Source organism: Actinoplanes sp. NPDC019969 (assembly GCF_055562375.1).
Genome location: NZ_JBVHFK010000004.1, coordinates 396,397 through 452,123, shown reverse-complemented (window position 1 = coordinate 452,123; position 55,727 = coordinate 396,397). Strand labels below are relative to the sequence as shown.

The window sequence follows — 55,727 nt, the reverse complement described above, 5'->3', positions numbered from 1 at the left end:
GTCAGGTCGGCGGCGACCACCTCGGGCAGGTGGCTGACCGGTGTCACGGCTCGTAACTGGGGTGCGTCGGTGCCGCGCGAACGGCCCGTCGTGCGGCGCCGGGCGGCTTCGGGCTTCCTGGTCTGATGCTGCTGTCGGCTCGTCCGGTCGTCGGTCGACACGTCCGCCCTCCCTGTCGGCCAGTGCCTCCTCGGCACGTGGTGCGTCGCGGAGCCGGACGGCGCCGTGGGGATGGCGAACGTCCGGCTGACCCCTCTTGACGGAAAACCTAGTGTGCAGGTCCGACATATTCAAACATCTGTACGAGATTTCCCCGGCGTGTCGCTCCCAGAAGCTCGACTTCCGTACCTGTGTTCTGATAGACCGTCGTACGGGCGTACTATCGAACGCGTGTCCGAAAGGGGTCTGTCATGACGGTCAGTGGTGCGCGACACGCCGAGCCGCCGTTGCGCCTCACCCGCCGTGGTCGCACGGTTCTGTTCGGTCTCTTCCTGGCCGTGGCGGCGGCGGCCAGTGTGATCCTCTTCGCGAGCGCCTCGCACGTCTGACCGGCCCTGTTCCGGTCCTGCCGGGTTGATCTCCGTCGGGTGCTCCGCCCGATTCCCCGGCGCGTCGAGATGCCGATCCGGCCGCGCCGCGTGATCGTGTCATCACCTCGGGTGGTGAGGTGAGAAATACGGCGCGTCGGCATGCCGGTGAACTTGCGTCGGCGTCCGCCGGGGCCTAGCGTCTACCCCAACATCTAGTGGTTACACGGATGTAAGTCGTCCACAGGTTGGGTTTCCTTCTCCCTGGTTATCCACACGTCATCCACAGCGCAGCCCGTTGTTTCGGCAATGGTCGCGCTGCGTTTTGCCGTGCCCGGATTCCGTCGAGCAAGGCCCGCAAGGGGGTTTTCGTGCGCTGCCCGTACTGTCGCCATGCCGATTCGCGCGTGGTCGACTCGCGAGAGGCCGACGACGGTCAGCTGATCCGTCGCCGCCGCTCGTGCCCCGAGTGCGGCAAGCGCTTCACCACCGTCGAGGAGGCTGTTCTCGCGGTCGTGAAGCGCAGCGGCGTGACCGAGCCGTTCAGCCGGACAAAGATCATGAGCGGTGTCCGCAAAGCCTGCCAGGGCCGGCCGGTCGACGAGGACTCCATCGCCCTGCTCGCGCAGCGGGTCGAGGAGGCCGTCCGGGCCCGCGGCGCCGCCGAGATCCCCAGCCACGAGGTCGGCCTGGCCATCCTCACGCCGTTGCGTGAGCTGGACCAGGTGGCTTACCTCCGTTTCGCCAGCGTGTACAAGTCGTTCGACTCTCTCGACGAATTCGAGAAGGAGATCGCCGCGCTGCGCGATGCCGGCCCCGTCCGGGAAACCGGGACGCGACACGCCGTCGCGCCACGGTCCGGGGGACGCGCACCCAAGCTCAACGGCTAAGCCGGGAGCACTTCCTACCGACACACCTGTAGCGGTACCTACGAGGGGGAGCACATCCATATGGCCGGAGACGGCATCACTGCAGGTCGCCAGCGCAGCCGGACCAACGGTGGCAACGGCGCGGCGGCCGGGGGGCTGCGAGTGGAGCGGGTCTGGACGACCGAGGGCGTTCACCCGTACGACGAGGTCGAGTGGGAACGCCGCGACGTCGTCATGACCAACTGGCGCGACGGCTCGATCAACTTCGAGCAGCGCGGTGTGGAGTACCCCGCGTTCTGGAGTGTGAACGCGGCGAACATCGTCACCACCAAGTACTTCCGCGGCGCGGTCGGCACGCCGGAGCGGGAGTGGTCGCTCAAGCAGCTCATCGACCGGGTCGTCACGACGTACCGCAAGGCGGGCGAGGAGTATGGCTACTTCGCCACCTCCACCGACGCCGAGATCTTCGACCACGAACTGACCTGGATGCTGCTGCACCAGGTGTTCAGCTTCAACTCGCCGGTCTGGTTCAACGTCGGCACCAAGTCGCCGCAGCAGGTCAGCGCCTGCTTCATCCTCTCCGTGGACGACTCGATGGACTCGATCCTCGAGTGGTACAAGGAGGAGGGCCTGATCTTCAAGGGTGGCTCCGGCTCCGGCGTCAACCTGTCCCGCATCCGCTCCTCCAAGGAGCTGCTGTCCTCCGGCGGCACCGCCAGCGGCCCGGTCAGCTTCATGCGCGGCGCCGACGCCAGCGCCGGCACCATCAAGTCCGGCGGCGCCACCCGGCGCGCGGCCAAGATGGTCATCATCGACGTGGACCACCCCGACGTCGAGGAGTTCGTCTGGACCAAGGCGCGCGAGGAGAACAAGATCCGCGCGCTGCGGGACGCCGGCTTCGACATGGACCTGGGCGGCGCCGACATCGTCAGCGTGCAGTACCAGAACGCCAACAACTCGGTACGCGTCAGCGACGAGTTCATGCGCGCCGTCGAGGAGGGCACCCCGTTCGGCCTCCGTGGCCGGCTGGACGGCGAGGTCATCGAGACCATCGACGCCCGCAAGCTGTTCCGTGACATCGCCCAGGCCGCCTGGGAGTGCGCCGACCCCGGCCTGCAGTACGACGACACCATCAACGACTGGCACACCAACCCCGAGACCGGCCGGATCACCGCGTCCAACCCGTGCTCGGAGTACATGTCGCTGGACGACTCGTCCTGCAACCTGGCCTCGCTGAACCTGATGAAGTTCCTCAAGGCCGACGGCGGCTTCGAGGTGGAGAAGTTCGTCAAGAGCGTCGAGTTCATCATCACCGCGATGGACGTCTCGATCTGCTTCGCGGACTTCCCGACCGAGAAGATCGGGGTCACCACCCGCGCCTACCGCCAGCTCGGCATCGGGTACGCGAACCTCGGCGCCCTGCTGATGGCGTCCGGCCTGCCCTACGACTCCGAGGGTGGCCGGAGCGTCGCCGCGGCGATCACCTCGCTGATGACCGGTACGGCGTACCGGCGCTCCGCCGAGCTCGCCGGTGTCGTCGGCGCCTACGACGGCTACGCCCGTAACGCCGAGGGCCACCAGCGCGTCATGCGCAAGCACGCCGCCGCGAACGACGAGCTGCGCCCGCAGGGCCCGGTCGCCACCGAGATCGTCCGCGAGGCGACCCGCCAGTGGCAGAACGGCAACAAGCTCGGCGCCAAGAACGGCTGGCGCAACGCGCAGGCCTCGGTGCTCGCGCCGACCGGCACCATCGGCCTGATGATGGACTGCGACACCACCGGCATCGAGCCCGACCTGGCCCTGGTCAAGTTCAAGAAGCTGGTCGGCGGCGGCTCCATGCAGATCGTCAACCAGACCGTCCCGCGGGCGCTGCGCAGCATCGGCTACCCCGAGGAGCAGGTCGAGGCGATCGTCGAGCACATCGCCGAGCACGGCAACGTCGTCGACGCCCCCGGCCTCAAGCCGGAGCACTACGCGATCTTCGACTGCGCCATGGGCGACCGGGTCATCGCCCCGATCGGCCACGTCCGGATGATGGCCGCGGTGCAGCCGTTCATCTCCGGCGCCATCTCCAAGACGGTCAACATGCCGGAGACGGCGACCGTCGAGGAGATCGAGGACATCCACTTCCAGGGCTGGAAGCTGGGCCTCAAGGCGCTGGCGATCTACCGCGACAACTGCAAGGTGGGCCAGCCGCTGTCGGCCGCCAAGAAGAAGCCGGCCGTGGTCGAGGAGACCAAGGCGGTCGAGACGGTCGTCGAGAAGGTCGTGGAGAAGGTGGTCGAGTACCGCCCGGTCCGCAAGCGGCTGCCGAAGAAGCGCTCGTCCGAGACGGTGTCGTTCTCGGTCGCCGGCGCCAAGGGCTACCTCACCGCCTCGTCGTACCCCGACGACGGCCTCGGCGAGGTCTTCCTCAAGATGTCGAAGCAGGGCTCGACGCTGGCCGGTGTGATGGACGCCTTCTCGGTGGCCATCTCGATAGGCCTCCAGTACGGCGTCCCGCTGGAGACGTACGTCGGCAAGTTCACCAACATGCGCTTCGAGCCGGCCGGTATGACCGACGACCCGGACGTGCGCATGGCGTCCTCGGTGATGGACTACATCTTCCGTCGCCTGGCGCTGGACTTCCTGCCCTACGAGACCCGCTCCGAACTGGGCATCTTCACCGCCAAGGAGCGTCTGGCACAGGCGCAGGCCGAGGCAGCCGCCGAGGCCGCCGCGGTGGACCTGGCCGGCATGGCCGCGTCCGCCCCGGTGTCCCCGGCCGGTTCGGCGAGCGTCACGGTGGCCGAGGTGAAGGCCTCGACCGGCGCCGCGGCGCCCACGGAGAAGGAGTCCCCGGTCACCGCGGGTTCCTCCACCGAACTGCTGGAGATCGTCACCGGCCACGCGGCCGACGCGCCGCTCTGCTTCACCTGCGGCACGAAGATGCGCCGCGCCGGCAGCTGCTACGTCTGCGAGGGCTGCGGCTCCACCTCCGGCTGCAGCTGAACCCGTCTCCGGTGAGCAACTCTTGAGAGCAATCACCGGTTGACCCAGCTCCACGGCAGATGCCTCCCACCCGATCGCGGTGGGAGGCATCTGCCGTCTCCTCCTCGAACGCCGGATGCCCGATGATCACCGTCGCGGAGGCCCGCCGTACGTCGATGCCCTGCTCGGCGAGCCGAGGGCGGTCCTCCTCCAGGACGACGAGGTAGTTCATCGCCTGCGCTACCGCTCTGTGCACCTCGTTGGTCGGCACCCGCTTCAACTCGACGACGTGCACTGTGCCGTCCCGCGTACGAGAGGGCGTCTTCCAGCCGCTCGGCAGCATCCTGATCATTCTCGGCCCGGGCCGCGGCGTGGGCCTGACGCAGTAGATCGGTGAGCGTCCTGCCTCCCCGACAGGGACTGCGGTCGCCCATGTGCCGTTGAGCGTCCTGGACGAGATTGCGGAGATGATCGGAAAGGCCGTACTCGACGATCTTCTCGAGCAGCAGGCGCAGCGTGAAGTCGGATCGGACGCGCGAGCGAGATGCGGGCATGCCGCGGAGCGTCGCACGAGGGTACGACACGGCCGTCCGGTGTGGACTCCCGCGCCGGAGGCGGGCAGATCGCCGGGCGGTCGTTTCGTCGTTTCGGCGGCATCCGACAATGGGCGTCTACGGGGCCAGGACCACGATCGGGGAGGAGAGCAGGATGGGCAGCCCGGAGGAGCTTCAGGCGGAGGCGCGTACGGTGCTCGCGCTGCTGGAGCCGCTGGGGCCGGTGACGCCCACCGGCAGCTTCGTGTCGGGGCTGATGGTGTGGCGTGATCTGGACGTGATGCTGACCGGCGGCCCGGACCATCGCCCGGAGGACGTGGTGGCGCTGCTCGGCCGGGCGGTCACGATCCCCGGCCTGACCGGTTTCAGCTTCGCGGACGAGCGGGGGGACCGGTCGCCCACCGGTGAACGGCGCGACGAGCGCTACCACGTCACGCTGACGGTCGGTGAGTGGCGTGTCGACCTCTCGATCTGGCTGCACGACGACCACGCCGACGTGACCGAGTGGCACCGGGCGCTCGCCGGCCGGCTCACCCCCGAGGAGCGGCAGGCGATCCTCGCGATCAAGCAGGTGTGGCATCAGCGCCCGGAGTACCCGGACGAGGTCGGTGGCTTCGACATCTGCACCGCGGTGCTCGAGCACGAGGTGCGTACGGCGGTCGAGTTCGGTGTGTGGCTGCGCACCGCCCGATGAGCGACGACGTCAGGCGAGGAAGTCGCTGATCAGGGCGGCCAGCGCGGCCGGCTGCTCGATCACCATGGCGTGCGAGGCGTCGGCCAGCTGCACGTGACGCAGGTGCGGCACCGCGCGGGCCTGCTCCACCAGGTACCGCCGGTGGGCCGCGTACAGCTCGGCGAACGGCTCCTGCTCGGGCAGGTCGCGGGTGGCCAGCACGAGAAGCTGGGGGCAGGTCGTCGCGGCGTACACCGGCGCCAGGTCCAGTTCGTTCATCGCGGTGCGCATCTGGGCGGTGAGCGCCGCCGACGGCCGGATCGACGTCTCGCCGCCGGCGTGGACCAGGTTGCGCCGGAAACCCTCGACCCACACCTTCTCGTTGGCGCCCATGTCGCGGGCCGCCATCCGCTGCCGCTCCACCAGGTCGGGCAGCTGGTCGGCGGGGATGGTCTGCCCGGCCATGGCCTGCATGCCGTCGAAGATCGCGTGCAGCCGGGCCAGCTCGGCCGCGGCCTTCTCCTCCTCGAGGCCGGGCAGCTGGCCGGGGCGGGTGGGCGGCGGGTTGCCGTCGAGGCTGACCACACCGGGGGACTCCGGGTGCCGCTGGCCCCACAGGGCGGCCAGCATGCCGCCGAGCGAGTGGCCGACGACGGCCGGCCGCTCCAGCTCCAGCTGGACGCAGACGGCGGCGAGGTCGCCGAGGGCGGCGTCCCACGTCCACGTGCCGTCGGCGGAGCGGCCGTGCCCGCGCAGATCGACGGTGACCACCCGGTGCCGGGGCCGCAGCTCGCGGGCCAGGCCGGTCATCTGGGCGAGGTTGCCGCCGGCGCCGTGCAGGAGCAGCAGGGGCGGCTGGTCGCCGCCGAAGTCGCGGGTCGCCAGCTGCACTTCGCCGGCGTCGATCAGACGGTCGTTGATCATGGGTTCTCCTCGTGGCGGAGCCGGTCGCGGATGGCGGAGACGGGGACGCCGCCGTCCGGGTGTCGGGGCAGGCGGCCGCGGCGCACCAGGTCGTGCACGCCCTGCCGGGTGATGCCGAGCATCGCGCCGGCGGTCGCGTAGGACACCGAGGCCGCGTACGGGTGGCCGGCGCGGCGCACCACGATCTGGCCGAGCGGGGTGCGCCACCACTCGGCCGGTGGCAGGAAGGGGCCGTCGCCGGCATGAAGGGTGCCGATGAGCCGGGCGATGAGCCGGACGGCGGCGGTGTCGTCGTCGCCCTCGAGGATCCGGACCCAGCCGGCCACCCGGATCCGGAGCAGGTCGCGGACCGCGCCGACCGGTCCGGCGTCCTCGAGCAGGATCTCCAGCGGGTCGAGCAGCCGGTTGTCGAGCAGGCGGTGCAACTGCTCGGCGAGGTCCATACGTCCATCGTCCCGCTACTTGACAGCGGGTGTCAAGTTAGCGGCGCCGCTAGGGTTCCGGGGGTGAAGCGACTCCCGCTTGCGCCCCGCGCGCTCACCGAGCCGCATCCGGGCCGCCTGCCGCCGGACCACCCGCGCCGGGCGGAGATCCTGGCCGCTCACGCGACGGCCCTCGCCGCGGGGCAGGCCGGATACCCGGATCCGGACACCGGCCTGTTCGTGCTGACCGCCGGTTTCCTGGCCGGCCGCGGCACCTGCTGCACCCGCGGCTGCCGTCACTGTCCGTACGTCAATGATCCGTGATCAGGCTCTTCCGCCCGGCCCGCACGCCCAGTACGGTCGGGTGCGCCCGCACCGGGGAGGATCGGATAGTGCCTACGCGTCTGGCCGTGCTCGGCGTCACCGTGCTGCTCGCCGTCACCGGCTGCAGCGAGGCCGCCGGGACCGCGGCGCCCGTCACCGCCGTCGAGCCCAGCATCGACGCCGAGCCGGTGGTCCGGATCCCCGCCTCGACCGCGGGCGGCGCCTGTGTCCTGTGGGATTACGACCGGATCGAGAAGGCGATCGGGGTCCGGTTCGCGGTGGCGGCCTCGGACCAGCAGGGCGGCACGTCGACCTGTGTGGTGCAGACGGACAGCCAGGCCTGGCCCGACCTGTCACTGTCGGTGGTGAAGGCGACGACGGCCGGCCCGGATATCTTTCTCGCCGAGCGGGTGCCGCCGGGCGCGACGAAGCTCACCGGGCTGGGGCGGGCCGCGTACCGCTGGAATGTGAAAGCGACAGCCCAGCACGGCCCGACCGTGGAGATCGGCTGGCTCAGCCAGGCCAAGCAGCTCCGGACGCTCCGTTTCACCTTCGCCCGGGGCGGCGCCGATCAGGCGAAGGTGACGGCCATGAACACGAAGCTGCTCAGCCTCGCCAAGGCGATCGCCTAGCGCGCTGCCACGAAGACGCGGGACGCCACCTCGCGCGGGAGACGGATCTTGTCGCCGGAACGGTCCACGGTGACCCCGTCCCGTTCCTGGGCCACGGTGACAGTGGTCCCCGGGTTGATGCCGGCGGCGTGCAACTGGCGCAGCACGTCGGAGTTGGTCTGGACGCTCTCGCAGATGCGGCGGATGACGACGCTGCCGCTCAACCCGGGGAAGGCGAGGTTCCGCTCGCCCTGGGTGAGCACCTCGGAGGTGTCGTCGATCTCGCCGAACTGGTCGAGGCCGGGGATCGGGTTACCGTACGGCGAGCGGGTCGGTTTGTTGAGCAGCTCGTAGACCCGCTTCTCGACGGCGTCGCTCATCACGTGCTCCCAGCGGCAGGCCTCCTCGTGGGCCTCCTCGTAGGGCATGCCGATGACGTTGACGAGCAGCAGCTCGGCGAGACGGTGCTTGCGCATGACCGCGACGGCGTTGCTGCGGCCCAGATCGGTCAGCACCAGGTGCCGGTCGCCCTCGACGGTCAGCAGACCGTCACGCTCCATCCTGGCGACGGTCTGGCTGACCGTGGGACCGCTCTGGTGCAGGCGCTCGGCGATGCGGGCGCGGAGTGCGGGCACACCCTCCTCCTCGAGTTCGAGGATGGTGCGCAGGTACATCTCGGTGGTATCGACGAGATCGTTCACGATGCGGTCCTCCCAGCAGCGATAATACCGCGTTGCGGGGGGTTGACCTCCGCCCCGGACAAGTGCCAGGCGACCCTACCCGACGGCGGAACACGTGTGCTAACCACACATCGCCCACGACCGGGGGACAGCCTGACGTGGGAGCATGTCGGTCATGGCGGACGACACGACAGCGGTGGTGTGGGACAGCGCCCTGCTCGACTACGACATGGGCGATCATCCGCTCAATCCGGTGCGGGTCGAGCTGACCATGGCGCTCGCCCGGGAGCTGGGGATCCTCGACCGGCCGGGAGTGCAGTTGGTCACTCCGGCCGAGGCGGCCGAGACCGATCTCACCCGCGTGCACCGCGCCGACTACCTGGACGCGGTCCGCCTCGCCCCGATCGATCCGTTCTTCACCGGCTGGGGACTGAACACACCGGACAACCCGGTCTTCGACGGCATGCACCAGGCGTCCGCCCGGATCTGCGGCGCCACGCTCGCCGCCGCCCGCGCCGTCTGGCAGGGGGTGGCCCGACGGGCGGTCAACGTGGCCGGCGGCCTGCACCACGCGATGCCGGCCCGGGCCGCCGGTTTCTGTGTCTACAACGACCCCGCGGTGGCGATCGCCTGGCTGCTGGCCAACGGCGCGCAGCGGGTCGCCTACATCGACGTCGACGTGCACCACGGCGACGGGGTGCAGGCCGCCTTCTACGACGATCCGCGGGTGCTCACGGTGAGCCTGCACGAGACGCCGCTGGCGCTGTTCCCCGGCACCGGGTTCGCCGACGAGACCGGCGGGCCGAACGCCGAGGGCACCGCCGTCAACGTGCCCCTGCCCCCGGGCACCGGCGACGCCGCCTGGCTGCGGGCCTTCCACGCGATCGTGCCGTCGGTGGTCCGGGCGTTCGCACCGGAGATCATCGTCAGCCAGTGCGGCGCCGACGCCCACCGGCTCGACCCGCTCGCCGACCTGAAACTGTCGGTGGACGGCCAGCGGGCCGCCTACATCGCGATGCGGGCGCTCGCCGACGAGCTGTGCGACGGCCGCTGGGTGGCCACCGGCGGCGGGGGGTACGCGCTCGTCGAGGTGGTGCCCCGGGCCTGGTCGCACCTGCTCGCGGTGGCCACCGGCGAGCCGCTGGCGCCGGGCACGCCGACCCCGCCGCGGTGGCGTTCGCTGGCCGCCGCCCGCCGTCCCGATGCGACCGTCCCGGAGACGATGACCGACGGGGTCGAGCCGGCGATCGAGTCCTGGCCGGGGACGAGTGAGGACCCGGTGGACCGGGCGATCCTCGCCACCCGGACGGCGGTCTTCCCGCTGCACGGCCTGGACCCGCACGACCCCCGGGACTGACGACGTGAACCGAAGCGCAGACGTCCTGCTCGCCGACGGCAGCTCCGTGCACCTGCGGCGAATCCGCCCGGAGGACGCGCCGGCCATCGTGGACTTCCACTCCCGGATGAGCGATCGCACCCGCTATCTCCGCTACTTCTCCCCCTATCCGCGTATCCCGGAGCGGGACCTGCAGCGCTTCGTCAACGTCGACCACCGTGACCGGGAGGCGTTCGTCACCCTCGCCGACGGCCGGATCACGTCGGTCGGGCGGTACGAACGTCTCGGCCCCGACTCGCCGGACGCCGAGGTCGCCTTCGTGGTCGAGGACGCGCATCAGGGCCGCGGCATCGGCTCGGTGCTGCTGGAGCATCTCGCCGACGCGGCCCGGCAGAACGGGATCACCCGGTTCGTCGCCGAGGTGCTCCCGGAGAACGGCGGCATGCTGCGGGTCTTCGGCGACTCCGGATTCCAGGTGCAGCGCCGGTACGCCGACGGGGTGGTCCATCTCAGCTTCCCGATCGAGCCGACCGAGAAGTCGCGGGAGGTGCAGGAGTCCCGCGAGCATCTGACCGAGGCCCGGTCGATCGCCCGGCTGCTGGCGCCTCGCGGCATCGCGATCTACGGCGCCAGCGCGACCGGGCACGGGATCGGCGCCCACATGCTCGGCAACCTGCGCGACGGCGGCTACACCGGCCAGGTCGTGCCGGTGCATCCCACCGCGGAACGGGTGGCGGGGCTCACGGCGTACCGCAACGCCGCCGACGCCGGTGTCCCGATCGACCTGGCCCTGATCGCCGTCCCGGCCGACCGTGTCGCGGAGGCCGGACGGGATGCCGCCCGCGCCGGGGCGGGCGGGGGTGTGGTGGTCTCGGCGGGCTTCGCCGAGACCGGCGCCGAGGGCGCCGCGCAGCAGCGCAACCTGGTCGAGGCGGCGCGTGCGGCAGGCTTGCGGGTGATCGGCCCGAGCAGCTTCGGCATCGCCAACACCGACCCGGGGGTACGCCTCAACGCCACCCTGTCGCCACGCCTGCCGATGGCCGGCCGGGTCGGGTTCTTCAGCCAGAGCGGCGCGCTCGGTGTCGCGCTGCTGGCCGAGGCCGACCGGCGTGGCCTGGGCCTGTCCAGTTTCGTGTCGGCCGGCAACCGGGCCGACGTCTCCGGCAACGACCTGCTGCAGTACTGGCAGGACGATCCCGGCACCGACGTCGTGCTGCTGTACCTGGAGACGTTCGGCAACCCGCGCAAGTTCGCCCGCCTGGCCCGCCGCATCAGCCGGGTCAAGCCGGTGGTGGCGGTGGCCTCGGCGACCCGCCCGCCGGGCCTGGCCGGTGACGCGCCGGGCCCGGACGCGCACGCGGTGACCGCCCTGTTCGCCCGGTCCGGTGTGATCCGGGTGGACACCGTGCAGGAGCTGTTCGACGTCGGCATGCTGCTGGCCCACCAGCCGCTGCCGTCCGGCCGCCGGGTCGCCGTGGTCGGCAACTCGTCCGCGCTGTCCGAGCTGGCGGTGGTCGCCTGCCGGGCCGCCGGGCTGGAGGTGGCCGGCGGCTATCCCCGCGACACCGGTCCGGAGGCGGGCGCCCACGATCTCGCCGACGCGCTGGCCGACGCGGCGGTCGACCCGTCGGTGGACGCGCTGGTGGTGGTGTTCGCGCCGCCGATGCCGGGCCGGCACGCCGACGAGGACGCGGACTTCGCGGCCGCGCTCGCCAGCGTCGCCCTGGCCGGTGAGAAACCGACGGTCGCGACGATGGTCTTCGGTCAGGCGCCGCCGCGGGTGCCCGCCTATCCGTCGGTCGAGGAGGCGGTGCGCGCGCTGTCGCGGGTGGTCGGTTACGCCGATTGGCTGCGCCGTCCGCCGGGCATCACGCCGGTGTTGTCCGGAGTGGACCCGGAGGCGGCGGAGGCCGCGGTGGCCGCCGAGTCGGCGGCCGGGCTGCTCGCGGCGTACGGCATCCCGGTGGTCCCGTCCACTCTGGCCGGTGACGTGGAGCAGGCCGTCGCGGCGGCGGCTGAGCTGGGCTATCCGGTCGCGCTCAAGGCGGCGGGCGGTGCGTTGCGGCACCGGATCGACCTCGGCGCGGTGCGCCTCGCGGTTGCTGACGAGCCGGGGGTACGCACGGCGTACCGCGAGCTGGCCGGCGAGTTCGGCCCGGACGTCCTGGTGCAGACCATGGTGCCGCCGGGTGTGGCCTGCACTGTCGAGATGGTCGAGGACCCGGCGTTCGGCCCGGTGATCGGTTTCGGCCTGGGCGGGGTCGCCAGCGAGTTGCTGGGTGATCTGGCCTGGCGGGCCGCGCCGCTCACCGACCGGGCCGCCGAGGCGCTCGTGGACGAGCCACGGGCGGCGCCGCTGTTGCACGGTTACCGCGGGGCGACCCCGGTGGACCGGGCCGCCCTGATCGATCTGCTGCTGCGGGTGGGCCGGCTCGCCGACGAGCACCCGCGGGTCCGGTCGCTGACGCTGAACCCGGTGCTGGCCCGGCCGGACGGATGGTCGGTGCTGCACGCCGCCGTCGAGTTCGGCGACCCGGGGGCCCGGCCGGACACCGGCCCCCGGAGGTTGCGGAGCGTGTGAATCAGACGGCGTAGGCCTCGAGCCGGGACGCCCGCTCGGGGTCACGCAGCTTCAGCATCGTCACCTTCTCGATCTGGCGGATCCGCTCGCGGCTGAGACCGAACTCGCGGCCCACCTCGTCGAGGGTGCGCTGCCGGCCGTCGTCCAGGCCGAAGCGCAGCCGGATCACCGCGGACTCCCGCTCGGACAGGGTGGACAGCACGATCTCCACCTCGCTGCGCAGCTCGCCCTGGGTGTGGCCCTCACCGGGCACGTTCGGGTCGACGGCGGCGACGAAGTCACCGAGGGCGCTCTCGCCGTCCTCGCCGACGGCCTGGTCCAGGCTGACCGGCTCCCGGTCGTACGAGATCAGCTCGATGACCTGGAACTCGGGCACGTCCATGGCCTTGGCGATCTCGGCGATGCTCGGCTCACGGCCCAGCGAGGCGGCCAGGTCCCGGCGGGCGCGGACCATGCGGTTGACCTGCTCGACCATGTGCACCGGGATGCGGATGGTGCGGGCCTGGTCGGCCATGGCGCGGGTGATGGCCTGCCGGATCCACCAGGTGGCGTACGTCGAGAACTTGTAGCCCTTGGTGTAGTCGAACTTCTCGACGGCGCGGATCAGGCCGAGGTTGCCCTCCTGGATCAGGTCGAGGAAGGCCATGCCGCGGCCGGTGTACCGCTTGGCGATGCTGACGACGAGGCGCAGGTTGGCCTCGAGCAGGTGGTTCTTGGCGGCGCGGCCCTCGGCGGCGATGACACGCAGCAGGGGCGCCAGGTCGGCGGCGGCCGTGGGGAGCTTCTCCTCGGCGTACAGCCCCGCCTCGATGCGCTTGGAGAGCGTGACCTCCTCGACGGCGGTCAGCAGGCGGGTGCGCCCGATACCGTTGAGGTAGGCGCGGACCAGGTCGGCTGAGACACCGCGCTCGTCCGTGGCGTCCAGGTCGACGAGCTGCTCGACTTCGTCGGTCATGCTGTTCTCAACCGTCATGGACTCCGACGCCTTCATCTCCAGGACCACTTTGAGTCCCCTCCCCGCGATAACGTCTCGTTCGTGCCAACCGCATTCGTGCCGGTGTGAGGGCAAGCTTCGTCCGCGGCGCGTTAAGCGGAGGTGAGGCCAGCGTCCAGGTGGCATGAATGGGGGAGAACCCTGACGTCGACAAGCCGACAACTCAGACGTTCGGGTCACCTGCGCGTGTTGCCGGAACTCGATAATGTGCGGGGCCTAGGAAAGGGAGCCACCGTGGTCTTCAAACGAATGATGCAGGCGTTCGGGGTCGGCGGCCCGTCGGTCGACACCGTGCTCACCAACCCGAACACGTACCCCGGCGGTTTCCTGGAGGGCCGGGTGCAGGTGGTCGGCGGCGACCACGCCACCGACATCGAGTACGTCGCGGTCGGCCTGACGACCCGGGTCGAGGTGGAGAGCGGCGACAGTGAGTACCAGACGAACCAGGAGTTCCACCGCCAGCGGCTGACCGGCTCGTTCAAGCTGGAGCCCGGCGCCCGGCACGACGTCCCGTTCCGGTTCGAGGTGCCCTGGCAGACCCCGATCACGGATCTGTACGGTCAGCGCCTGCACGGCATGACCATGGGCCTGGCGACCGAGCTCGAGGTGGCCCGCGCCGTCGACAAGTCCGATCTGGACGCTGTCGCCGTGCACCCGCTGCCGGCCCAGGAGCGGATTCTCAACGCGCTGCTGCAGATCGGTTTCCGGTTCAGCAAGGCCGACGTGGAGAAGGGCCGGATCTACGGGGTCGAGCAGCACCTGCCGTTCTACCAGGAGATCGAGTTCTACCCGCCCCCGCAGTACGCGAGCGGCATCAACCAGCTGGAGCTGACCTTCCTGCCCACCCCGCAGAAACTGCAGGTGGTCCTGGAGCTGGACAAGCGCGGCGGTGTCTTCACCGAGGGTCACGACGCGTTCGGCAGCTTCGACGTCGACTACGCGACCGCCGACCAGATCGACTGGGTGTCCCGCCTCGACCAGTGGCTGCGCCAGTCCGCGCAGCGCCGCGGCCTGTTCTTCTAGACAGAACCAGCGTGTGGAGTTCGGGCGTGTATGCCGGCCGAACTCCACACGCCGAAGGTTCTCAGAGCTCCAGCAGGACCGTGCACGGTCCGGCGTTCACCGATTCCACCAGCATGTGCGCCCGGAAGCGGCCGGTCTCCACGGTCGCTCCCCGGGCGCGCAGCGCTGTCACGTACTCGCCGATCAGCGGTTCGGCGATCTCGGCCGGCGCGGCCGCGCTCCAGCTCGGGCGCCGGCCCTTCCGCGCGTCGCCGTACAACGTGAACTGGCTGACCACCAGGAGCGGCGCGCCGAGGTCGGCGGCCGACCGGTCGTCCAGGACGCGCATCTCCCAGGTCTTGCGGGCCAGTTCGGCGGCCTTGGCCGGGGTGTCGTCGTGAGTGACCCCGACCAGCACCAGCAGGCCGTCCTCGATCGTGCCGACCACCTCGTCACCCACCGTCACACTCGCCCGGCTCACGGTCTGTACCAGTGCGCGCATGAGGGTGGACGGTAGCCGACCGTTCAGCCGGCGTTGTCGCTGGTGTACTCCTCCTCGACCCGCATCGCCCCGGTGGTGGCGTCGCCGGTCGTCGGGTTCGCCACGCCGGGCCCGGTACGCGGCCGGTCCGGGAAACTGGCCGGCCCCGCCGTGCCACCGGTGGTGGTGAGAAGGCCTTCGCCGGCCGGTCCGCCGTTGCGCAGTTCCTCCGGGTCGGTTCCCGCGGGAATCGTGTTGGACAGTTCGCCGTCGGTACGCGGGTCGCTCATCGTCGCCCTTTCGATAGTGCGTGGGGTCAGACCGCCCGTTTGCCCGTTCCGGATCCCGCCAAACCCGCTGTGAACTCGATGAATATCTCCTCGTCGAGGTTTCGGCCAGTGCCAGGATTTCCCTGGTCGGAGGGGGCCGCTCAGGTCGTGCTCCCGGATCGCGGCGGATCCGACCCCGCGTGCGCCGGATCAACCGGACTCAGATGGGAGTTCACCCATGCCCCTCACCAGCACCACCAGCGGCCGCAGCACCGACAGCGCCCGGGCCGCCCGCCCCGCGGCGTCGGCCCCGGCCCGCCCGGCTCGCGGCGCCGATCCGGACGCGAGCCGGCGCCAGGCCCGCTCGGTGGCCAAACAGCAGCAGGCGGCCGAGCGGATCGCGTCGGCCACCGCGGAGATCTCCGCCCAGAACGCCGAGGCCGCCGAGGCGTCCCGGCAACTGTCCGAGTCGATGCAGCAGATCTCGGCCGGCGCCGAGGAGGCGTCCGGCGCCACCCAGCAGAGCCTGGCCGCGATGAACCAGATCGAGGAGCGGGTGGGCCGCCAGGAGCAGACCACCCGCCAGGTCGCCGACCTGAGCCAGGCGCTGCAGGGCCTGCTCGGCGAGACCCGGAACGGGATCAGCAACCTGCTGGCGAACGTGGACAGCGCCTCCACCCGGCAGTCGGCCTCGGTGGCGACCATCACCGAGCTGGAGAAGCAGGCCGACGAGATCGGCGAGATCGTCAAGACGGTCGCGCACATCGCCGACCAGACCAACCTGCTGGCCCTGAACGCGGCGATCGAGGCGGCCCGGGCCCGGCAGCACGGCAAGGGTTTCGCCGTGGTCGCCGACGAGGTGCGGACGCTGGCCGAGACCAGCGAGCGCAGCGCCCGGCAGATCCGCGACCTGATCGACGAGGTGCGCACCAGCGTCACCGAGATCGCCGGCGCGGTGCAGACCTCCGCCGAGACGGCCCGGGGCGAGGTGGAGAAGGGCAAGACGATCACCTCGCAGCTGGAGACGATCCGCGCCGACATGGGCACGATCATGGCCGGGGCGACCGAGATGGCCGCCGCCGCCGTGCAGGCCATGAAGGCGGCCGGCAGTGCCAAGCAGCGGTCCGAGGAGATCGCCGCGGCGGCCGAGCAGCAGTCCGCGGCGTGCGAGGAGTCGCTGCAGACGGTCGCCCAGCAGACCCAGGCGCTGCGGCAGAGCGAGCAGGCCGCGGAGTCGCTGGCCGAGGTGTCCGAGACGCTGCGCAGCAGCACCGACATCGCCAAGAGCGCCGAGGAGGTGGCCTCCGCGGCGGAGCAGCTGTCCGCGGCGGTGGAGGAGATCAACCGGGCCGCCACCCAGATCAACGTGGCGATCAACGAGATCAACACCGGGGCGCGTACGGCGGCCGAGAAGGGCCAGCAGACCGCCGAGGCGGTCAACCAGATCGAGCGGGGCGCCCAGCTCTCGGCGGAACGGGGCGGTGCCGCCGTGGAGCGCGCCGACGTGATCCTCGAACTGCTGGGCACCAACAAGGAGGCCGTCGACTCGATGATCAACGCGATCGGCACGGCGGCCCGGGAGGGCATCGACAACGTCCGCAAGGTCACCGAGCTGGAGCAGATCTCCCGCCGCATCGACAAGATCGTCGACGCCATCGCGAACGTGTCGATCCAGACCAACATGCTGGCCGTCAACGGGTCGGTCGAGTCGGCGCGGGCCGGCGAGTTCGGCAAGGGCTTCGCGGTGGTGTCCACCGACATCCGTAACCTGGCCCGCGACTCGGCGGACAACGCCGACCGGATCAAGGACCTGGTCAAGTCGGTGCAGGACCGGATCGTCGAGGTTCGTGCCGACCTGGAGGAGACCAGCCGGCTGTCGCTGGCCGAGGTGGAGTCGGCCAAGGCGACCACCGCCCGGCTGGAGGAGATCGAGCGCGACATGCAGCAGGTCCGCGGCGGCAACGCCGAGGTCCGCGAGTCGGCCGAGCAGATCGCCAGCGTGCTCGCCGAGGTCAAGGTCGGGCTGGAGCAGATCTCGTCGTCCGCCAACGAGGCCGAACAGCTCGCCGCCCAGTCCTCGACGGCCGCCAAGGAGCAGGCACAGGGCGCCGAGGAGCTCGCGGCCGCGGTCGAGGAGATCGCCGCGCTCGCCGACGAGCTGCAGAACGCCGCCTGAGCGCCCGGAAGGGGAGGGACACCCGATGGACGCCGACGACGATCTCGCCGAGGAGTTCGACGAGAACAGCGACTTCGTGACTTTCGACATGCTGGGGGAGCGGTACGCGTTCCCGATGCGCCGGGTCCAGGAGATCATCCGGATGCCGGCGGTGGTCAAGGTGCCGCTCGGCCCGCCCTCGCTGGAGGGCCTGGCGAACCTGCGCGGCCGGGTGCTGCCGGTGGTCAACCTGCGCATCTGCTGCTCGATGCAGCAGGCCGAACACGACGAGACCACCCGCGTCATCGTGGTCGACGGCGGCGTGCCGCTCGGCTTCGTGGTCGACCGGGTGGCCAGCGTGATCAGCATCGACCCGCAGCAGGTGGAGCCGGCCGACGCGGTGCAGGCCACGGTCCGCTCCGACGTGCTGGTCGGGGTGATCAAGTCCGGGGACGGCGAGATGACCACCGTGCTGGACGTGGACAGCCTGATCGGCAGCCAGTTCTCCCGGCTATCCGAGAAACGGACCGGCCGGGACAGCACCGCGGTCACCCGGCTCGCGGCCGAGACCGACGAGGACGCCGAGCTGGACGACACCCTGGAGCTGGTCAGCTTCGCGGTGGAGGGCCAGGAGTACGCGCTCCCGATCGACCAGGTGCAGGAGATCGTCCAGGCGCCCGAGTCGGTGAGCCACGTGCCGAACGCGGGCAGCCGGGTGCTCGGCGTGATCGACCTGCGCGGCCGGCTGCTGCCGGTGGTGAGCATGCGCCGGGTGTTCGGGCTGCCGGTGACGCCCCTCGAACCGCAGAACCGGATCGTGGTGGTCTCCATCGACGGCGGCGTGGTCGGCGTGGTGATGGACACCGTGCGGGAGGTGCTGCGGGTGCCGCACCAGCTGGTCGCCCCGCTGCCCACCGTGGTGACCGGCGACGGGCGCAGCACCGAGGTGGAGTCGGTGTGCCGGCTCGAGGACGGCAAACGCCTGGTGTCGGTGCTGAGCGTGAACCGGATGTTCGATTCGCCGGAGGTACGCAACGAGATCGCCGACTACCGGCGGGAGGACGAGTACGACATGGCCGACGAACCGGGTGGCGCGGCCGACGACGGCCGCGGCGACGAGGAGCTGTTCGTGGTGTTCCGCCTCGACGACGAGGAGTACGCCGTCGACGTCGACGCGGTCCAGGAGATCATCCGGGTGCCGGCGGCGCTGATCCGGGTGCCGAAGTCCTTCGACTTCGTCGAGGGCCTGGTCAACCTGCGCGGCACCGTGCTGCCGGTGGTGGACCTGCGGACCCGGCTCGGGCTGGGCCGCTCGGAACGCGACGAACGCCAGCGGATCGTGGTGCTGATCATCGGCGGGGTCCGGACCGGGTTCATCGTGGACTCGGTGGCCGAGGTCGCCCGGGTCGGCCGCAACGTCCTCGAACCGGCGCCGGAACTCTCGGCGGAACAGGCCCGGGTGGTCTCCCGGGTGGCGAACCTGCCCGATCAGCAGCGGATGCTGCTGCTCGTCCAGGTCGACCAGCTGCTCGCCGCGGAGCAGGCGGACCAGGCCGCGGAACTGTGCGAGAACCTCGTCGGCGAGGCTCTCGCCACCGTCTGATCGGAGTCTCCGGTGCCCCCCACCTCCGTACTGGTCGTCGATGACTCGGCGCTGATGCGTCGTGCGCTCAAGGGGATCCTGGCCGAGGCCGGCGATTTCGAGGTGCACACCGCCCGCAACGGCGTGGACGCCCTCGAACAACTCGGCCGCATTCAACCGGACGTGGTGACCCTGGACATCAACATGCCGGAGATGGACGGGCTCACCTGCCTTTCGAAGATCATGGAGGAGCATCCCGTACCGGTGGTGATGGTCTCCTCCCTGACCGAGCACAACGCCCTGGTGACCCTGGAGGCGCTGGAGCTCGGCGCGGTGGACTACGTGCCGAAGCCGGGCGGCACCGTGTCACTGAACATCGACGAGGTGGCGACCGAGCTGGTCGGCAAGGTCCGCAGCGCCGCCAAGTCACGGATCAAACGGGCCGGTGGGCTGAGCGCCCGGCTCCGGGCGCAGACGCAGAGGGCCGCCGTCCCGCCGCCGGGCCGGCGGCAGCTGAGTGCGGTCGGCTCGGTGGACCTGCTCCTGATCGGATCGTCCACCGGCGGCCCGGCGCTGCTGTCCGACCTGCTGCCGGGCCTGCCCGCCACGCTCGGCGCGCCGGTGGTGGTGGCGCAGCACATCCCGGCGTCGTTCACCGCGGCGCTGGCCCGGCGGCTCGACGAGATCTGCCCGCTGCGGGTGCACGAGGTCGACCGGATCATGAACGTGCAGCGGGGGAACATCTACATCGGGCGGGGGAACGCCGACGTCGTGGTGGCGCGCCGCACCGACGGGCTGATCGTCAAGACCGTCCCGGCGGCCGCCGAGTACCGCTGGCACCCGAGCGTGGACCGCCTGGTCGCCTCGGCGCGGCGCTACATCGACCCGCAGCGGCTGGTGTGCGCGCTGCTCACCGGCATGGGCGACGACGGGGCCACCGAGATGGCCGCGGTCAAGGAGGGCGGCGGCCGGACCATCGCCGAATCCGAGGAGACCGCGGTGGTGTGGGGCATGCCGGGAGAGCTGGCCCGTCGCGGTGGCGCCACCGAAGTTCTGCCCTCGTACGAGATCGCTGACCGGCTGGCCGACTGGGTCCGCTGACGCGCGGCGCAAGGAAGAGGTTGAGCACCATGGGACTCATCCGCAAGCAGGCTCCGCAGCAACCGGAGGAGGCGCTGCCGGAGAGGCCGCCGGTCGAGGCGCTCCTGGCCCAGCTGGACGACCCGGACCCGGACTGCCGGCGCGAGGCGGCGCTGGGCCTGGCCGAGACGCCGGAGGCGGTGCCCGACCTGCTGGCCCGGGTCGGCACCGAGGACGACCCGCGGGTCCTGGAGTCGATGCTGACCACGCTGGCGGCGCACGACACCGAGGACGTCGCGGGCGGCCTGGCCGTACACCTGGCCAGTGACGAGGCCACCCTGCGCACCGCCGTCGCGGCGGCGCTGGCCACCATGCCCCGGTCGGTTCCGGCGCTGCTGCCGAACCTGCTCGCCGCCCCCGACCACGACGTCCGGGTGATGACCGCGATGATCCTGGCCGACCTGCAGCATCCCGACGCGCACGACTGGCTGGTCCGGATGATCTGCGAGGACCCGCACCCGAACGTGGTCACCGGCGCCATCGACGCGATGCTGCCGTCGGCCGGCCCGGACGACGCCGACCTGCTGCGCGCGGCGCTGGAACGGTTCCCCGACGATCCGTTCCTGCGGTTCACGGTGAACTCGGCGCTGCCCCGGTTGACCGGGACGGCGTGATGGCGAGCAACACCGCCACCGGGCTCACCGACGCCGACTTCACCCGGTTCTGCGAGTACTTCTACAAGCGGACCGGCATTCACTTCACCGCGGCGAAGCGCTACTTCGTGGACAAGCGGATCGACACCTGCATCCGTAACTCCCGGTACGACACGTTCGCGAGCTGGTTCGCCGCCCTGCGCACGTCCGACAAGGGCGACATGCTGCAGGAGCTGATCAACCAGCTCACCGTCAACGAGACGTACTTCCTGCGCGAGGACTACCAGTTCGACGCGATGCTCAGCACGGTGCTGCCGAACGTGCTGGCGGCCCGGGGCGGGGTCGGGCGGATCGTCGGGCCGGTGAAGATCCTCTCGCTGCCGTGTTCCACCGGCGAGGAGCCGTACTCCATCGCACTTCGTCTCCTGGAGGAGTGGGACCAGATCGACCATGTGGACGTCGAGATCCACGGCGCCGACATCGACAGCGACGTGCTCGCCAAGGCTGCGCACGCCAGTTACGGCGAACGTTCCGTGCAGCGGGTGCCGAAAGCCTGGCTGAACAAGTACTTCGTCGCCGTCGGCGCCGGCCGCTACCAGGTCGACGAGGGCATCCGCAGCGCCGTCACCCTGCACAAGGTGAACATCTGCGACACCCCGTCGATGCGGTCGTTCCGCGACTTCGACGTGATCTTCTGCCGCAACGTGCTGATCTACTTCGACGAGCTGTCCAGCCGCCGGGCCGCGGAGAACCTGTACGCCGCCCTGCGCCCCGGCGGCTACCTCTTCCTCGGCCACTCCGAGTCGATGAGCCGCATCTCGCCGATCTTCACGCCGAGCCGCCTGCCGGAGGGCCTCGTCTACCAGCGACCGACCGGAGCCAAGTGATGACCTCGGAAACCGCGACCAGAGCCCGGGTGCTCGTCGTCGACGACGCCGCCACGGTGCGGATGTACCACAACAGTCTGCTCAGCGAGGCCGGGTTCGAGGTGAGCGAGGCGGCGAACGGCCTGGAGGCGGTCGAGGCGTCGCTCAGCGCCGAGTTCGATCTGTACGTGGTGGACGTGAACATGCCCAAGATGAACGGCTACACCTGCGTCGAGACGCTGCGCTCGGAGACGGTCGGCACCGCCGCCCCGGTCGTGATGATCAGCACCGAGGACCGGCCCGGCGACGCGGACCGGGCGTACCAGGCGGGCGCCAACCTCTACCTGGTCAAACCGGTCACCGGTGACCGGCTGGTCCGGGTCGCCACGATGCTGACCGCCGGGAAGGACGAAGCGGCATGAATCCGTTGCTCGCCCAGTTCCTCGCCGAGGCGAACGACCTGCTCGCCTCGGTCGACGAGGGACTGCTCCAGCTGGAGCGTGTGCCCGGCGACCCGGAGCTGGTCAACGAGGTGTTCCGGGCCGCGCACACCTTCAAGGGCTCCTCCGGCCTGTTCGACTTCCCGGAGCTCACCCGGCTCACCCACGCCGCCGAAGACCTCCTCGACCAGGTACGGGGCGGCAAGCTCGCCCTCGACTCCGGCATGACCGACGACCTGCTGGCCGCGTTCGACCTGATCCGCGGCTGGCTGGCCCACGTCACCGCGCACGAGCGGCTCCCGTCCAGCGCCGGCACCGACGCGGCCGGCCTGATCACCCGGCTGCGCGCCCCGCTCGGCGGCGAGGACGCCGGGCCGACCGCGGCGTCGGCCGGCCCGGCCCGGGTGATCAGCGCGGCGCCGCAGTGGCTCGCCTGGTTCGACGCCGACTGGCTGACCGAGACCTCCACCTGGCTGGCCACCACCTCGTCGACGATGCGATTCGTCTGGTACACCCCGGACACCGACTGCTTCTTCCGCGCCGAGGACCCGCTGCACCTGATCCGCCAGGTGCCCGCCCTGGACAAGCTCAACGTGGTCCAGCCGCAGACCTGGCCGGCCCCCGAGGAGTACGACGAGTACGCCTGCCTGCTGTCCTTCGGGGTCGCCACCCGGGCCGCCGTCGGCGAGCTGGAGTACCTGTTCCGTTACGTGCCCGACCAGATCGAGATCGTCGAGCTGGACGCGGACGCGATCACCCGGCACCTCAGCGGCGAACCGCCGCTGCACGTGGAGGAACCGGTCCTCGCCGCTGTCACCCCGATGATCGACTCGGAGCTGGCCGCCGACGCCCGGGCCGTGCTGCACGCCGCCCACCGCGCCCTGACCATGGAGGGCGCCGTCACCGAGGGCGCCCGGATCCGGTCCGTCCGGCACGCGATCGCGTCGGCCGCGCGGGCGCTCGGCATCGCCGAGGACCTCACCGAGGCCGGCCGGGACGAACTGATCGCGGCGGTGGTCCGGCTGGCCGGCGAGGCCGCCCCCGCCCCGGTGCCCACCGCGGTCCCGGTCGAACCGGTGGAACGGCGTGAGGAACGCGCCGACGACAAACGCGCCGACGACCCGGGCGGTCAGGTCGGCACCCGGGTCCTCAAGGTCGACCAGGAGAAGGTGGACCGGCTGATGGAGCTGGTCGGCGAGTTGAACGTGGCCAAGAACGGGCTCACCTTCCTCGCCGACGCGGCCGAGGAGGAGTTCGGCAGCCGGGTGCTCAGCCGCCGGATCAAGGACCAGTACGCCGGCCTGCACCGGATCGCCGAGGAACTCCAGGCCGCCGTGATGGACGTCCGGATGCTGCCGCTGTCGGTGGCCTTCGGCCGGTTCCCCCGGCTGGTCCGCGACCTCAGCCGCCGGCTCGGCAAGACCATCGAACTGGTCACCGAGGGCGAGGACACGATGGCCGACAAGGACGTCATCGAGGCACTCGGCGACCCGCTGGTGCACCTGGTGCGCAACAGCCTGGACCACGGCATCGAACCGTCCGACGAACGGGTCGCCGCGGGCAAGGCGCCCGCCGCCCGCCTCACCCTCGCGGCGGTCGCCGACGGGGACGCGGTCATCGTCGAGGTGTCGGACGACGGGCGGGGCGTCGACCCGGAGCGGGTCAAGCGCAAGGCGTACGAGAAAGGCCTGATCTCCGAGGAGGAACTGGAGACGCTGAGCGACAGCGAGGCGGTCGACCTGGTGTTCCGCCCGGGTTTCTCCACCGCCGATCAGGTTTCGGATCTCTCCGGGCGGGGAGTCGGCATGGACGCCGTACGGGCCAGCGTGGAGAAGCTCGGCGGCGCCGTGACGATGAAGTCGAAGTTCGGCCACGGCACCTCCACCCGGCTGCGGCTGCCGCTGTCCATGGCCGTCACCCAGGTGATGGTGGTCAGCGTGGGCGGGCAGCGGTTCGGCATCCCGGTCGACCTGGTCGTCGAGACGGTCCGGGTGCCGGTCGGCGAGATGGGCCGGGTGCTGCACCAGGACGTGGTGATGATGCGCGGCGAGGTGGTCCCGGTGATCGACCTGGCCCAGGTCCTCGACATGCCCTGGTCGCCCGGCGAGGGCGAGGACCGGCGGATCCTGGTGGTCAGCGTCAACGGCCAGCGGATCGGCCTGCTGGTCGAGGCGTTCCATCGCGAGGTCGACGTGATCCTCAAGCCGATGGAGGGTCTGCTCACCTACGCCGACGAGTTCTCCGGGACCGCGCTGCTCGGCGACGGCCTGGTCCTGCTGGTGCTCAACATGAAGGAGGTGCTCGGTCTTGCCGCTCGAGTTGCATGAGGAGACCGCCAACCTGATCGGCGTGGTCACCGTCGACGAGGTGGAGCAGCTGACCGGCTGGCTGCGTGCCGCCAAGCGCCCGAAGGTGGGCCTGCGGCGTTGCAACCATCTGCACACCGGCGCGCTCCAGGCACTGCTTCTTTTCCGTCCGAAGATTTCTTCAGCACCAAGTGACGCCTTCCTGGCGACGCAGGTGCTGCCGCTGCTCGGAGCGAGCAGCGGCCCAGCCAACAAGCAGGGAAGCGATCCTCCATGACCACTGTGATGCTCGTCGACGACTCCGCCACCATGCTCATGAGCCTCAAGTCGATCCTCACCAAGGCCGGTTACACCGTCGAGACGGCGGGCCACGGCAAGGAGGCGATGGACAAGCTCAGCAAGGGTGTCAAGCCGAACCTGATCATCAGCGACGTCAACATGCCGCAGATGGACGGGATCACCTTCGCCCGCGAGGCCCGCAAGGCCCCGGGCATGCGCTTCACCCCCATCCTCATGCTGACCACCGAGTCGGAGCAGACCAAGCGAGCCGAGGCGAAGGCCGCCGGCGCCACCGGCTGGCTCGTCAAGCCGGTCGGGCCGGACCAGCTCCTCGGCGTGATCAAGCAGGTTCTGCCCGGGGCCTGATCGACGACCCACAGGCGAAACGGAGGTATCGCATGTCAAGTCTGCTCCGCAAGCTGACGCGGTCCGCCGCCGCCGAGCCGGAGGACGACACTCTGCGCCCGGACGTGGTGGTCGCCGCCCTGGACGCGGTCCCGGCGTACTGCGACGTGGTCGACGGACATGTGCGCGACGTCATCGAGCAGACCGGGGAGGCCGCGCACGCGATCATCGAGCAGCTCGTCAAGGTCGACTCGCTGGCGGAGGTGATGGCCGGCGACGTCGCCCAGCTCGCCGGCACCCTCAGCCGCACCGAGACCGAGCTGAGTCAGGTCAGCTCCAGCAACGACCAGCTGGTCGGCCGGTTGATCTCGTACTTCCTGCACCGGGACCACCAGATCCGCACGCTGGTGGACCAGATGCGGGAACTCGACCAGCACGTCAAGCAGATCGAGGAGGTCAGCCGGGCGACGAACATCCTGGCGCTGAACGCGATGATCGAGGCGGTCCGGGCCGGCGAGGCGGGTGAGGGCTTCTCCGTGGTCGCGGACGAGGTCCGCAAGCTCGCCCACCGCTCCGCCGAGGCCGCGCACGGCATCGGCTCCAGCATCGGCGACCTCACCGCCCGGCTGGACTCGGTGCTCTCCGACGACAGCCAGTTCGACAGCGACGAGGAGATCCCGGCGACGAACGAGGAGACGGCGATGACCCGCCGGCTCGGCGGCATCGCCAACGCCCAGCGGGAGATGTCGGAGATGGTCAGCGGCATCCTCAAGGACACCGTGAGCGCCGCGGAGCAGGTGCAGCGCAGCTCGGACGCGCTCACCGTGGAGACCACCGGCGCGGTCGGGCACGTGCAGTTCCAGGACATCAGCCGGCAGATGCTGGAACACGTCTGCGACGCGGTCACCGACGTCAGCCGGCAGGCCCAGGACGTCGCGTCCTACGCCCGCGGCACCCTCAGCGAAGAGGAACTCCTGGCACGCGTCATCAACATCGAGGACCTGCGGTCCAAGCACGTGATGTCCCGGCAGCGGAGCACCCATGCCGCACAGACCGGCGGTCCGGCCCACGACGACGCCGAACCCCTCATCGAACTGTTCTGACCGTGCCAGCGAGAGGTGCCACCATGGCCCGCATCGAGAAATACGGCAACGACCAGCCGACCGAGCAGGACGCCGTCAAGGCCCTGGCGGACCTGGTCGGGCCGCAGATGGCCGACGGCCTATGGAGCCTGTCCGTGCAGGCGCTCGGCCTGCGCCGGCCGATCGCCAGCCCCGCCGACCTGCGCCGCGTCGCCGAACACGTGATGGAGGTCGGTGAGCTGAGCCGGGTGGCCGGCCGATCCCTCAAGGTGCGGATCATCACGTACGAGGCTCTGGCACGGACGGTCAAGGCGTGAGCCTGGACATGTACCCCGAGCTGCGCGACCGGCAGCGGCTGCGGGACCTGGCCCGGATCGGCGTGGACCGGCCCGCCGAGCGGCCCTACCTGACCGAGATCGTGGAATCCGCGGCGGAGCGTATCGAGACCCCCTTCGCCGTCGTCACCGTCCTGCTCAACGGCGCGCAGGTCTTCCTCGCCGGCCGCGGCCCGATCCCGGAGTGGATCGGCGAGGCCGGCGGCACCCCGATCGAATGGGCGTTCTGCCTGCCGATGCTGCAGACCCGGGCCGCCTGGTACGTCAACGACTTCACCGAGGACCCGCGGTTCCGGGACAATCCGCTGGTCACCGTCGAGGGCGTCCGGTCGTACATCGCGGCGCCCCTGGTCACCAGCGGCGGCGTGGTGCTCGGCGGACTGTGCGCGCTCGACGTGCGGCCCCGCGACTTCGACCAGGAGCAGCTCGGCGACCTGCAGACCCTCGCCGACGAGGCGGTCCGCCGGATCGAGGCCGACGCCGAGCCTGACATCATGGAGCCGTGACGTTCTCCCTGCCGGTGCCCGCCGAAGCCAACGACCTCCTCAACCGCGACCCGCTGGCGGTGACCCTCGGCATCGTGCTGGACCAGCAGATCACCCTGGAGAAGGCGTTCACCTCACCGTGGGTGCTGGCCCAGCGGCTCGGGCACGAGCCGACCGCCACCGAGATCGCCGACTTCGATCAGGAGCGGCTGATCGCGATCTTCGCCGAGCCGCCCGCGCTGCACCGCTTCCCGAAAGCGATGGCGGTGCGGGCGCAGGAGGTCTGCCGGATCATCGCCGACGAGTACGACGGCGACCCCGCCAACCTCTGGCGGGACGCGGCGACCGGTGCCGAGCTCTACCGGCGCATCCTGGCGCTGCCCGGGTTCGGCAAGCAGAAGGCGCAGATCTTCGTGGCGCTGCTCGGCAAGCTCTACGACGTGCGGCCGGAGGGCTGGCGCGAGGCCGCCGGGGGGTACGGCGAGGAGGGCTCCTACCGATCCGTCGCCGACATCGTCGACGCCGCGTCGCTGGGCAAGGTCCGCGCCTACAAGAAAGAGGCCAAGGCCGCGGCCAAAGCGGCGAAAGAGGCCTAGATCCCGCCCGGCTGGGCGGGACGGCCCGTCCGGTGCGAGGATGGCGGGGTCGATCGGAGCCCTCGCGTGAAGAAACAACCGGAGCGCCCGGTGTTGATCACCGACGCCGCTCGCAGCCAGGCGGATCAGCTACGCGGCCGGCAGATCCGCTACGTCAGCATGATGTCCGTGCGGGCCGCCTGCCTGATCCTCGGCGGCATCCTGATCAGCGCCCGGGTGCCGCTGCTGCCGCTCTGGCTGAGCCTGTGCGCGCTCGGCATGGTCCTGCTGCCGTGGATGGCGGTCCTCATCGCGAACGACCGCCCACCCAAGTCGAAAGCCGAACGGGCCGCCGACGCCGCCGCCCGTGAGGACGTGCGGCGCGCCCTGGAGCAGCCCCACGAGGAACCCGACTACATCACCATCGACGCCGAGGTGGTCGACGAGGTCCGCCACCGCGCCGACTGAGATCGGTCAGCGCGGCGCCGGCCGGGCGCCCACCCGGCCCACCGCGGCCGCCCCCAGCTCTCCGCCGGCCCGCAACGCCGCCTCCGGTCCCGCGCCGGAGCGCCACGCGCCGAGCAGTCCCGCCGCGAACGCGTCGCCGGCCCCGGTCGGGTCGGCCACCGGCACCGGACGGGCCGCCAGCCGCGCCGTCCCGTCCGGGCCGGCCCACACCGCGCCGGCCGCGCCCTGTTTCACCACCACGGTGCGCACGTGCGCGGTCAGCCGCCCCGCCTGCCCGGCCGCCTCGCCCGGCCCGGCCAGCACGTCGGCCTCGTCGGCGTTGCACAGGAGCAGGTCGGTTCCGCGTACCCAGGCAAGGAAGTCAGCAGCCCCGGCGGACCGCAACGGGGCCGCGGACGCCGCGTCGACGCTCACCGTGAGCCCGTGGCCGGCGGCTGCCGTGAGGGCCGCCAGGCCCGCCGGGCGGGACCCGGCGTGCAGCAGCGGATAGCCGGACAGATGCAGGTGGGAGCCGGGCGGGGCGGCCGCGATGATCTCGGTGACGTGGTCCGGCGCGAGCCGCAGGGACGCGCCCCGGTCGGTGATCATGGTGCGGTCGGCGGCGCCGGTGAGCACCACCACGCTGCCGGTGGACACGCCCGGGTGGACCCGGACCGCGCATCGCACCCCGGCGGCCTCGAGCTCCGCCACCCGGTCGTGGCCGGCCCGGTCGTCGCCGACCGCCGCGACCAGGGTGACCGCCCGCCCGATGTGGGCCAGCCAGGCCGCGGTGTTCGCGGCCTGGCCACCACCGGCGACCCGGATCACGGCGTCCGTGTCCGAGCCGGCCCGCACCGGGCCGTCGTGCTCGACCAGGACGTCGGTGACCAGGTCGCCGACCACGATGATCATGACCGGGCCGTCACGCCGGGACGGCGAAGCCGACCGGGGCCGCCGAGCCGCTGTCCACCGCCGCGGCGATCCGTGCGGCCAGGGCGGCGTTGCGCAGGATGATCCGGATGTTGACCTGCAGGCTCCGGCCCTCGGTGCTGGCGTGGAAGTGGCCCAGCAGGAACGGGGTGACCGCCTTGCCGGTGATGTTCTGCTCGGCCAGCAGGTTCAGCCCGCTCGCCAGGGTCCGGTCGTGCAGGGCCGGGTCCAGCTGCTCGTCGGCCGGCAGCGGGTTGGCCAGCACCAGCGCGCTCTCCGCGACGCCCTGCCCGGCGCGGGCCCGGATGAAGTCGGCCACCTGCTCGGGCGAGTCCAGCGCCCAGTCGATGTCGAACCCGCCGTCGGTGATGAAGAAACCGGGGAACCGCCGGGTCCGGTAGCCGGCCACCGACACGCCGAGGGTCTCCAGCCGTTCCAGGGTGGCGCCCACGTCCAGGATCGACTTGACCCCGGCGCAGACCACCACGATGGGGGTGCGGGCCAGGGCGGTCAGGTCGGCGGACTCGTCGTAGGTGACGTTCGCCTCCCGGTGCACCCCGCCCAGCCCGCCGGTCGCGAACACGCCGATCCCGGCGGCCGCGGCGATCGCGCTGGTGGCCGCGACGGTGGTGGCCCCGTCGGCGCGCCGGGCCGCCGCGATCGCCAGGTCCCGGACCGAGAGCTTGGCCACCGACTGGGCCGAGGCGAGGCGCTCGACCTGCGCGTCCTCCAGGCCGACGATCACCTCGCCGTCGATCATGCCGATGGTCGCCGGGACGGCGCCGTTGTCCCGGACGGCCTGCTCGATCTCCCGGGCCACCCGGATGTTGTCGGGGTGCGGCAGGCCGTGCGAGATGATCGTGCTCTCCAGGGCCACGACGGGGCGGCCGTCCCGGCGCGCCCGGGCCACGTGCTCGCCGTATCGAATCGAGAAATCAGTCACACCCGCCACCGTACGTCGATCTTGTGGTCCTGTCGCAGGCCTCTTACCGGCAGCGTTGTCGTTGGACCGGCCCGCCGCGAGGTGTCAGACTTGGCGGTCGAAGCTTGGCCATTTTTCCTGAAGGGCAGATACCCGTGAGCACCCAGATCCTGGAACGTCCGGAGACCAAGGACGCCGACACCGGTCCGGAGATGTTCCACTACGTGCGCAAGGAGAAGATCGCCGAGAGCGCGGTCATGGGCACGCACGTGATCGCTCTCTGCGGCGAGACCTTCCCGGTGACGAAGACCCCGAAGAAGGGCTCGCCGGTCTGCCCGCAGTGCAAGGAGATCTACGAAGCCATGAAGGCCTGATCTCGGCGTGACGGGCGGATATCCGCTGCTCGTCGCGGATCTGATCGGGGTGGCGGTGTTCGCCGCGTCCGGCGCCTCGGCCGGTGTCGCGAAACGACTCGACCTGTTCGGCGTCGCGTTCGCCGGCTTCACGGCCGCGCTCGGCGGCGGCATCATGCGCGACGTGGTGATCGGCGCGGTGCCCCCGCTGGCGTTCGCCGACTGGCGGTACGCGGTGACCGCCGTGGCCGCCTCGGTCGCTGTCTTCTGGCTGCATCCGGCGTTGCACCGGATGCGCCGTGTCGTGCTGGTGCTGGACGCCGCCGGCCTGGGCCTGTTCACCGTGACCGGCACGCTGAAGGCGCTCGACGCCGGCGTGCCGGCGGTCGGCGCGTGCCTGGTGGGCATGCTCACGGCGATCGGCGGCGGCCTGGCCCGCGATCTGCTCACCGGCGAGATCCCGGCGGTTCTGCAACGGGAGATCTACGCGATGGCGGCGCTGCTCGGCGCCGTGCTGGTGGCCGTCCTGCACCGGCTGTCGCTGACCGGGCTGGTCCCGCTCACCATCGCGGCGACGCTGATCACCGGGGTGCGGCTGCTGGCCCTCTACCGCCGCTGGTCGGCTCCGGTGGCCGTGCCGTAGGAGCCGTCCGGCAACCCTCCTCCGGCTATGCTGGGAGCCGCCTCCGCGCCGTGATCGCGGAGGTTTTTCCATGGACGAAGGGATTACGGCAGCTTGAGCCCGCCTGTGCCGAATCTGGAGATCTTTCCGCCGCTGCGGGACTGGCAGCGGAAGGCGATGGTGACGTACCTGCGACGCCGTTCCGAGGACTTCATGGCCGTGGCGACGCCCGGCGCCGGGAAGACCACGTTCGCGCTCCGGATCGCCGCCGAGATGCTCGTCGACGGCACCTGTGACGCGGTCACCGTGGTCTGCCCGACGGAGCACCTCAAGACCCAGTGGTCGCTCGCGGCGGCCCGGGTCGGCATCCAGCTCGACCCGAGGCTCCGCAACTCCGACGTGCACTCGTCGCGGGACTTCCACGGGGCGGTCCTGACGTACGCCCAGGTCGGCATGGCGCCTGCCGTGCACAAGCGGCGCACCCTGACCCGGCGCACGTTCGTGATCCTCGACGAGATCCACCACGCGGGTGACTCGCGGACCTGGGGCGACGGGGTCAAGGACGCCTTCGAGCCGGCCGTGCGCCGCCTGCTGCTCACCGGAACCCCGTTCCGCTCCGACGAGAACCCGATCCCGTTCGTGAGCTACGAGCGCGGCGGCGACGGCATTCAACGATCAAAGGCCGATTCGGTGTACGGGTACGCCGACGCCCTGAAGGACCGGGTCGTCCGGCCGGTGCTGTTCATGGCGTACTCGGGGGAGACCCGCTGGCGCACCAACGCCGGTGACGAGCTGGCCGCCCGGCTCGGCGAGCCGATGACCAAGGATCTGGTCGCGCAGGCCTGGCGTACCGCCCTGGACCACCGCGGCGACTGGATGCCGCAGGTGATGCGGGCCGCCGACGCCCGGCTGACGAAGATCCGTGACCACGGCATGCCGGACGCCGGCGGCCTGGTCATCGCGAGCGACCAGCAGTCCGCCCGGGCGTACGCGAAGCTGTTGCACGAGATCAGCGGCGAGCCGGCCACCATCGTGCTCTCCGACGACGAGGGCGCGTCCGGCCGGATCGCCGAGTTCGCCGCCTCGGAGAAACGCTGGATGGTCGCGGTCCGGATGGTGTCCGAGGGTGTCGACATCCCGCGCCTGGCCGTCGGGGTGTACGCCACCAGCGCCTCCACGCCGCTCTACTTCGCGCAGGCGATCGGCCGGTTCGTGCGGGCCCGGCGGGAGGGTGAGACGGCCACGGTGTTCCTGCCGAGCGTCCCGCATCTGCTGGGGCTGGCCAGCGAGATGGAGGCGCAGCGCAATCACGTGCTGGGCGCGCCGAAGGAGAAGGACGGCCTCGACGACACCGCGCTGGAGCGGGCGCAGAAGGCCGAGGACGCGCTCGGCGACCTGGACAAGAAGTTCGAGGCCCTGTCCGCGGTCGCCGAGCTGGACCAGGTCATCTACGACGGCACGTCGTTCGGTATGGCGGCCCGGACCGGCACTCCCGAGGAGGCCGACTATCTGGGCCTGCCCGGCCTGCTCACCCCGGAGGAGGTGACGACGCTGCTGAACAAGCGGCAGGCCGAGCAGATGGCCGCGCAGAAGCGGCAGCAGGCCGATCAGGTGAGGAACGCGGAGCCGGTGGTCCGGGAGCCGGTCGTCCCGATGAGCGCGGGGGAGCGGCGCAACAGCCTGCGCCGCCAGCTGAACACCCTGGTCGCGGCGCATCACCACCGGACCAACCTGCCGCACGGCAAGATCCACGCGGAGCTTCGGCGGATCTGCGGCGGGCCGCCCAGCGCGCAGGCGACGATCGAACAGCTGGAGGAGCGGATCGCCACGATCCAGACCCTCTGAGCCGCGGGCAGAGATGTAAAGGAGATTTGACGTTAAGAGGACTTGACGTCAAGTCTCCTTAACATCATCATTGATGCATGACCACGACGCTGATGGATCGATTCGTTCGCTGGAACCTCGACTTCGACGGTGACCTCTACGGCCGCGACGAGCGGGAGCGCCTCCGGTGGTATGAGGGCGCCACCACCGTCGCCCAGGTGCAGGCGATCGCCGTTCCCTGGACCGCCGCGGCCCTCGTCTGGGTGTTCGGCGAGCCGGTGGCCTGGCCGCTGGCGATCGTCCTCGCCGCGCTGCTGCTGCCGCTCATGCTCCGCCCGGCCTATGTGCGCAGCCGCCGGGTCGACACCACGCCGCGGGAGTGGAGCCGCAAGCGGCTGCTGATCTCCACGCTGACCGGCCTGCCCTACCTGGTCTTCATCGTCGGCCTCTACTACCACGTCTTCCCCGAGTCGGACGCGTGGTGGATGGGCATCATCGGCGCCGCCATCGGCCTCGCCGGCGGCGCGGTGGTCCAGGGCCGGGTCACCCGCAAGGTGCGCCGCCAGGACGCCCTCGCCGTCGGGGACGAGGACTGATGGCCCCGGCCGGCCCGGTGCGGGCCACCGAGGCGGGTGGCGCGATCGGCGCCCGGATCCGTGTGGCGCGCAAGGCCGCCGGGTTCACCCAGCAGACCATGGCCGCCGAGGTTCAGGTGAGCCGGCAGACCGTCATCGCGATGGAGTCCGGCGACTACGCTCCCTCGGTCTATCTGGCCATCAAAGTGGCCCGGGCACTCGGCACCACCGTCGAGGCGCTCTGGGACGGCTAGCGGCCTCCCAGGACGGCAGAAAGGGCGCTCCCTGCAGGGGGAGCGCCCTTCCTTTTGTTCAGGTCTCGTCGTTTGGGGGCCGCTGCTCGCTGGTGAGGTCTGTTCGCGACGGTGAAGGCCGCCGTTGTCGACCTACGACGAGCGAACTCGAGGTAGGTCGCGAACAGACCTCAGTTGCTGGAGTTCGACATCATGTCCGCGCCGCGCCAGGTGAACTCGGGATCGGCCTTGAACTGCACCGCGATCTTCACCAAGTCCGGGGCGTACCGGTTGGCGTGGTGGCCACAGAAAACCAGTTCACTGCCACCCGCCAGGGTCAAACGGAGCTTCCCGGCTGCATTGCAGCGGTCGCACCGTTCATCGGCTGCGGGGCCGGCCACACTTCCGGCCGGCGGCGTGAGGGTCGGGGTCATCGCCTTCCTCCTCTGTTCGTCACCGATGAACATGTTCCTCGGCTACTGCTCACACATCGTGCAACACCCTGCACCGTTGCAGCCTTCCCACTGTGCCCCGGGGGGACCGAGGTCACACGTTGGTCTAGCTAGTGTGCCGTGATCCAAGGGTGCCACGTCAACGATCACTTCTGCACAACGGTCTGATCACCACCCGTTGATATACGGGTGGTGACCATTGGGACACGTAAAGTTGACCAAACGGCCTAGTCGAGGTAATCGCGGAGAACCTGCGACCGGGACGGGTGACGCAACTTCGACATCGTCTTGGACTCGATCTGCCGGATCCGCTCCCGGGTAACCCCGTAGACCTGGCCGATCTCGTCCAGCGTGCGCGGCTGGCCGTCGGTCAGGCCGAACCGCAGCCGGACCACCCCCGCCTCACGCTCGGACAGCGTCTGCAGCACCTGCTGGAGCTGGTCCTGCAGCAGCGAGAAGGAGACCGCGTCGACAGCGACGACCGCCTCGGAGTCCTCGATGAAGTCACCGAGCTGGCTGTCGCCCTCGTCGCCGATCGTCTGGTCCAGCGAGATCGGCTCACGCGCGTACTGCTGGATCTCCAGCACCTTCTCCGGCGTGATGTCCATCTCCTTGGCCAGCTCCTCCGGAGTGGGCTCACGGCCCAGATCCTGGAGCAGCTCGCGCTGGATGCGGCCGAGCTTGTTGATGACCTCGACCATGTGCACCGGTATGCGGATGGTGCGGGCCTGGTCGGCCATGGCGCGGGTGATGGCCTGCCGGATCCACCAGGTGGCGTACGTCGAGAACTTGTAGCCCTTGGTGTAGTCGAACTTCTCGACCGCGCGGATCAGGCCGAGGTTGCCCTCCTGGATCAGGTCGAGGAAGGCCATGCCACGGCCGGTGTACCGCTTGGCGAGCGACACCACGAGCCGCAGGTTGGCCTCGAGCAGGTGATTCTTCGCCCGCTCGCCGTCCCGGTTGATCCACTTGAGGTCGCGCTCGAAGTTGCGCTCGAGCGTCTCCTCGCCGTCCTCGGCGGCGCGCAGCCGCTCGGCGGCGTACAGGCCGGCCTCGATCCGCTTGGCGAGCTCGACCTCCTGCTCCGCGTTGAGCAGCGGAACCTTGCCGATCTGCTTGAGGTAGGCGCGGACCGAGTCGGCGGAGGCGGTCAGCTCGGCGTCCCGGCGGGCCTGCTTGAGCGCCTCGGACTCCTCGTCGTCCCACTCGAAGTCGCCGTCGGTGGCCGAGGCGGCGGCGTCGGTGGCAGCGGCCGCGACCGCGGCGGGCGGCTCCTCGATCACCACGTCCTCGACGGCGGCGGCGAGTTCCTCGGGACTGATCTCCTCGCCGGGCGCGCCCTCGCCGGGAGCGGCCTTCTTGGCCGGGGCCACCTTGGCCGCGGCGGCCTTACGGACCGGAGCGGCCTTCTTCGCCGGGTCGGCGCCGGCGGGTGTCGCCTGCTTCGGTGCGGGCGCCGCCTTCTTGGCCGGCGCGGTCTTGGCGGTGGTCGCCCGGGACGCCGGAGTGGTGGAGCGGGCCGCCGCCACCTTGGGGCGCCGCGTGCTGGCGGAGCCGTCGACGACGACGGTGATACCGGCGTCCACCAGGCCGCGCAGGATCTTCTTGGCCTGCGCCGGGTTCACCGCGGCAGACTCGAGCGTGTGCGCGACCTGGGCCGATGTGAGTTGCCCGCCAGCACCCTGGGCATGGGTGATCAAGGCCTCGGTGAGAGAGCGAACGTCGGCACCGTTCTGGTGGGCTTCTGTCACGAATGACCTTCCGGAGGCGATGAGATTGGGCACGGCCACGGTCCAGCGCAGCACGCGGGGGCGACTGTCGCCGGAGTCGGTTTTGGGGACCCCCGGGTCACGAACCGTCCCGGTGGTCGGTGTCCGTGAAGCGTGGGCAGGGGTGAATTGTAGCGCCGCTCACCGAGATCCTCCGACCACAGCACGCCGCCGGGGCCCGACGACCTCGTCAGAAGCGCCTGACGCGAGAATGGTATCGGCGGAAAGGACCTGAAGGTGAGCGAGATTTCGGTGGTGACGGCGCCCGGCGAGTTGCTGGCGATCGCCGTCCGCGTGGCGCGGGAGGCGGCCGCGACGGCCCGGCGGATGCGCGACGAGGCGATCGGCGACGTCGAGACCAAGAGCACCGACACCGACGTGGTGACGGCGGCCGACAAGGCGGTCGAGCGGCAGGTGGTGGCGGCGCTGGCGGCCGAGCGGCCCGGGGACGGGGTGCTCGGCGAGGAGTACGGCGACTCGGCGGAGCCGGCCCCCGGCGCGGTCCGGTGGATCCTCGACCCGATCGACGGAACCGTCAACTACCTCTACGGCCTGCCGCAGTACGCGGTCTCCCTGGCCGCGGAGCGGGACGGCGAGGTGGTGGCCGGGGTGGTGATCAACGCGGCCACCGGTGACGAGTGGACGGCGACCCGGGGCGGCGGGGCGTGGCGGGCCGGGCGGCGGCTCAGCGGCTCGGTACGGACCACGCTGGACCAGACGCTGGTCGGCACCGGGTTCGGCTACGACGCGCGGCGCAGGGCCCATCAGGGGGCGGTGCTGGCCCGCCTGATCACCCGGGTGCGTGACATCCGGCGGTTCGGCGCGGCGGCCCTGGATCTCTGCCTGGCGGCGGAGGGTTCGCTGGACGCGTACTTCGAGAAGGGCCTGAATCTGTGGGACCACGCGGCGGGCGGCCTGATCGCGGCCGAGGCGGGCCTGATCGTGGCCGGCCTCGACGGCGCGCCGGCCGGCCGCGAGATGCTGGTCGCGGCCCCGCCGGCGCTGTTCCCCGCCCTGCACGGCGCGCTGGTGGAGCTGGACGCGGCGGGCGGCCCGTGACGTTACTCGGTGTCCTTGCTGGGCTGGACCGGCATCAGGCAGGAGCCGGGCGGCAGGGTCGGCTCGCCGACCGCGCCCAGCGACTGGTTGACCTCGGTCGTGGTGGCCAGCTGCTGGAACTGGTCGCCGATGATGATGTCGATGACCGGGCCCTTGCGCTTGGCGTTGTAGACCATCTTCGACTGGGCGAGGAAGTACGCCCGGAGCAGCTGCGCCTTGCCGGCGGTCTCCGGGCCGAACCGGATCTCGGCCACCCCGTCGAACTTGGTCTTGCTCTTGCCGGGCGCCTGCGTGGTGAACCGCCGATTCTTGAACTCGTCGGTAACCTGCTCGGCAAGGCCACTCCGGCTCGTCCCGTTGTATACCTTGACGGTGACCTCGACCGGGTCCTCCGGGAGGCGGATGTCGGCGAGCGGCGCACCTGCCGGGCAGTCGGCGCCGTTCGTGGATCCACGCTGCGTGTCCCGGAAGAGGGCGACGACGACGAAGACCACCGCGGCCACGGCGAGCACGCCGACGACGACGAGCGCTCGGACGCGGGCAAAGCTCATGGGGCTGGCTCCAGGATCGAACGGCGGACCCGGGTGAGGTGCCCGGACCTGTCGAGAGGTTAGCGTCTGTCCGCCAGGGGTGCGGAAACAGGGAATGGTTCCGGCGCGTTGACGATGATCCAGAGCTTGGTGCCCCTACTTTGATGTCGCCTCGGTCACATCGGGAACAATGTGCGGCCGGAGCGCGTACAAGCCTGCCGCGACAGCGGTAAGGTTCCGCGCCCGCCAGGGCCGTTTCTGGTGTCGAAGGTGTCAGAAATCGTCCAGCGGAACCGGGAACCGAAAGCCTGTCATAAGCGTTACAAACGCCAAGTGACACATCGATACAGGAGAGTGAGAACCGATGGCCACCGACTACGACGCCCCGCGTCGCGATGAGGTCGACCTCGGCGAGGACAGCCTCGAGGAGCTCAAGGCCCGTCGTGCCGACTCTCAGTCGGGCGCGGTCGACGTCGACGAGGTCGAGGTGGCGGAGAGCTTCGAGCTGCCCGGCGCCGACCTCGCCGACGAGGAGCTCACCGTCAAGGTGCTGCCGATGCAGACCGACGAGTTCCGCTGCTCCCGCTGTTTCCTCGTGCACCACCGGAGCCAGCTGGCGACGGAGCGCAACGGGGAGCTGATCTGCCGCGAGTGCGCCTGAGCGCACTCGCGCGCAGCGCGCGTCACCACCCGATCGCGGATTCCGCGGTCGGGCGTACGGCGTTCACGGGGGTTTGACCCGGGGGCGTCACCGGGCACATGACCGGTGACGACGACGGGAAGGACGACGATGGGAGAGACGGAGCCCGGCACCGAGGTCGAGCTCGTTGCCGCCCTCACCGCGGACGATCTGGAACCCGGCGGCCGCCGGCGCCTCATCGGCCGGCTCGCCGGGCAGGTCCGCAAGCGTGGTGACCTCGGCCGGGTGTTCCGGCCGACGACCGCGCTGCGCTGGATCGCCGACCTGGTCACCGACGTGGCCCCGCACGTCCCGGTCCGGGATCGGGACACGCTGCGCCGGCACTTCCCGGAGATGGACGACGAGGCGCTGGCGGAGCGCCTGATCCGCAACGCCGCCCGGTCCACGGCCGGGGTGGGCGCGGCCGGCGGCGGCATCGCCTCGGTGGAGTGGGTGGCCACCCCGGCGCTGCTCTCCGCGCCCGTGCTGCTGGCCGCCGAGACGGTCGCCGTGGTGGCGATCGAGATCAAGTTGATCGGCGAGCTGCACGAGCTGTACGGGCAGCCGATCACCGGCGCCGTCCCGGAACGCGCCCTGAAACTGATCGAGGCGTGGTCCGGCCGGCGCGGAGTGAACCCGATGGTGCCCGGTGTCGGGGTCGCGGTGCTCGGCACGGCGTCCCGCAAGGAGCTGCAGAAGTCGCTGCTGAAACGGTTCGGCCGCAACCTGACCACGTTCGGGCCGATGCTCACCGGCGCGGCGGTGGCCGGTTACCTCAACCGGCGGGCCACCCGCACGGTCGGCGACAAGGTCAACGAGGACCTGCGCAAGAGGGCGGTCAGGGAACCGGCCGCTCGGCGCGAGCTCGGCGGCTGACCTCCAGCAGGGCGGTGGCCAGCTCGACCGGCCGCCGGGTGCTCACCACCCAGTACGGCGTGGGGTCGGCGGGGTCGTCGAGCAGCACCTGCACCGCGGTGCCGATCCAGGCCCGCTGCACCACGAAGGCCAGCGGGTGCGCGCCCACGCCCAGCACCTCACGCTTGCCGGCCGGGTCGAGGGCCACCACGCCGGAGACGAACTCGACCGGCAGCCGGGCGTCGTCGACCCGGAACTCGTCCGGGGTGACCTCCACCCGCCAGCGGCCGAGCAGGGCCGGCAGCAGCAGGCTCAACGGGAGCAGCACCGCGTACGGCGCCCAGACGGGCAGCTCGGGCAGGCCCAGCATCAGCTCGGTGGCCAGGATCGCGCCCGCCGCGAAGGAGGACGGCCACGCCCACCACGGGACGCCGATCCGTTCCTGATGGGCCGCCACCGTGCGGGCCGGGGACTCGGGTGTCACCCTCGAAGGGTACGGCGCGCCTCCGTGGCGGGGCGCGGCAGGATGGCAGGGTAGTTGCCGCCCGCAGTGCCCGTGCCAGTGAGGAACGCCCCCGTGACCGACGTGAACGTCAAGGTTCTCCGCCTCGATGCGGATCTGCCCCTGCCGGCCTACGCGCACCCCGGTGACGCCGGGGCCGACCTGGTCGCGGCCGAGGAGGCGGAGATCGCGCCGGGCGCGCGGGTGAAGGTCCGCACCGGAGTCGCGATCGCCTTGCCGGACGGCTTCGTCGGGCTGGTGCACCCGCGCTCCGGGCTGGCCGCTCGGCTGGGGGTGACGGTCCTCAACGCGCCCGGTACGGTCGACGCCGGTTACCGCGGTGAGATCCTGGTGAACCTGATCAACCACGATCGGGAGAACACCGTCAAGATCTCCCGGGGCGACCGGATCGCCCAGCTCGTGATCCAGCGGGTGGAGCGGGCGGTGTTCCACGCCGTGGACACGCTCGACGACACCGCGCGCGGCTCGGGCGGACACGGTTCGACCGGTGGCCACCAGGCCCTGTAGAGCTCGTCGACACTAGGAAAGGCTGGCAAAGATGTTCTCCCGTAAGCGCGGTGGCGCCAAGCACGTTCGCGCGGCCGACGCGCCGCCCTCCAAGGCGCTCGCCGAGAGCCTCGCCTCCGACGGCGAGGCGGCGGCCCCCGAGTTCGGCCCGTGGGACGCCAAGCACGCCCCGGCCGGGGTGCAGCGGCTCGACCTCGGCAGCCTCCTGATCCCGGCGCTCGAGGGCGTCGAGGTCCGGGTGCAGGCCAACCCGGAGGGCGGCGTCGAGCAGGTCGTCCTGGTCGACGGGGAGAGCGCCCTGCAGCTGGGTGTCTTCGCCGCCCCGCGGACCGAGCCGATCTGGCCGGAGATCCGCGAGGAGATCGCCGGCGCGATGGCCGCCGACGGGGTCGCGGCCCGCGAGGTGGACGGGAAGTACGGCGTCGAGCTGCTGGCCCGGGTGAACACCCCGGACGGCCCGGCGGACGTGCGGTTCGTCGGCGTGGACGGGCCGCGCTGGATGGTCCGGGCGCTCTACCAGGGCGCTGCCGCCGCCGAGCCGGGCCGGGAGGGCGTCCTCGGCGAGGTGCTGTCCGGCCTTGTCGTGGTGCGTGACAACGAGCCCCGCCCGGTGCGTGAGCCGCTGCCGATGCGGCTGCCGAAGGAGATGGCCGAGCAGGGCCAGGCCGCGGCGCAGCAGGCGGCGAACGGGGGCCGGCCCGAGTGAGGTGGATCACCGCCGGCATTCGGGCGTAGCGTGGTGGTCATGCACACGCGCACACTGCGTCACGTCGACGAAGGGTGACGGCGAAGTCATGACGACCGAAGAGCGCACCGGTCTGCGCCGGTTCCTGAGCCGGCTCACCGCCACCGACTCGGAGCTGGACGCGGAGGAGTTGCAGCGGGACAGCGCCAAGTGCGGCGCCGTCCCGGCGGGCGAGTGCCGGCGGGGTCAGATCGTTTCGGTGTCCGGCCGGCTGCGCACAGTGGCGTACACTCCTCGCACCAACCTGCCGACGCTGGAGGCCGACCTCTACGACGGCAGCGACGTGGTCACGCTGGTCTTCCTCGGGCGCCGGTCGATCGTCGGCATCGAGCCCGGGCGGCAGCTCACCGCGCGGGGCCGGATCGCGGTCCGCGACGATCGCAAGGTGATCTACAACCCTTACTACGAGCTGGAGGCGCCCCGGTGACATCCGGAAGCGAGCCGCGCCACGCCGCGCACGAGTCGGTCGAGGAGCAGCTCTCCGAGATGTTCGACAAGGCCGAGGAGAAGATCGCCGAGGAGATCATCGCCGAGCACGACCTGCACAAGGTCGACAAGGCCGACGACGAGGAGGAGCCCCTCCCGTCGATGAGCGAGCAGATCGCCGAGCAGCTCGGCGGTGTGCGCGGCCTCATCGAGTCGAGCGTGCCGGTGCTCGCCTTCGTGCTGCTCAACGTGTTGCTCGGCGAGTCCGTGGCCGGCCTGGAGAAACGCGACGCGCTGCTCTGGGCGATCGTCGGCTCGGTCGGTTCGGCGCTGGCCATCGGCGGGGTCCGGCTGGCCCGCCGGCAGCCGATCCGGCACGCGGTCAACGGGCTGTTCGGCATCGCCCTCGGCGCCTGGCTGGCCTGGCGGACCGGCGACGCGAAGAACTTCTACCTGCCCGGCATCCTGTTGACCTTCGGCCAGGCCGCGGCGCTGCTGATCTCGGTGGCGTTCCGCAAACCGCTGATCGGTTACGCCTGGGGCATCATGGCCAACAAGGGCCGGCAGGACTGGTTCGGCAACGCCCGGCTGTTCCGTACCTTCCAGTGGCTGACGGTGGTCTGGGCCGTCTCACTGAGCATCCGCGCCGGCATCCAGGCGTACCTGTACTGGCTCGGCGAGGCGAACGCCATCGGCATCGTCCGCATCCTGGTCAGCTGGCCGATCTACGCCGCCACCTTCGCCTTCACCGTGTGGGCGATCCACCGGGTGACGTCAGCCCAGCGGCGGGAGACCGCGGTCGCCTAGCACCACCGCACGGACCTGGTCCTCGACCTCGGCCGTGCACACGAAGATGAGTTCGTCGCCGGCCTCGAGCGGATCGTCCGGGGTCGGCACCAGCACCCGCTTGCCGCGCAGGATGGCGACCAGGGCGGAGTCCCGCGGCATCGGCACCGAGCGGACCGGCTTGCCCTCGTACGGCGCGTCCTTCGGCAGGGTGATCTCCACCAGGTTGGCCTCGCCCTGCCGGAAGGTCATCAGCCGGACCAGGTCGCCGACCGTGACCGCCTCCTCGACCAGGGCGGCCATCAGGCGGGGCTTGCTCACCGCGACGTCGACGCCCCACTGCTCGGTGAACAGCCACTCGTTCTCGGCACGGTTCACCCGGGCGACCACCCGGGCCACCGCGAACTCGGTCTTGGCCAGCAGCGACACCACCAGGTTGGCCTTGTCGTCACCGGTCGCCGCGATCACCACGTCGCAACCGGCCAGGTCGGCCTCCTCCAGGCTGCTCAGCTCGCAGGCGTCGGCCAGGATCCAGCGCGCCTCCGGCACCCGTTCCGGGCAGAGCTGCCGCGGGTGCCGTTCGATCAGCATCACCTCGTGCCCGTTCCCGATCAGCTCCTGGGCGATCGACCGGCCCACGTTGCCGGCTCCCGCGATGGCGATGCGCACGCCTAGTTCCCTTCCTTGTCGGCGCCCTGGGCGATGTCCAGCACCTGATCCACGATGTCGTCGGTGACCAGCATGTAGACCTGGTCGCCGTCCTGCAGCACGGTCGAGGGCTGGGTCAGCGCGCCCATGCCGAACCGGGCCAGGTAGGCGACCCTGGTGCCGGTGCGGTCCTCCAGCGACCGGACGGTCCGGCCGATCCAGTCCCGGTGCAGCGGCGTCTCCACGATGCTGACCACGCTGGTCGGGTCGCGGAACACCTCGACCCGCTCGTCCGGCACCAGGAACCGGTACATCCGCTCGGAGGCCCACCGGATCGTCGCGATCGTCGGGATGCCCAGCCGCTCGTACACCTGGGCGCGCCGGGAGTCGTAGATCCGGGCCACCACCCGGGACACGCCGAACGTCTCGCGGGCCAGCCGGGCCGAGATGATGTTGGAGTTGTCGCCGCTGGAGACCGCGGCGAACGCGTCGGCCCGTTCGATCCCGGCGGCACGCAAGGTGTCCCGGTCGAAGCCGATGCCGTTCACCGTGACCCCGCCGAAGCCGTCGCCGAGGCGGCGGAACGCGTCGGCGTCCCGGTCGATCACGGCGACCTGGTGCCCCTGGGCGTCGAGCCTCTGCGCCAGTGTCGAGCCGAGCCGGCCGCACCCCATGATGACCACGTGCACGGTTCGTGCCCTCCCGCTTCTGTACGGACCAGTGTGAGCCTGCCATGCCCCTGGCGGGAACGCTGTCCGGGGCGGACCACACGCCGAAAGGACCGCCCGTACGCTTGGCACTCGTGGCAAGTACCACCTCTCTAGCCAAACGGCTGCTGCTCGGCCGCCCGTTCCGCTCGGACAAGCTGCAGCACACGCTGCTGCCCAAGCGGATCGCGCTGCCGGTCTTCGCGAGCGACGCGCTCTCCAGCGTGGCGTACGCGCCCGACGAGATCCTGCTGACGCTCTCGATCGCCGGCGCGGCCGCCTACGTGTATTCGCCCTGGGTGACGCTCGCGGTCGCGGTGGTGATGGTGACGGTGGTCGCCAGCTACCGGCAGAACGTGCACGCCTACCCGTCCGGCGGCGGCGACTACGAGGTGGCCACGGTCAACCTCGGGCCGAAGGCCGGGCTCGGCGTGGCCAGCGCGCTGCTCGTCGACTACATCCTCACGGTCGCGGTGTCGATCTCCTCCGGGGTCAGCAACCTCGGCTCGGTCGTCCCCTGGGTGGCCACCCACAAGGTGCCCATCGCCATCGCGGCGATCATCCTGCTCAGCGCGGTCAACCTGCGCGGCCTGCGGGAGTCCGGGGTGGCCTTCGCGGTCCCCACGTACCTCTTCATCGTCGTGATCGTCGGCATGATCCTCACCGGCCTGTTCCGCGTCTTCATCCTCGGGCAGGACCTGCAGGCCCCCAGCGCCGACCTGACGATCGTGGCCGAGGACGATCACCTCAGCCAGTTCGCGTTCGCGTTCCTGCTGTTACGGACGTTCTCGTCCGGCTGCGCGGCGCTGACCGGCGTCGAGGCGATCTCCAACGGGGTGCCCGCCTTCAAGAAGCCGAAGAGCAAGAACGCGGCGACCACGCTGATGCTGCTGGGCGGCATCTCGCTGGTCATGCTCTACGGCATCATCCTGCTGGCCCAGGCCACCCACCTGAAGTTCGTCGAGAACCCGACGCTGCAGATCATCCCGAACGCCGCCAGCGAGGGCTACGTCCAGAAGACCGTCACCACCCAGCTCGCCGAGACCGTCTTCGGCAGCGGGTCGGTCCTGCTCTATCTGGTCGGCGCGGTCACCGCGCTGATCCTCTTCCTGGCCGCGAACACCGCCTTCAACGGCTTCCCGGTGCTCGGCTCGATCCTGGCCCAGGACCGGTACCTGCCGCGCCAGTTCCACACCCGCGGCGACCGGCTGGCGTTCAGCAACGGCATCGTCTTCCTCGCCGTCGCCGCGATGGTGCTGATCGTGGCGTTCGAGGCCGAGGTGACCCGGCTCATCCAGCTCTACATCGTGGGCGTCTTCGTGTCGTTCACCCTGTCGCAGGCCGGCATGATCCGGCACTGGAACCGGCTGCTGCGCACCCAGCGCGACCCGGAACGCCGCAAACGGATGCTCCGATCCCGGGCGATCAACGCGTTCGGCATGGTCCTCACCGGCGCCGTGCTGATCGTCGTACTGATCACCAAGTTCCTGCTCGGCGCCTGGATCGCGATCGCCGCCATGATCGTCATCTACGGCCTGATGGTGGCCATCCACCGGCACTACACCCGGGTCGCCGAGGAACTCAAACCCACCGACGAGCGGCCCGTCCTGCCGTCCCGCAACCACGCCGTCGTCCTGGTCAGCAAGGTGCACCAGCCGACGCTGCGGGCCCTCGCCTACGCCCAGGCGACCCGGCCGGACACGCTCACCGCCGTCACCGTCAACGTCGACGACAACGACACCCGCAGCATCCAGGCCGAATGGGAACGCCGGCAGCTCCCGGTGCCGCTCACCGTGGTCGACTCGCCGTACCGCGAGATCAGCCGGCCGATCATCGACTTCGTCAAGAGCGTGCGCCGCAGCTCGCCCCGCGACGTGGTGACCGTCTTCGTCCCCGAATACGTGGTCGGCCGCTGGTGGGAGAACTTCCTGCACAACCAGAGCGCCCTGCGGATCAAGGGCCGGCTGCTGTTCGAGCCCGGCGTCATGGTCACCAGCGTGCCCTGGCAGCTGCGCTCCAGCCAGGACCGCGACCTCGACCGGATGGACCGGGGGCTGAGCCGCGCGCCCGCCCGGGGCCCCCGCACACACGGCGCCGACGATGGGGAACAACCATGACGAATCCGCTCGCTTCCCCCCTTCTCGATCTTGTGGAAGGTGACCGGGTCGAGGTCACCGTGGGGGCGCCCGCGCACGGCGGGCACTGCGTCGCCCGGATCGGCGGCCCGCACGGCCACGTCGTCTTCGTCCGGCACGCGCTCCCCGGCGAACGGGTCACCGCCGAGATCACCGAGATCCACCGCGGCTACCTCCGGGCCGACGCCGTCGACATCCACGAGGCCTCCCCGGACCGGGTCACCCCGCCGTGCCCGTACGCCCATCCCGGCGGTTGCGGCGGCTGCGACCTCCAGCACGCCTCCGGCGACGCCCAGCTGCGCTGGAAGACAGCGGTGGTCCGGGAGCAGCTCACCCGTCTGGCCGGTCTCTCCCCCGAAGATCAGGATCAGATTTTCGTACGCGTCGAGCCGCTCCCGCCGGATTCCCACCGTTCCGTGAGCCCGCGGTTCCTCGAAGTCCCACCAAGCATCCCCGTCCCCCCATCCGATCCTCCCGCTCCGGCCGCGCCTGCCACCTCCGCTGCCCCCGCCGCCTCTGCTGCGCCCGCCGCGTCTGCCTCCCCCACGGCGCCCGCTGCGTCTACCGCCTCCGCTGCGTCTCCTGCTTCCGTCGCGGCCGCCGGGGACAGCGTCGGGGAGGGGGGCCGGCTGCTCGGCTGGCGTACCCGGGTCCGCTACGCGATCGACGCCGCCGGCCGGCCCGGCCTGCTGCAGCACCGCTCCCACCAGGTCGTGCCGATCGACCGCTGCCTGATCGCGCACCCGGCCATCCAGGAACTCGACGTCCTCACCAGCGACTGGCCCACCATCGACGCCCTCCAGGCCGTCGCCTCCACCAGCGGCGACGTCGCGGTGCTCGGCCGCCCGTCCGGCACCACCGGCGGCCCGGCCTCCGGCGATGATCTCGGCGAAGCTTCGGAGAGCGGCTCCCTGATCCGTCTCGCCGGCCCCGCCGAAGTCACCGAACTGGCCGCCGGCCGCACCTGGCGAATCCCCCCGCAAGGCTTCTGGCAGGTGCACCCCGCCGCGGCCCAAACCCTCGTGGACGCCGTCCTGGACATGTTGCGCCCCGCCGAGGGCGAAACCGCCTGGGATCTCTACGGAGGCGCGGGACTGTTCGCGGCAGCCGTCGCCGCCCGTACCGGGGCCCGCGTCACCGTCGTCGAATCCTCCCCGACCGGTGTGGCCGCCGCCCGCGCCAACCTCGCCGACCTCCCCGGCACCGACATCGTCGAAGCCCGCGTCGACATCGCCCTGTCCCGCCGCCGCGTCACCGCCCCGGTCGACCTGGTCGTCCTCGACCCACCCCGAGCCGGGGCCGGCGCCCGGGTGGTCCGTTCGATCGCTGCCGCCCGCCCCCGGGCGGTCGCCTACGTGGCCTGCGATCCCGCCGCCCTCGCCCGCGACCTGAAAACCTTCCGCTCCGAAGGCTGGCGCGTCGCCCAGCTACGTGCTTTCGACTGCTTCCCCATGACCCAGCACGTCGAATGCGTAGCCCTGCTCCTCCCCACCTGAGACCTCCGCTGGTCGTCAGGGCTGTCATGGCGCGGCCAAGACAGCCCTGACGACCAGCCGGCCAATCGAGGCACGCCCGGCTACCGATGCGAAATCGCAGGTCGCATCGTCCCTACCGGTCGGCTCGGGCCAGCGCCGGCCCTCAGGCAACCGGCGCGGAACTGTAGACCGCAATCGCCTCCGCCGTTCAGCGCGGGCCGGACCCCAGGCGACCGACGCGAGAGCGGACCGCAGCGCCTGTTGAGGTCAGCAAGCCGAAATTGTCGGAAAGAGCCACTACACGCGAGCACAAGATCTAAAAGCCGCCCAGGGTCGTTCGCTTGCCCCGAAATCAGTCTTCTGGGGTGCTGAGCGGCGAGCAGGCAAGCCCCTGTCCGAACGATGCGGTCACGATCACGCCTGAGGCCCCGCAACCCGACCATCGCGCACAGACTCGCCCCGATCACGGGATCGCGATACGGACGTGAGCAACCGACAAGAAGCCTCAAACCGGGTTACGTGTCTTAAGAGCCACAGGGCATCACCGTTGCGTGGCCACTGATTTTCTGCACTTCCGTGGCCACAGAGGTTTGCGTGGCCGTGGACGCTTCGGTTGCAGCCGCTAATCACCCCCGTAATTGCCGCAAGGTCGTATCCACGGAACTGCCCCGCAAAATGCCGTTGGTGTCGAGACAAGCGATTCTCCGACGCCCAGTGGTCTTTGCTGGGTGGCGGAGAATCGCCTGTCTCGACACCAACTTAGAGGCATTTTGCCGCGGAGCGAAGCGAAGCAAAGCCAGCACAGAGGGGCGAGTGGGCCGCATACCTTGTCCCGTGGGTGAGGGAGCCGGCACGCCTTGTCCCGTGGGTGAGGGAGTCGGTGTGCCTTGTCCCGTGGGTGAGAAAGCCGGCACGCCTATCCCTGCGAAGAGAAAGTCAAAGCGTCCAGAAACTGCTACGGCCGATCGCGTCACCCGTTTTCGTCCGGCTGGTTGTCTTGGCTGTCTCAGCGCAGCTGAGACAGCCAACACAACCAGCCGGGGTTGACCGGAACGCGCATGCATGAGTGGCGCCCGGGGTCCGGTCGTGAGGGGACGCCTGCCGTGGCCGCCGCGATTAACGGGACCTTGCGTGGCCCGTACCAGAGCATGGTGTGAGAGAAGCTCCGCGAACCGCAAGTGGGGGGGGCGAGCCGGATTCCGGAGAACCGGCCCGCCTGCCCCGGGGAGTGTCAGTTGGCGCGTTCGGCCGCGGTGACGGCGTTGCGGAAGAGCATGGCCACCGTGGTGGGGCCGACGCCGCCGACGCGGGGGGTGATGGCGCCGGCCACGTCGGCGCAGGATTCGTCGACGTCGGGGAGGAGGCGGCGGCCCTCGTAGCGGACGCCGGCGCCGATGACGACCGAGCCGGGTTTGACGTGTTCGGGTTTGACGATGCCGGGGACGCCGGCGGCGGCGATCAGGATGTCGGCGCGCTGGGTGTAGCGGGGCCAGTCCTTGACGCCGGTGTGCACGACGGTGACGGCGGCGTTGGCGGTGGGGCGTTTCTGGGCGAGCAGCATCGCCAGGGGGCGGCCGAGGGTGGCGCCGCGGCCCAGGATGACGACTTCGCGGCCGGAGACCTCGATGCCGTGGAAGGCGAGGAGCGCTTCGATGCCGGCGGGGGTGCAGGGGAGAGGGCCGGGCAGTCCGACGGCGAGGCGGCCCATGTTGAGCGGGTGCATGCCGTCGACGTCCTTGTCGGGGTCGAGGGTCTGCAGGGCGGCGTCGTAGTCCAGGTGGGCGGGGATGGGGTACTGGATGAGGACGCCGTGCACGTTCTTGTCGTCGTTGTAGCCGGCGATGACCTTGAGCAGGTCGGCCTGGGTGACGTCGCCGCTGAGGTGCTCGTGCGGGGACTCGAAGCCGAGTTCGGCGGCCTGCTTCTGCTTGATCCGGATGTAGCCGGCGCTGGCGTCGTCGTCGCCGACCAGGATGGTGGCGAGGCTGGGCTGGATGCCGCGGGACTTGAGGGCGGCGACCCGCGCGCGGACGTCGTCGAGAACGGACTCGGCGACGGGCGCGCCGGGAAGAAGACGTGCGGAGGACATGCGTTTCTCCTCGGCCGGAGCCCAGGCGGTCGACTCCGATGTGACGAGCTCCCCGATGGTTCGACCATCCCTGTGCCGCCAGTCGCTGCGTGCCTCCCAGGATGCCGGATGGCCTGGTTCCCCGGCCACCCGGGGCCGGAGATCCGCCGGTAGGGGGATGTTCCAATTGTGTGGAGGATTGGTGACGGTCCGTTCGCTCACGTCGCGACCGGGCACCGCACGGATAGACTCTCACCTCATGAGCGACTCCCCCTCGACCCCGGCCGGCCTGCTGTCCAGCATCACCAATCCCGGTGATCTGAAGCGACTGACCGCTGAGCAGCTGACCCTGCTCGCGGCCGAGATCCGTGACTTCCTGGTGGCCAAGGTCTCCCGGACCGGGGGTCACCTCGGGCCGAACCTGGGCGTGGTCGAGATGACCCTGGCGCTGCACCGGGTCTTCGACTCCCCCCGCGACAAGGTCCTCTTTGACACCGGCCACCAGGCGTACGTGCACAAGATCGTCACCGGCCGGCAGGACGGGTTCGACCTGCTCCGTCAGCGTGGTGGGCTCACCGGTTACCCGAGCCGGGCGGAGAGCGAGCACGACCTGATCGAGAACTCGCACGCCTCCACCGCCCTGTCCTACGCCGACGGCCTGGCGAAGGCGTACGCGCTGCGCGGTGAGGACCGGCACGTGGTCGCGGTCGTCGGGGACGGCGCCCTGACCGGTGGCATGTGCTGGGAGGCGCTCAACAACATCGCGGCGACCCGCAACCGGCTGGTCATCGTGGTCAACGACAACGGCAGGTCGTACGCGCCGACCATCGGCGGTCTCGCCGACCACCTCTCCACGCTGCGCCTCAACCCGGGTTACGAGCGGGTGCTCGACCTGGTCAAGGACGCGCTGGGGCAGACGCCGGTGGTGGGCAAGCCGGTGTTCGAGGTGCTGCACGCGGTGAAGAAGGGCATCAAGGACGCGGTCAGCCCGCAGCCGATGTTCGAGGACCTGGGCCTGAAGTACATCGGCCCGGTGGACGGTCACGACCAGCAGGCGATGGAGTCGGCGCTGCGGCGGGCCAAGGGCTACAACGCGCCGGTCATCGTGCACGCGGTGACCCGCAAGGGCTACGGCTTCCTGCCCGCCGAGCAGGACGAGGCGGACTGTCTGCACGGCCCGGGCAGCGCGTTCAGTGTGGAGACCGGCAAGCTGCTGGCCGCCCCGACGCTGAAGTGGACGAAGGTGTTCGCCGACGAGCTGGTGCGGATCGCCGACGAGCGGCCGGACATCGTGGGCATCACCGCCGCGATGGCGGAGCCGACCGGCATCGCCGCCCTGGCGAAGAAGTACCCCGAGCGGACGTACGACGTCGGCATCGCCGAGCAGCACGCGGCGACCAGCGCGGCGGGCCTGGCGATGGGTGGGCTGCACCCGGTCGTCGCCGTCTACGCGACCTTCCTGAACCGGGCCTTCGACCAGGTCCTGCTGGATGTGGCGATGCACGGGCTGCCCGTGACGTTCGTGCTGGACCGGGCCGGGATCACCGGGCCGGACGGGCCGAGCCACTACGGCATGTGGGACATGAGCGTCTTCGGTGTGGTGCCGGGGCTGCGGATCGCCGCCCCGCGGGACGCCGAGACGCTGCGTGAGGAGCTGCGGGAGGCGGTCGCGGTCGAGGACGGCCCGACGATCGTGCGGTTCCCGACCGGCAAGGTCGCGCCGGACACCCCGGCGATCCGCCGGGTGGGCCAGGTGGACGTGCTGCGCGAGGACGAGAGCAAGGACATCCTGCTGGTCGCGGTCGGCTCCTTCGCCGGGCTCGGCCTGGAGGCCGCGGAGCGGATCGCCGAGCAGGGGTACGGCGTGACGGTCGTCGACCCGCGCTGGGTCCGTCCCGTGCCGATCGAGCTGACCGGCCTCGCCGCCCAGCACCGGCTCGTGGTGACGCTGGAGGACGGCGTGCGGGCCGGCGGTGTCGGCGACGCGGTGGCGGCCGCCCTGCGGGACGCGGGCGTGGCCACGCCGCTGCGTGACTTCGGTGTCCCGGCCGGGTTCCACCCGCACGGCACCCGGGCCGAGATCCTGGCGTCTCTGGGCCTGACCTCGCAGGACGTGGCCCGCGAGGTGACCGGGACGATCACCCGCCTGGACGCGGGCGAGGTCCACGTCTGAGGGCCGGAGCGAGCGCGACAGGCGACCGGCGAGGTCCGCGGACAGGAGCCTGAACGAGGACGAAAAGACGAGCTGGGCAAGTTCGTTACGGAACCGTTACCTTTGATGGATGGGTGCGGACGCCGCGAACGGTCCAGTCGTCGTCATCGAGCTGGGGCTGGATCGGGGTGAGCCGGAGACCTACCGGCGGCCGGGGCGGCGTACCACGCCGCTCTGGCTGGCCCCGGCCCTCCTCGCGGTCCTGTCGCTGTTCGCCGTCACCGCGTCGGCGTCGCCGCCCGGCCCGCCGCTGGAGGTGCTGCTGCGGGTCGCGATCGGCCCCGGCGACCCCTATGTGACCCACGGCGATCAGCTGATCGTCCAGACGGCGGGCGAGCTGGCCTCGTTCGATCTGGAGACCGGCGCCCAGCAGTGGCGGGTGGAGCAGCGGATCCCGGTGTCCCGGCTGCGTACCGGTGGCGGCGGCGTGGTGCTGCTGCGCCCGTGGACGCCCGTGCGGATCGAGCCCGGCACCACAGCGGTCGCGCTGGACACCGGCGAGGTCCGCTGGCGCAACGACCGCAACGTGCTGAGCTTCGCCGACGGCATCGGCGGGGACGCCCTGATGGTCGCCGTGGACGGGGTGCGCGGCGCGGGCCGCCGGGTGGAACGGGCGGTCGAGGTCGTCGACCCGCAGACCGGCGCCGCGCGCTGGCAGGTGTGGGTGCCGTCCACGGCGGTGCTGCTGGGGTTGCCCGGCCACGACGCGGACGAGGCCCGCGTGGTGCTGGTGCACGACGATTCGATCGCCCGGCTGTACGACGTGGCGAGCGGTGACCTGCTGGCCGAGCGGCGGGTCCCGGCGGCCGACTACTCCCCGGAGAACACGGTGGTGACCGGCGGGATGATGCTGCTGCGGCATCCCGGGCCGGCCGGGATCGAGCTGTCCGCCTACGACGCGTGGACGCTGCGGCCGCGCTGGACGGTGCCGGTCCCGACGGCCCGGGAGGTCCTGGCGTGCGGCGGGTTCGCCTGTGTGATCGGGCTGGACGGGGTCCGGGTGGTCGACCCCGTCACCGGTGACGTGCTGTGGCATCGGCCGGGCTGGCGCACCGTCGAGCCGGCCGGCGAGCACCTGGTGGCGTACGCGGACGGCCCCGACGCGCCGTCCGCCCTGGTCGACCCGGTGACCGGCGCGGTGCTCGTGGATCTGACCGGCTGGCACCGGGTGCCCGGCAGCGCGTCCGGCGGGCGGCTGCTGGTGACCCGGGAGGCCGGTCCGGAGACGCGTAGCATGGTCGCGGTCGCGGGGCCCGGGATGTCCCGGCCACGTCCGCTCGCCGATCTGCCCGCCGGCGCCGGTGACTGTCAGGCTGTGCCGGCCCGGCTGATCTGCCGGTCGGTCTACGGCGAGGTGGTCGTCTGGGCGTACCGTGCCCCCGCCGGGTAGTCCGGCTGCCCGCGGGTCCAGGAGGTGCACGGCGTGACGGTGATCGAGCTGGATCGGGACACACCGCTCGATCCGGACGCCGGGCGTACCCCGCCGCCGTGGCGTTACCGCCGTCTCGGCCTGCTGCTGACGCTGGCGCTGCTCGCCGTGCTGGGTGGCGCGGCGACTCCGGCCGGCTGGTCCTGGCGTTATCTGGGTGAGCTGCCCGCCACCGAGGTGCGGATCCAGCTGGCCGGCGGTCTGCTCTTCACCGCGGAGCGGGCCGGCGCCCAGCGCCTTCTGCACGCCTGGAGCCTGCGGGGCCGGCCGGAGCGGCTGTGGACCGCCGAGGTGCCGATCGACTCGGAGGCCGGCATGTTCGATCCGATCCAGATCGAGCACACCGGCGGGGTGCTGATGCTGACCGGCGGGCGGGACACCGTCGTGCTGGATCCGGCGACCGGGCGCATCCGGTGGACCGGGCCGCGACGGCTGCTGGCCGGCTCCGGTGGCACCGGTGTGACGACGGAGCCGATCTTCCGGCCGGGCACGCTGTACGACCAGGACTCCGGCGACCCGGGGCGGCTCTACTTCTCGGCGGACGCGCAGCCGCACACCGAGCCGCCGTTGCGGACCGAGGTGCGCGGGCTGGACCTGGCGACGGGGGAGCCGCGGTGGACGTTCGAGCGGCCCGGCTCGGTGATCGTGGAACCGTTGCCGGCCGGCGACCCGGCCGTGCTGGTCACCTCCTCGGACCGGTTGTCGCTGGTCGACGGGCGGACCGGCGCGCTGCTGCGGGAGGCGGCGCTGCCCCGGCTGGACGGGTCCGGGCCGGGCAGCGCGTCGCTGCTGGACGGGGTGGCGCTGGTGGACTACCAGGAGGCCGGCAAGCAGGTGGGGTACGACGCCCGGACCCTGGACCGGCTGTGGACCCGGGATCTGGCGTACAGCCTGGACCCGGCCGACTGTCCCGGCCTGCTCTGCACCGGCGACCGGGACGAGACGCTGGTTCTCGACCCGCGGACCGGCGAGCCGGGGTGGCGGCTGCCGGCGGCGGACTACCTGAGCCGGCGCGCCGGGTACGTGCTGTGGACCGAGGCGTCGTCGGGGGCGCCGCTGCGGCTGGTCGACGCGTACACCGGGACGCCCCGGGCCGACCTGGCCGGATGGCGGCAGGAGGTGACCGCGCCGTCCGGGCGGATGCTGGTGCTGTCGCGCGGCAACCGGGGCGGCGGGCAGCTGTTCGGTCTGGTGCTGCCGGGCGAGCCGCAGGTGCGGGTGCTGGGTGTGGCCGACACCGAGGGGAGCGAGTGCGCGGCCGACGACCGGCACATCGTCTGCCGGGACGGGACCCGGCTGCGGGTCTGGGCGTTCCGGGAATGACCGCATCGACGCCGTTGACTGCACAATGGGGCGAGTCGTCCGACGGGAGCCCGGGTGCCTGACATGGTGATCGAACTCGGTGAGGTCACGGCCGGTGGGCCGGGTGGGGAGGAGCCCGCTCTGCCGCGGCCGCCCCTGCCGTACCGCTGGATCCTGGGGTTTCTCAGTGTGGCTCTGGTGGTCGTGCTCGGCGGGGCGGCGCCCCCGGCCCCGCCGCCGGCGCCGCCGGTGACCGTGCCGCTGGCCCTGCGCGACGGGATGTGGCTGGTCGGGGACCGGCTCTACCTGTTCGCTCATCCGGAGGCCGCCGCCGCCGGCCTGCCCCGGGACTACACGATCCGGGCCTACGGCCTGCCCGGCGCGACGCCGCTCGGGGAATACACGGTGACCGTGCCCGGCGAGATGTACTCGCTGGTGGACGGCGGTGACGGGCTGCTGCTGGCCGGCTATCAGGAGGGCGACTCCGAGCGGACCGGCGTGATGGCGGTACGCCCGGGGAGCGGCCCCCCGGTGTGGCAGCGGCAGGCGATGCTGTTCGGCTCGGCGGCGGACGACACGATGGCGCTGATCTACGCCGATGTCCGGTCGCCGGGGAAGGCGACCCGGGGGGCCTGGCAGGGGGTCGACAAGCGGACCGGGACGCCCCGCTGGTCGGTGGAGCTCCCGGTGGGCGGCCAGTTCACGATCAGCAACGAGTTCCTCTGGACCGGGTACCCGGACCTGCTGTACCTGCTGCGCCCGGACGGCCTGCTGGAGGTGTACGACGGGGTGACCGGCCGGGTCACCGCCACCACCCGGGTCCCGGTGCCGGTGGTCGAGGGGGAGACCTACCTGATGGTGGCGGGTGGCGTGGCGACCGTCACCGGCGGCGGGCGGACGGCGGCCTTCGACGGGCGTACCCTCGCCCCGCGCTGGGAGACCTCGCCGCCGATGGCGGATCAGGAGAACTACCCGGTGAGCTGTCCCCGGGTGCTCTGCTTCATGCGGATGGAGGATGAGCTCTCCGGGGTCGACCCGGCCACCGGCCGGGTGCTGTGGCAGCAGACCGGGTGGGACGTGATCCGGCCGGTCGGCGACCGCCTGCTGCTCACCCGGTCCAGTGCGCCGGACCAGGCGCTCGTGGTCCTCGACCCGGCCACCGGGAAGATCACCGCGCAGGTCGCGGCCTGGACGTTCGGCGGTCCCGGGCCGGGTCCGGACAGCGCCTACGTCTACCGGCTCCAGCCGGCCGGCGCCACCCTGATCTACGGCGTTCTCGACCTCACGACCGGGCGGACCACGGTGCTCGGCTTCGCCGACGGAGTCACCGGGGACTGCCAGTTCGGGCCGCTCACGATGGTCTGCCGCCGGCTGAACGATCAGGTCTCGGTCTGGCGGCTCTGACGCTGCCGGTTCCCGGTCGGTAACCTGCACGTACACGACCGGGTGATGGAGGTCTGCGGTGCGCGTGCTGGTGGTGGAAGACGAGCGGGACATGGCCGACGCCATCGCGCGCGGTCTGCGCCGCAAGGGGATGGCGGTGGACGTCGCCTACGACGGCCTGCAGGGCCACGAGATGGCGTACGTGACGCGGTACGACGTGGTCGTTCTCGACCGTGACCTGCCCGGCATGCACGGCGACGACATCTGCGCGGCGCTCGTCGAGTCGGGCGCCCTGACCCGGGTGCTGATGCTGACCGCCAGCGCCTCGGTGGAGGACAAGGTGGAGGGCCTGGAGCTGGGCGCCGACGACTACCTGCCGAAGCCGTTCGACTTCAAGGAGCTGGTGGCCCGGGTGCAGGCGCTGGGCCGGCGGGCCACTCCGGCCGCGCCACCGGTGCTGACCGCGGGCGACCTGGTGCTGGACCAGTCCCGCCGGGTGGTGACCCGGGGCGGGGTGACGCTGGAGCTGACCAACAAGGAGTTCGGCGTCCTGGAGGAGCTGCTCAAGGCCAAGGGCGGGGTGGTTTCCACCGAGGAGCTGCTGGACCGGGTGTGGGACGCCAACACTGACCCGTTCACCACCACGGTCCGGGTGACCATCAACACGCTGCGCAAGAAGCTGGGTGATCCGCCGCTGGTGGAGACCGTGGTGGGCGCGGGCTACCGGATCC

58 protein-coding genes and 1 riboswitch (2 of these 59 only partly in view) are annotated in these 55,727 nt (G+C 71.2%); of the genes, 42 read left to right on the top strand and 16 right to left on the bottom strand.

Going from position 1 to position 55,727, the window contains the following annotated elements; genetic code table 11:
• On the bottom strand, positions 1-161 hold the beginning of the coding sequence (gene lexA / locus ACZ3II_RS15495; protein WP_465518296.1) for a transcriptional repressor LexA. The gene continues 616 nt to the left of window position 1, outside the view; only the first 161 of its 777 coding nucleotides appear in the window; its start codon is at positions 159-161; its stop codon lies off the left edge, out of view.
• Between the two features lie 249 nt (positions 162-410).
• On the opposite strand from lexA, the gene ACZ3II_RS15490 reads away from it, so the two are divergent.
• From ACZ3II_RS15490 to ACZ3II_RS15475, 4 genes are all read left to right on the top strand, one after another.
• Positions 411-548 carry a hypothetical protein gene (locus tag ACZ3II_RS15490; protein WP_465518295.1) on the top strand — a complete coding sequence of 46 codons (138 nt, stop codon included), beginning with the start codon at positions 411-413 and terminating at the stop codon, positions 546-548.
• Between the two features lie 350 nt (positions 549-898).
• A complete protein-coding gene (nrdR, locus tag ACZ3II_RS15485; protein ID WP_043528858.1) occupies positions 899-1,417 on the top strand; it encodes a transcriptional regulator NrdR in 519 nt (172 codons plus the stop codon).
• A gap of 60 nt (positions 1,418-1,477) precedes the next feature.
• Entirely contained in the window at positions 1,478-4,387 is a 2,910-nt protein-coding gene (locus ACZ3II_RS15480; RefSeq protein WP_465518294.1) for a vitamin B12-dependent ribonucleotide reductase, read from the top strand.
• 687 nt (positions 4,388-5,074) lie between these two features.
• Complete coding sequence (locus ACZ3II_RS15475) at positions 5,075-5,614, top strand: hypothetical protein (RefSeq protein ID WP_465518293.1); 540 nt, start codon at positions 5,075-5,077, stop codon at positions 5,612-5,614.
• Between the two features lie 9 nt (positions 5,615-5,623).
• Here the strand turns inward: ACZ3II_RS15475 and ACZ3II_RS15470 are convergent, their stop codons facing one another.
• Both ACZ3II_RS15470 and ACZ3II_RS15465 read right to left on the bottom strand, forming a co-directional pair.
• The gene (locus ACZ3II_RS15470) at positions 5,624-6,517 is read right to left on the bottom strand and encodes an alpha/beta fold hydrolase (RefSeq protein WP_465518292.1); all 894 of its coding nucleotides are present in this window, start codon (positions 6,515-6,517) and stop codon (positions 5,624-5,626) included.
• Positions 6,514-6,960, bottom strand: a complete 447-nt coding sequence (locus ACZ3II_RS15465) for a hypothetical protein (RefSeq protein WP_465518291.1) — start codon at positions 6,958-6,960, stop codon at positions 6,514-6,516. Before ACZ3II_RS15465 ends, ACZ3II_RS15470 begins: the two co-directional genes overlap by 4 nt.
• A 63-nt stretch (positions 6,961-7,023) precedes the next feature.
• On the opposite strand from ACZ3II_RS15465, the gene ACZ3II_RS15460 reads away from it, so the two are divergent.
• Together ACZ3II_RS15460 and ACZ3II_RS15455 are read left to right on the top strand one after the other, a co-directional pair.
• Positions 7,024-7,263 carry a DUF5522 domain-containing protein gene (locus tag ACZ3II_RS15460; protein WP_465518290.1) on the top strand — a complete coding sequence of 80 codons (240 nt, stop codon included), beginning with the start codon at positions 7,024-7,026 and terminating at the stop codon, positions 7,261-7,263.
• A 68-nt stretch (positions 7,264-7,331) separates the two neighbouring features.
• Positions 7,332-7,895: a hypothetical protein gene (locus ACZ3II_RS15455; protein WP_465518289.1), complete on the top strand. Its 564-nt coding sequence runs from the start codon at positions 7,332-7,334 to the stop codon at positions 7,893-7,895.
• Here ACZ3II_RS15455 and ACZ3II_RS15450 read toward each other — a convergent pair.
• The gene (locus ACZ3II_RS15450) at positions 7,892-8,578 is read right to left on the bottom strand and encodes a metal-dependent transcriptional regulator (RefSeq protein ID WP_465518410.1); all 687 of its coding nucleotides are present in this window, start codon (positions 8,576-8,578) and stop codon (positions 7,892-7,894) included. The genes ACZ3II_RS15455 and ACZ3II_RS15450 overlap by 4 nt on opposite strands.
• 151 nt (positions 8,579-8,729) lie before the next feature.
• Here ACZ3II_RS15450 and ACZ3II_RS15445 point away from each other — a divergent pair, with 151 nt between their 5' ends.
• The gene (locus ACZ3II_RS15445) at positions 8,730-9,911 is read left to right on the top strand and encodes an acetoin utilization protein AcuC (protein ID WP_465518288.1); all 1,182 of its coding nucleotides are present in this window, start codon (positions 8,730-8,732) and stop codon (positions 9,909-9,911) included.
• Between the two features lie 4 nt (positions 9,912-9,915).
• Entirely contained in the window at positions 9,916-12,471 is a 2,556-nt protein-coding gene (locus ACZ3II_RS15440) for a bifunctional acetate--CoA ligase family protein/GNAT family N-acetyltransferase (protein WP_465518287.1), read from the top strand.
• 1 nt (position 12,472) lies between these two features.
• Here the strand turns inward: ACZ3II_RS15440 and sigB are convergent, their stop codons facing one another.
• Positions 12,473-13,426, bottom strand: a complete 954-nt coding sequence (gene sigB, locus ACZ3II_RS15435; RefSeq protein WP_465518286.1) for an RNA polymerase sigma factor SigB — start codon at positions 13,424-13,426, stop codon at positions 12,473-12,475.
• A gap of 273 nt (positions 13,427-13,699) precedes the next feature.
• Between sigB and ACZ3II_RS15430 the strand changes: the two genes are divergently transcribed.
• Entirely contained in the window at positions 13,700-14,488 is a 789-nt protein-coding gene (locus ACZ3II_RS15430; RefSeq protein WP_465518285.1) for a sporulation protein, read from the top strand.
• A 61-nt stretch (positions 14,489-14,549) separates the two neighbouring features.
• Here ACZ3II_RS15430 and dtd read toward each other — a convergent pair whose 3' ends face one another.
• On the bottom strand, positions 14,550-14,969 hold the full coding sequence (gene dtd, locus ACZ3II_RS15425) for a D-aminoacyl-tRNA deacylase (RefSeq protein ID WP_465518284.1): 420 nt from the start codon (positions 14,967-14,969) through the stop codon (positions 14,550-14,552).
• Positions 14,970-14,992: 23 nt separating this feature from the next.
• Positions 14,993-15,238: a hypothetical protein gene (locus ACZ3II_RS15420; RefSeq protein WP_465518283.1), complete on the bottom strand. Its 246-nt coding sequence runs from the start codon at positions 15,236-15,238 to the stop codon at positions 14,993-14,995.
• A gap of 217 nt (positions 15,239-15,455) precedes the next feature.
• On the opposite strand from ACZ3II_RS15420, the gene ACZ3II_RS15415 reads away from it, so the two are divergent.
• From ACZ3II_RS15415 to ACZ3II_RS15350, 14 genes are all read left to right on the top strand, one after another.
• Positions 15,456-17,393 (top strand): methyl-accepting chemotaxis protein, encoded by a 1,938-nt coding sequence (locus ACZ3II_RS15415; protein ID WP_465518282.1) that lies wholly within the window; start codon positions 15,456-15,458, stop codon positions 17,391-17,393.
• Between the two features lie 25 nt (positions 17,394-17,418).
• Complete coding sequence (locus ACZ3II_RS15410) at positions 17,419-18,975, top strand: chemotaxis protein CheW (RefSeq protein WP_465518281.1); 1,557 nt, start codon at positions 17,419-17,421, stop codon at positions 18,973-18,975.
• A 12-nt stretch (positions 18,976-18,987) separates the two neighbouring features.
• Entirely contained in the window at positions 18,988-20,055 is a 1,068-nt protein-coding gene (gene cheB / locus ACZ3II_RS15405) for a chemotaxis-specific protein-glutamate methyltransferase CheB (protein ID WP_465518280.1), read from the top strand.
• A gap of 29 nt (positions 20,056-20,084) precedes the next feature.
• Positions 20,085-20,708 carry a HEAT repeat domain-containing protein gene (locus ACZ3II_RS15400; RefSeq protein WP_465518279.1) on the top strand — a complete coding sequence of 208 codons (624 nt, stop codon included), beginning with the start codon at positions 20,085-20,087 and terminating at the stop codon, positions 20,706-20,708.
• Positions 20,708-21,574 carry a CheR family methyltransferase gene (locus ACZ3II_RS15395; protein ID WP_465518278.1) on the top strand — a complete coding sequence of 289 codons (867 nt, stop codon included), beginning with the start codon at positions 20,708-20,710 and terminating at the stop codon, positions 21,572-21,574. Before ACZ3II_RS15400 ends, ACZ3II_RS15395 begins: the two co-directional genes overlap by 1 nt.
• Entirely contained in the window at positions 21,574-21,975 is a 402-nt protein-coding gene (locus ACZ3II_RS15390) for a response regulator (RefSeq protein WP_465518277.1), read from the top strand. The genes ACZ3II_RS15395 and ACZ3II_RS15390 overlap by 1 nt, the downstream gene beginning before the upstream one ends.
• On the top strand, positions 21,972-24,320 hold the full coding sequence (locus ACZ3II_RS15385) for a chemotaxis protein CheA (RefSeq protein ID WP_465518276.1): 2,349 nt from the start codon (positions 21,972-21,974) through the stop codon (positions 24,318-24,320). Before ACZ3II_RS15390 ends, ACZ3II_RS15385 begins: the two co-directional genes overlap by 4 nt.
• Positions 24,301-24,576 carry a hypothetical protein gene (locus ACZ3II_RS15380; protein WP_465518275.1) on the top strand — a complete coding sequence of 92 codons (276 nt, stop codon included), beginning with the start codon at positions 24,301-24,303 and terminating at the stop codon, positions 24,574-24,576. Before ACZ3II_RS15385 ends, ACZ3II_RS15380 begins: the two co-directional genes overlap by 20 nt.
• Positions 24,573-24,944, top strand: coding sequence for a response regulator (locus tag ACZ3II_RS15375; protein WP_465518274.1), 372 nt, complete (start codon positions 24,573-24,575; stop codon positions 24,942-24,944). Before ACZ3II_RS15380 ends, ACZ3II_RS15375 begins: the two co-directional genes overlap by 4 nt.
• A 32-nt stretch (positions 24,945-24,976) precedes the next feature.
• Positions 24,977-26,026, top strand: coding sequence for a methyl-accepting chemotaxis protein (locus ACZ3II_RS15370; protein WP_465518273.1), 1,050 nt, complete (start codon positions 24,977-24,979; stop codon positions 26,024-26,026).
• Positions 26,027-26,049: 23 nt separating this feature from the next.
• Positions 26,050-26,322 carry a hypothetical protein gene (locus ACZ3II_RS15365; protein WP_465518272.1) on the top strand — a complete coding sequence of 91 codons (273 nt, stop codon included), beginning with the start codon at positions 26,050-26,052 and terminating at the stop codon, positions 26,320-26,322.
• Positions 26,319-26,846, top strand: a complete 528-nt coding sequence (locus tag ACZ3II_RS15360) for a GAF domain-containing protein (protein ID WP_465518271.1) — start codon at positions 26,319-26,321, stop codon at positions 26,844-26,846. Before ACZ3II_RS15365 ends, ACZ3II_RS15360 begins: the two co-directional genes overlap by 4 nt.
• Positions 26,843-27,421, top strand: a complete 579-nt coding sequence (locus tag ACZ3II_RS15355) for an HhH-GPD-type base excision DNA repair protein (RefSeq protein WP_465518270.1) — start codon at positions 26,843-26,845, stop codon at positions 27,419-27,421. Before ACZ3II_RS15360 ends, ACZ3II_RS15355 begins: the two co-directional genes overlap by 4 nt.
• Before the next feature lie 66 nt (positions 27,422-27,487).
• Positions 27,488-27,868, top strand: coding sequence for a DUF3099 domain-containing protein (locus tag ACZ3II_RS15350; RefSeq protein ID WP_465518269.1), 381 nt, complete (start codon positions 27,488-27,490; stop codon positions 27,866-27,868).
• A gap of 6 nt (positions 27,869-27,874) precedes the next feature.
• Here the strand turns inward: ACZ3II_RS15350 and ACZ3II_RS15345 are convergent, their stop codons facing one another.
• On the bottom strand, positions 27,875-28,759 hold the full coding sequence (locus ACZ3II_RS15345; RefSeq protein WP_465518268.1) for a carbohydrate kinase family protein: 885 nt from the start codon (positions 28,757-28,759) through the stop codon (positions 27,875-27,877).
• A 10-nt stretch (positions 28,760-28,769) separates the two neighbouring features.
• Complete coding sequence (locus tag ACZ3II_RS15340) at positions 28,770-29,720, bottom strand: pseudouridine-5'-phosphate glycosidase (protein ID WP_465518267.1); 951 nt, start codon at positions 29,718-29,720, stop codon at positions 28,770-28,772.
• 128 nt (positions 29,721-29,848) lie between these two features.
• Here ACZ3II_RS15340 and ACZ3II_RS15335 point away from each other — a divergent pair, with 128 nt between their 5' ends.
• From ACZ3II_RS15335 to ACZ3II_RS15315, 5 genes are all read left to right on the top strand, one after another.
• Positions 29,849-30,073, top strand: a complete 225-nt coding sequence (locus tag ACZ3II_RS15335) for a DUF3039 domain-containing protein (protein WP_465518409.1) — start codon at positions 29,849-29,851, stop codon at positions 30,071-30,073.
• Positions 30,074-30,080: 7 nt separating this feature from the next.
• Entirely contained in the window at positions 30,081-30,695 is a 615-nt protein-coding gene (locus tag ACZ3II_RS15330; RefSeq protein WP_465518266.1) for a trimeric intracellular cation channel family protein, read from the top strand.
• A gap of 93 nt (positions 30,696-30,788) precedes the next feature.
• The gene (locus tag ACZ3II_RS15325; protein ID WP_465518265.1) at positions 30,789-32,519 is read left to right on the top strand and encodes a DEAD/DEAH box helicase; all 1,731 of its coding nucleotides are present in this window, start codon (positions 30,789-30,791) and stop codon (positions 32,517-32,519) included.
• Between the two features lie 77 nt (positions 32,520-32,596).
• Positions 32,597-33,094 (top strand): hypothetical protein, encoded by a 498-nt coding sequence (locus tag ACZ3II_RS15320; RefSeq protein ID WP_465518264.1) that lies wholly within the window; start codon positions 32,597-32,599, stop codon positions 33,092-33,094.
• Positions 33,094-33,327, top strand: coding sequence for a helix-turn-helix transcriptional regulator (locus ACZ3II_RS15315; protein WP_465518263.1), 234 nt, complete (start codon positions 33,094-33,096; stop codon positions 33,325-33,327). Before ACZ3II_RS15320 ends, ACZ3II_RS15315 begins: the two co-directional genes overlap by 1 nt.
• Before the next feature lie 170 nt (positions 33,328-33,497).
• Here ACZ3II_RS15315 and ACZ3II_RS15310 read toward each other — a convergent pair whose 3' ends face one another.
• Complete coding sequence (locus ACZ3II_RS15310; protein WP_043528951.1) at positions 33,498-33,740, bottom strand: DUF7455 domain-containing protein; 243 nt, start codon at positions 33,738-33,740, stop codon at positions 33,498-33,500.
• A 245-nt stretch (positions 33,741-33,985) separates the two neighbouring features.
• Positions 33,986-35,509 carry an RNA polymerase sigma factor gene (locus ACZ3II_RS15305; RefSeq protein WP_465518262.1) on the bottom strand — a complete coding sequence of 508 codons (1,524 nt, stop codon included), beginning with the start codon at positions 35,507-35,509 and terminating at the stop codon, positions 33,986-33,988.
• 255 nt (positions 35,510-35,764) lie between these two features.
• Here ACZ3II_RS15305 and ACZ3II_RS15300 point away from each other — a divergent pair, with 255 nt between their 5' ends.
• The gene (locus tag ACZ3II_RS15300) at positions 35,765-36,586 is read left to right on the top strand and encodes an inositol monophosphatase family protein (RefSeq protein ID WP_465518261.1); all 822 of its coding nucleotides are present in this window, start codon (positions 35,765-35,767) and stop codon (positions 36,584-36,586) included.
• Positions 36,587-36,588: 2 nt separating this feature from the next.
• Here ACZ3II_RS15300 and ACZ3II_RS15295 read toward each other — a convergent pair whose 3' ends face one another.
• Positions 36,589-37,137, bottom strand: a complete 549-nt coding sequence (locus tag ACZ3II_RS15295; protein WP_465518260.1) for a LytR C-terminal domain-containing protein — start codon at positions 37,135-37,137, stop codon at positions 36,589-36,591.
• A 343-nt stretch (positions 37,138-37,480) separates the two neighbouring features.
• On the opposite strand from ACZ3II_RS15295, the gene ACZ3II_RS15290 reads away from it, so the two are divergent.
• Together ACZ3II_RS15290 and ACZ3II_RS15285 are read left to right on the top strand one after the other, a co-directional pair.
• A complete protein-coding gene (locus ACZ3II_RS15290) occupies positions 37,481-37,777 on the top strand; it encodes a DUF4193 domain-containing protein (RefSeq protein ID WP_014446959.1) in 297 nt (98 codons plus the stop codon).
• A 129-nt stretch (positions 37,778-37,906) separates the two neighbouring features.
• Positions 37,907-38,671 (top strand): hypothetical protein, encoded by a 765-nt coding sequence (locus ACZ3II_RS15285; protein ID WP_465518259.1) that lies wholly within the window; start codon positions 37,907-37,909, stop codon positions 38,669-38,671.
• On the opposite strand, the gene ACZ3II_RS15280 is transcribed toward ACZ3II_RS15285, so the two are convergent.
• Positions 38,634-39,134 (bottom strand): DUF3093 domain-containing protein, encoded by a 501-nt coding sequence (locus ACZ3II_RS15280; protein ID WP_465518258.1) that lies wholly within the window; start codon positions 39,132-39,134, stop codon positions 38,634-38,636. The genes ACZ3II_RS15285 and ACZ3II_RS15280 overlap by 38 nt on opposite strands.
• Positions 39,135-39,227: 93 nt before the next feature.
• Here ACZ3II_RS15280 and dut point away from each other — a divergent pair, with 93 nt between their 5' ends.
• The 4 genes from dut to ACZ3II_RS15260 all read left to right on the top strand — a co-directional run bounded on the left by dut (position 39,228) and on the right by ACZ3II_RS15260 (position 41,658).
• Entirely contained in the window at positions 39,228-39,680 is a 453-nt protein-coding gene (gene dut / locus ACZ3II_RS15275) for a dUTP diphosphatase (protein WP_465518257.1), read from the top strand.
• A gap of 31 nt (positions 39,681-39,711) precedes the next feature.
• Positions 39,712-40,386 carry a DUF3710 domain-containing protein gene (locus tag ACZ3II_RS15270; RefSeq protein WP_465518256.1) on the top strand — a complete coding sequence of 225 codons (675 nt, stop codon included), beginning with the start codon at positions 39,712-39,714 and terminating at the stop codon, positions 40,384-40,386.
• Positions 40,387-40,474: 88 nt separating this feature from the next.
• Positions 40,475-40,852, top strand: coding sequence for an OB-fold nucleic acid binding domain-containing protein (locus tag ACZ3II_RS15265; RefSeq protein ID WP_465518255.1), 378 nt, complete (start codon positions 40,475-40,477; stop codon positions 40,850-40,852).
• The gene (locus ACZ3II_RS15260) at positions 40,849-41,658 is read left to right on the top strand and encodes a DUF3159 domain-containing protein (protein ID WP_465518254.1); all 810 of its coding nucleotides are present in this window, start codon (positions 40,849-40,851) and stop codon (positions 41,656-41,658) included. The genes ACZ3II_RS15265 and ACZ3II_RS15260 overlap by 4 nt, the downstream gene beginning before the upstream one ends.
• Here ACZ3II_RS15260 and ACZ3II_RS15255 read toward each other — a convergent pair.
• The gene (locus ACZ3II_RS15255; RefSeq protein WP_465518253.1) at positions 41,626-42,306 is read right to left on the bottom strand and encodes a potassium channel family protein; all 681 of its coding nucleotides are present in this window, start codon (positions 42,304-42,306) and stop codon (positions 41,626-41,628) included. The genes ACZ3II_RS15260 and ACZ3II_RS15255 overlap by 33 nt on opposite strands.
• A gap of 2 nt (positions 42,307-42,308) precedes the next feature.
• Positions 42,309-42,974: a potassium channel family protein gene (locus ACZ3II_RS15250; RefSeq protein ID WP_465518252.1), complete on the bottom strand. Its 666-nt coding sequence runs from the start codon at positions 42,972-42,974 to the stop codon at positions 42,309-42,311.
• A gap of 113 nt (positions 42,975-43,087) precedes the next feature.
• On the opposite strand from ACZ3II_RS15250, the gene ACZ3II_RS15245 reads away from it, so the two are divergent.
• Entirely contained in the window at positions 43,088-45,109 is a 2,022-nt protein-coding gene (locus ACZ3II_RS15245; protein ID WP_465518251.1) for an APC family permease, read from the top strand.
• On the top strand, positions 45,106-46,623 hold the full coding sequence (locus ACZ3II_RS15240) for a class I SAM-dependent RNA methyltransferase (protein ID WP_465518250.1): 1,518 nt from the start codon (positions 45,106-45,108) through the stop codon (positions 46,621-46,623). Before ACZ3II_RS15245 ends, ACZ3II_RS15240 begins: the two co-directional genes overlap by 4 nt.
• Positions 46,624-47,833: 1,210 nt before the next feature.
• Here ACZ3II_RS15240 and ACZ3II_RS15235 read toward each other — a convergent pair.
• A complete protein-coding gene (locus ACZ3II_RS15235; RefSeq protein WP_465518249.1) occupies positions 47,834-48,691 on the bottom strand; it encodes a bifunctional 5,10-methylenetetrahydrofolate dehydrogenase/5,10-methenyltetrahydrofolate cyclohydrolase in 858 nt (285 codons plus the stop codon).
• A gap of 12 nt (positions 48,692-48,703) precedes the next feature.
• A riboswitch (ZMP/ZTP riboswitch) is annotated at positions 48,704-48,788 on the bottom strand.
• A gap of 141 nt (positions 48,789-48,929) precedes the next feature.
• Here ACZ3II_RS15235 and dxs point away from each other — a divergent pair.
• The 5 genes from dxs to ACZ3II_RS15210 all read left to right on the top strand — a co-directional run.
• Positions 48,930-50,843 carry a 1-deoxy-D-xylulose-5-phosphate synthase gene (dxs, locus tag ACZ3II_RS15230; RefSeq protein ID WP_465518248.1) on the top strand — a complete coding sequence of 638 codons (1,914 nt, stop codon included), beginning with the start codon at positions 48,930-48,932 and terminating at the stop codon, positions 50,841-50,843.
• Between the two features lie 109 nt (positions 50,844-50,952).
• The gene (locus tag ACZ3II_RS15225) at positions 50,953-52,272 is read left to right on the top strand and encodes an outer membrane protein assembly factor BamB family protein (protein ID WP_465518247.1); all 1,320 of its coding nucleotides are present in this window, start codon (positions 50,953-50,955) and stop codon (positions 52,270-52,272) included.
• A gap of 33 nt (positions 52,273-52,305) precedes the next feature.
• Positions 52,306-53,634 carry an outer membrane protein assembly factor BamB family protein gene (locus tag ACZ3II_RS15220; protein WP_465518246.1) on the top strand — a complete coding sequence of 443 codons (1,329 nt, stop codon included), beginning with the start codon at positions 52,306-52,308 and terminating at the stop codon, positions 53,632-53,634.
• A gap of 63 nt (positions 53,635-53,697) precedes the next feature.
• Positions 53,698-55,017: an outer membrane protein assembly factor BamB family protein gene (locus ACZ3II_RS15215; RefSeq protein ID WP_465518245.1), complete on the top strand. Its 1,320-nt coding sequence runs from the start codon at positions 53,698-53,700 to the stop codon at positions 55,015-55,017.
• A 58-nt stretch (positions 55,018-55,075) separates the two neighbouring features.
• Positions 55,076-55,727 carry the 5' portion of a response regulator transcription factor gene (locus ACZ3II_RS15210; protein WP_465518244.1) on the top strand. It continues 23 nt past the right edge of the window, so 652 of the gene's 675 nt are visible here — the first part of the coding sequence; the start codon lies at positions 55,076-55,078; its stop codon lies off the right edge, out of view.

Coding starts and splice junctions, on each gene's coding strand:
- ACZ3II_RS15235 (WP_465518249.1), bottom strand. CDS start 48,691: ATGTCCTCCGCACGTCTTCTTCCCGGCGCGCCCGTCGCCGAGTCCGTT.
- ACZ3II_RS15400 (WP_465518279.1), top strand. CDS start 20,085: ATGGGACTCATCCGCAAGCAGGCTCCGCAGCAACCGGAGGAGGCGCTG.
- ACZ3II_RS15345 (WP_465518268.1), bottom strand. CDS start 28,759: ATGATCATCGTGGTCGGCGACCTGGTCACCGACGTCCTGGTCGAGCAC.
- ACZ3II_RS15470 (WP_465518292.1), bottom strand. CDS start 6,517: ATGATCAACGACCGTCTGATCGACGCCGGCGAAGTGCAGCTGGCGACC.
- ACZ3II_RS15270 (WP_465518256.1), top strand. CDS start 39,712: ATGTTCTCCCGTAAGCGCGGTGGCGCCAAGCACGTTCGCGCGGCCGAC.
- ACZ3II_RS15465 (WP_465518291.1), bottom strand. CDS start 6,960: ATGGACCTCGCCGAGCAGTTGCACCGCCTGCTCGACAACCGGCTGCTC.
- ACZ3II_RS15370 (WP_465518273.1), top strand. CDS start 24,977: ATGTCAAGTCTGCTCCGCAAGCTGACGCGGTCCGCCGCCGCCGAGCCG.
- ACZ3II_RS15480 (WP_465518294.1), top strand. CDS start 1,478: ATGGCCGGAGACGGCATCACTGCAGGTCGCCAGCGCAGCCGGACCAAC.
- ACZ3II_RS15420 (WP_465518283.1), bottom strand. CDS start 15,238: ATGAGCGACCCGCGTACCGACGGCGAACTGTCCAACACGATTCCCGCG.
- dtd (WP_465518284.1), bottom strand. CDS start 14,969: ATGCGCGCACTGGTACAGACCGTGAGCCGGGCGAGTGTGACGGTGGGT.
- ACZ3II_RS15390 (WP_465518277.1), top strand. CDS start 21,574: ATGACCTCGGAAACCGCGACCAGAGCCCGGGTGCTCGTCGTCGACGAC.
- ACZ3II_RS15295 (WP_465518260.1), bottom strand. CDS start 37,137: ATGAGCTTTGCCCGCGTCCGAGCGCTCGTCGTCGTCGGCGTGCTCGCC.
- ACZ3II_RS15410 (WP_465518281.1), top strand. CDS start 17,419: ATGGACGCCGACGACGATCTCGCCGAGGAGTTCGACGAGAACAGCGAC.
- ACZ3II_RS15385 (WP_465518276.1), top strand. CDS start 21,972: ATGAATCCGTTGCTCGCCCAGTTCCTCGCCGAGGCGAACGACCTGCTC.
- ACZ3II_RS15475 (WP_465518293.1), top strand. CDS start 5,075: ATGGGCAGCCCGGAGGAGCTTCAGGCGGAGGCGCGTACGGTGCTCGCG.
- ACZ3II_RS15415 (WP_465518282.1), top strand. CDS start 15,456: ATGCCCCTCACCAGCACCACCAGCGGCCGCAGCACCGACAGCGCCCGG.
- ACZ3II_RS15365 (WP_465518272.1), top strand. CDS start 26,050: ATGGCCCGCATCGAGAAATACGGCAACGACCAGCCGACCGAGCAGGAC.
- ACZ3II_RS15285 (WP_465518259.1), top strand. CDS start 37,907: ATGGGAGAGACGGAGCCCGGCACCGAGGTCGAGCTCGTTGCCGCCCTC.
- ACZ3II_RS15310 (WP_043528951.1), bottom strand. CDS start 33,740: ATGACCCCGACCCTCACGCCGCCGGCCGGAAGTGTGGCCGGCCCCGCA.
- ACZ3II_RS15375 (WP_465518274.1), top strand. CDS start 24,573: ATGACCACTGTGATGCTCGTCGACGACTCCGCCACCATGCTCATGAGC.
- ACZ3II_RS15395 (WP_465518278.1), top strand. CDS start 20,708: ATGGCGAGCAACACCGCCACCGGGCTCACCGACGCCGACTTCACCCGG.
- ACZ3II_RS15265 (WP_465518255.1), top strand. CDS start 40,475: ATGACGACCGAAGAGCGCACCGGTCTGCGCCGGTTCCTGAGCCGGCTC.
- ACZ3II_RS15240 (WP_465518250.1), top strand. CDS start 45,106: ATGACGAATCCGCTCGCTTCCCCCCTTCTCGATCTTGTGGAAGGTGAC.
- ACZ3II_RS15290 (WP_014446959.1), top strand. CDS start 37,481: ATGGCCACCGACTACGACGCCCCGCGTCGCGATGAGGTCGACCTCGGC.
- sigB (WP_465518286.1), bottom strand. CDS start 13,426: ATGACCGACGAAGTCGAGCAGCTCGTCGACCTGGACGCCACGGACGAG.
- ACZ3II_RS15215 (WP_465518245.1), top strand. CDS start 53,698: ATGGTGATCGAACTCGGTGAGGTCACGGCCGGTGGGCCGGGTGGGGAG.
- dxs (WP_465518248.1), top strand. CDS start 48,930: ATGAGCGACTCCCCCTCGACCCCGGCCGGCCTGCTGTCCAGCATCACC.
- ACZ3II_RS15490 (WP_465518295.1), top strand. CDS start 411: ATGACGGTCAGTGGTGCGCGACACGCCGAGCCGCCGTTGCGCCTCACC.
- ACZ3II_RS15225 (WP_465518247.1), top strand. CDS start 50,953: ATGGGTGCGGACGCCGCGAACGGTCCAGTCGTCGTCATCGAGCTGGGG.
- ACZ3II_RS15320 (WP_465518264.1), top strand. CDS start 32,597: ATGACCACGACGCTGATGGATCGATTCGTTCGCTGGAACCTCGACTTC.
- ACZ3II_RS15315 (WP_465518263.1), top strand. CDS start 33,094: ATGGCCCCGGCCGGCCCGGTGCGGGCCACCGAGGCGGGTGGCGCGATC.
- ACZ3II_RS15445 (WP_465518288.1), top strand. CDS start 8,730: ATGGCGGACGACACGACAGCGGTGGTGTGGGACAGCGCCCTGCTCGAC.